The following is a 55,002-nucleotide window of genomic DNA, read 5'->3' as shown; positions in this document are numbered from 1 at the left end:
AAATCGATGACGATCTGGCCCTTCTTCGCGCCGAGCTTCACGGCGACCCTGGTGTCGAAGCGATCGCCCAGGCGGTCGGCGATCTCGCCGAGCTGCGCCTGCACGCCGCCGGCGCGCGGCTTCGGCACCTTGCGCTGCGGGCCCTCGGCCGCCGCGGCCTCCGCGGCGCGCACCGACAGCCCCTCGTCGACGATCTTGTCGGCGAGGCGCTGCATCGACTCGGCGTCACCGACGTGCGAGAGGATCGCGCGCGCATGACCGGCCGAGAGCACACCGGCCGCGACGCGGGCCTGCACGGGCTCAGGTAGGCGCAGCAACCGGATGGTGTTTGAGATCTGCGGGCGTGACCGCCCGATCCGCTCGGCGAGCTGCTCCTGCGTGATGCCGAAGTCTGCGAGCAGCTGCTGGTAGGCCGACGCCTCCTCGAGCGGATTCAGCTCCGCGCGGTGCAGGTTCTCGAGCAGAGCATCGCGGAGCATGTGCTCGTCGGCGGTGCTGCGGATGATCGCGGGGATCGTGTCGAGGCCGGCGCGCTTCGACGCGCGGAAACGGCGCTCGCCCATGATGATCTCGTAGTGGGGCCCGCGCTTCGGGGCCGGCTCGATCTCACGCACCACGATCGGCTGGAACACACCGAACTCCTTGACGGAGTGGGTGAGCTCGGCGAGCGCGTCCTCGTCGAACTCGGTGCGCGGCTGCACCCGGTTCGGCGTGATGTCGCTCAGCTCAAGCCGCGTGAGGCGCGCACCGGGCACCGCCTGGAGCTCGGCCGCTGCGTCGTCGCCCGAGCCAGCGTTCGCGCCGTCGACGGCGCCCGCGGTGGCGGGGACCGCTCCGGTGGTGCCGTCCGCGGCGGGCTGCTCGGAGTCGGCGCCCGTGCCGCTCGCCGGGAAGAACACGTCAACCGGGCGCTCACCCGTTGCCGGCGCCTGGGGGATGAGGGCCCCGATCCCGCGGCCGAGACCGCCCCGCTTCTTCGTCGCCATTACACGCGCCCTTCCATGGAAATGCCGGCCTGTACGCCGCGCTCCGCGATCTCAGCTGCAGCCTCGAGGTACGCGAGTGCGCCGATCGATGCGCCATCATACGCGTGCACCGTCTGCCCGTAGCTCGGCGCCTCGGAGATGCGCACGGAACGCGGGATCACCGCGCTCAGCACCTGCTCGGGGAAGTGCGAGCGCACCTCGTTGGCGACCTCCTGTGCGAGGTTCGTGCGCGCGTCGTACATGGTGAGCAGGATCGTGGAGACCTGCAGCCCGGGGTTCAGATGCTTCTGAATCAGCTGGATGTTGCCGAGCAGCTGGCTCAAGCCCTCGAGCGCGTAGTACTCGCACTGGATCGGGATCAGCACCTCGTCGGCGGCGACGAAGGCGTTGACGGTCAGCAGGCCGAGTGACGGCGGGCAATCGATGAAGACGTAGTGGTAGGGCTCGGGGGCCTCGCGGAGGAAAGACTGCAGCCCGGTGCGCAGTCGCTGCTCGCGGGCGACGAGCGACACGAGCTCGATCTCCGCTCCGGCGAGGTTGATCGTGGAGGGAACGCACCACAGGTTCTCGTGGTCGGTGGTCTGCTGCAGGGCGTCCGTCAGGGTACTGTCGCCGAGCAGCACATCGTAGACGCTCGTCACCTCGGGGCGGTGCTGCACACCGAGCGCGGTCGAGGCGTTGCCCTGGGGATCCAGGTCGATCACGAGCACGCGCGCACCCCGGCGCGCGAGCGCGGAGGCGAGGTTGACCGTTGTCGTGGTCTTGCCGACGCCACCCTTCTGGTTCGACACCGTGATGATGCGCGGTGTTTCGGGGAGGGGAGAGACGGTCTCGGCGAGCTTGCGCCGTCGCCTGACCTTGTCGACGAGGTGGTCGCCGACGAGTGACTTCTCCGTATCAGCCATGACTCTCGATTTTAGCCCGAAATACGCGCGTCGTTTCAGCGAGCTGCCCGGCGCCGAGTTCCTCCACCCGAATATCGGAGAGGCGATGCTTCCGCAGCACCTTGGCTGCGGCGTCGATCTCCGCCTCGACCGAGGTGCCCTTGAGGAACAGCATCTCGCCGCCGGCGCGGAGGAGCGGCGCCGTGATCGGAACGAGCTTCCGCAGTGCGGTCACCGCACGCGCGGTCACCTGGTCCACCTCGAACGCGTCGTGGAACTCCTCCGCGCGGCCGCGCTTCACCTCGGCGTTCGTCAGGTCGAGCCGCTCAATCTGTTCGTTCAGCCAGAGGCAGCGGCGCTCCATGGGCTCCACGAACAGGAAGTGCGCGTCCGGGCGGACGATGGCGAGCACGAGGCCGGGCATCCCGCCGCCGGTGCCGATGTCCGCGACGCGACCGCCGGCGCGGATGAGCGGCGCCAGGACGGCGCTGTTCAGCAGGTGTCGCGTCCAGAGCCGGGGGAGCTCCAGCGGGCCGATGAGGCCGAGCTCCTCGCCACGCTCGGCGAGGTCGCTCGCGAAGGCGCGGAGCACGTCGATGCGATCCCCCGCGATCTCCGCGGCAGCTGCTGGCTCGAGCTCCAGCTCGGTGAGTTCGGTCATTCTGCGCCCTCCGCGCGTTTCACGTGAAACGGGTTCGCTCGCGCTACGCGCGGCTGATCACGAGCCGGCGGTCGCGGCCCTCGCCGCGCGACTCCGAGAAGTATCCGCGCTCCGCGACGTCGTCGTGCACCAGCTTCCGCTCGTACGAGGACATGGGCTCGAGCTCGACGCTGTCGCGACCCGCGGCGATCTGCGCCACCGCCGCGTCAACCATTCCCTTGAGTTCGGTCGCGCGGGCGTCGCGCGAGCCGCCGATGTCGACGATGAGGCGCGAGAACCGGCCGGTCTTGGCCTGCACGGCGAGCCGGGTGAGGTCCTGCAGCGCCTGCACGGTGTCCGGCGCGGCGAGGTGATCGAGCTGCTCGCCGCCGCCGGTCACCGACACGTAGGCACGGCCATTGGCGACGTCGATGTCGATGTCGCCGTCGAGATCGGCGATGTCGAGGAGGCCCTCGATGTAGTCGGCGGCGAGATCGCCGTCGGCCTCAAGCTCGGCGAGCGTGAGGTCGGGCTGCTCGGGTGCTGGGGTGTTCTGCTCCGTGGTCACGCGGATCACTTGCCCTTCTTCTTCGCACGCTTCGAGCTCATCGGCTGCTGCCGCTGCCCCTCAGCCTTCGTCGGGGTCTGCGCATCGAGCGCGCGGACTTCGTCGTCGGTGAGCTTGCCCTTGGCCTTCAGGCGCGCCTGGCGCGCACGCCACGCCTCGCTCCCCGGGGTGGGCATGTTGCGGATCACGATGAACTGCTGGCCCATGGTCCAGACGTTCGACGTGAACCAGTACACGTTCAGCGCGAGCGGGAAGGTGACGCCGGAGAACAGGAACGCGAAGGGAATGATGTAGAGCAGGATGCGCTGCTGGCGGTACATCGGCGACGCCTTCGTCTCATCCGAGACGTTCTTCGACATGATCTGCAGCTGCGTGAAGAACTGCGACGCGATCATGAGGACCACGATGACGCCGAGCAGGATCACGACGGTCCAGTTGCCGCTCTCCCAGCCCTGCGTGAAGTTCATCTTGAGCGGTGCGCCGAAGATCGAGGCCTCGTTGAAGCTCTGCGTCAGCGCCTCATTCATGAAGCCGATACCCGTCTTGTTCTCGGCCGCGTGGCGGAGCACGTAGAACAGCGAGAAGAAGACCGGCATCTGAATCAGGATCGGCAGGCACGAGGAGAACGGGTTCGTGCCGTGCTTCTTGTAGAGGGCCATCGTCTCGCGGCTCATGGCCTCACGCGAGAACTGATCCTTCTTGCCCTTGTACTTGTCCTGCACCTTCTTCATCTCGGGCGCAAGATCCATCATGCGGCGCTGAGACTTGATCTGGCGCACGGTGACCGGGATGAGCGCCGAGCGCACCACGATCACCAGACCGATGATCGAGAGCACCCAGGTGAGACCGGAAGCAGCCTCCATCCCGAGCCAGGTCAGTGCCTGATGCCAGACGGCCAGTACCAGCTCGACGAGCCAGCGGAGGGGCCAGAGTATGGTCTCGAAGAAATCCACCGCGTTAGGCCTTTCGCTCGATGGGGCGGACGAAGCCGCGCGAGTTAATCACAAAGTTCTGTTGGTTCCGAGCGGGAACGTCGTCGATCCCGCCGGGCGTGAAGGGGTTGCAGCGCAGCAGCCGCCAGCCAGTGAGTGCGGTCCCAACGATGAAACCGCGCAGTTGGTATGCCTCAACAGCGTACCGGGAACACGATGGATAATACCTGCACACCTGCCCGTAGAGCGGGGAGATGAAGCGCCGGTAGAGATGCATGATCCCAATCGCGATGTTCCGCGGGAGAAACCAGATCTCGAAGAGCGCGCGTCTCACGGTGATCCCTGCGTGGCGGCACGCGTCCGTTCGACGCGGTCGAGCGCACGGTTGAGCGTCGACTCGAGCTCCGAGTACGGCACCTCGGCGATCGCGGGGAGTGCGCGGAACACGACGTCGACGGCTGAGAAGCCGGCCGCGATCCGGCGCTCGGCGATGGTCTTCATTCGCCGGCGCACGAGGTTCCTGGTGACCGCGTTGCCCACCGCCTTTGAGACGATGAAGCCGAAGCGGGCGGGTTCCCCCGGCGCACGCAAAACCGCGTGGGTGATGCAGAATGCACCACCCACGCGGTAGCCGGATCGAACGACCCGCCGGTAGTCATCTCCCCGGGTAACACGGTGCCGCTTGGCAGGCATAGTGAGCCCCGGGAGGAAATTACGCGGTGAGCTTGGAGCGGCCCTTGCCGCGACGTGCGGCAACGATCGCGCGGCCCGCGCGGGTACGCATGCGGGCGCGGAAGCCGTGCACCTTGGCGCGGCGGCGGTTATTCGGCTGGAAAGTACGCTTGCTCATTGAGGACTCCGTGACTTATGGAACAGATCCCCGAAGCTCAGTGTCGTCGAGGAAGTCGGATCTGGGCAGGGCGACATTTCGCCCATACAAGGTATTTACTCTACGCCGTATCGCTTCTCCCGTCAAAAACATGTGGTGATTCGCTGCGTTCGCGCCCGCTTCCCGGGTCGCTCGGCGTGTGGATAAGCTGGGGACTTGCCTGTGGACAAATCTGTGACTAACGTGGGCGCAGATGTCATTCCAGCGAGAAGATCGCGGGAATTCCCCCAAGTTTTCGTTCACCTGCTGTGGATAAGCCTGGGTATAACATCGTTCATCCACCACTACGAACGAGCCGGGTATTTGCGTGACTGAGGACGAAGTACAAGAGGTCTGGGCCCGCGTGACCCAGGCGGTGATGGCGGATCCAGCTGTGGGTCCGGCGGTCGGCGCGCAGCTCGCGCTGGCGCTGCCGCGTGGCATCGCCGCCGGAACGCTCTACCTCGCTGTGCAGCTCGAGTTCACGCTCAAGCTCCTGGAGAATCGTCTGCGCCCGGCCATCATGACCGCGATCGCGGACATTCCTGAGGCGCAGGAGATCCAGAACTTCGTGGTGATCGTCGACGAGGACGCGCACCCGTCGCTGGATCCGGACCCGGTGCAGGAGGCGCCTCCCACCGTGAGCGTGCCCGGCGACGAGCCGGCAGCGCGGCCCGAGCCGACCCGGCCGGTGCACGAGCCGCGTGGCCGTCACGGCGGCGAGGATCCCGGGGATAGTCGGCTCAACGAGAAGTACCGCTTCGACAGCTTCGTCATTGGCCAGTCCAACCGCTTCGCGCACGCCGCGGCGGTGGCCGTCGCCGAAGCCCCAGCGCGCGCCTACAACCCGCTCTTCATCTACGGCGACTCTGGCCTCGGGAAGACGCACCTGCTCCACGCCATCGGACACTACGCGCGCGAGCTGTTCCCCGAGGTGCGCGTGCGCTACGTCAGCTCCGAGGACTTCACGAACGACTTCATCAACTCGATCGCGAACAATCAGGGCGCGGCGTTCCACGCCAGGTACCGCAGCGTCGACATCCTCCTCGTCGACGACATCCAGTTCCTCGAGGACAAGGTTGAGACGCAGGAAGCCTTCTTCCACACCTTCAACACCCTGCACGATCACAACAAGCAGGTAGTGATCACGAGCGACGTGCAGCCGAAGCAGCTGCGCGGATTCGAGGAGCGCATGCTCTCGCGCTTCGAGTGGGGACTGCTCACCGATATCCAGGCGCCAGACCTTGAGACGCGTATCGCGATCCTCCGCAAGAAGGCGCAGCGCGAGAACCTCGAGATCGATCACAACATCCTCGAGTTCATCGCGAGCAAGTTCTCCTCGAACATCCGGGAGCTCGAGGGCACCCTGATTCGTGTGACCGCGTATGCGAGCCTGAACCAGCAGCGCATCGATATGGCGCTCGTCCACACGGTGCTGAAGGATCTCATCACCCTCGACGCGGACAACGAGGTGCAGCCCTCGGACATCATCAGCCGCACGGCGGAGTACTTCGATCTCTCCGTTGACGATCTCTACGGTCCCACCCGCGCGCAGCAGATCGCGACCGCGCGTCAGATCGCCATGTACCTCTGCCGCGAGCTCACGCCGCTCTCGCTCCCGAAGATTGGGCAGTTGTTCGGCGGGCGCGACCACACCACGGTCATGTACGCGCACAAGAAGATCTCGCAGCTCATCGCTGAACGCCGTTCGATATACAACCAGGTCACCGAGCTCACCACGCGCATCAAGCAGGGCTCGCGCTGAGACGAGTTATCCACAGCTGTGACAAGATCTGTGGATAGCTGGGGAGAACTCGCGCGTTTCTGTGGAAGAAATCCACACCCCTGTGAGTGAGACGCGGTGTCACAAGTTTCCTGTCCGTGCGCCGCTCCGGATCTATCCCAAGGCTGCCAACAACTCACACGCGTGTAGTTCGCAGCCGGTGACAGGAAAGTTGTCACTTATCCACACAATCCACAGCCGTTAACACTGTTAACAATTTCTCTTATTTTTTGTCAGGCACTCGATCACGCGATCGAGGCCGGCCTTCGGCGATGTGACACGCCCGTCGGATGCTCCTCATCGCAGAGTGTGCAAAGATTGTGAAGCCCATCGACACAGCCACGCTCACGGGCGGAAGGAGCAGCCACATGCGTTTCACCGTTAACCGTGATGTCTTTAGCGAGGCCGTATCGTTCGCGGTGAAGCTGCTCCCGCAGCGCCCCACGCAACCACTGCTGAGCGGCGCGCTCATCGAGGCGGAGGGGGAGAGCCTCACGGTCTCCTCGTTCGACTATGAGGTTTCGGCACGCACGAGCGTGCTCGCACAGGTGTCGGAGGCCGGTCGTGCACTCGTGTCGGGACGTCTGCTGAGCGAGATCGCGCAGCGCCTGCCGCACGCCGATGTTGAGGTGACGCTGCTGGAGAGCCGCGTCGAGGTGCGGTGCGGCTCAGCGTCCTTCAGCCTCCCGGCGATGCCGGTCGAGGAGTACCCTCAGATTCCCCGCGTCGACGCGGTGTCTGGCGCGGTTCCCGCCGACGTGTTCTCCGACGCAATCGCCCAGGTGTCGCTCGCGGCGTCGAAGGACGACGTCACGCCGGTCATCACCGGCGTCCAGTTCGAGATCAGCGAGAACTCGCTGACGCTCACGGCGACGGACCGATACCGCGTGGCGACGCGCGGCATCGATTGGGAGCACGCGGGCGAGCGGGACGCGCTGAGCGCGCTCGTGCCGTCGAAGATCGTCACCGAGGTGGGGAAGACCTTCTCGGGTGACGGCCAGGTGAACGTCTCGATCATCAAGGATGGCGAGCGCGAGCTGATCGCGTTCACCGGTGGGTCGAAGACCGTGACGTCGCTCCTCATCAAGGGCAACTACCCGCCGGTTGGGCGACTCTTCCCCGAGAGCGTCGACAACTACGCCGTGGTGAACACGGCCGAGCTCGTCGAGGCCGTCGGCCGAGTCGGCCTCGTGCTCGAGCGCGAGGCAGCCCTGCGTTTCTCGTTCGCCGAGGGCACCGTGACGCTCGAAGCCGCGGGCACCGAGTCCGCCCAGGCCGTCGAGACGGTCGACGCGCACCTCGTTGGCGATGAGATGGTCGTCTCGCTCAAGCCGCAGTTCCTGCTCGATGGGCTGCGCTCCACGCACTCCGAGTACGCGCGGATTGCGTTCACCCGAACGGATAACCCCGGGAAGCCGGGTCCCGTGCTCATCACGAGTCAGCGCAGCAAGGACGAGGTCGATGAGGAGAGCTTCAAGTATCTCCTCCAGCCCAACCTGCTGCTCCGCTAGGAAACGGGGGAGCGGTGCGGGTCGCACATCTCTCGCTCGGTGATTTTCGCAACTACCGCACCGCCGAGCTCGCGCTCGAACCCGGACCGAACCTCATCGTCGGCCGAAACGGGCAGGGGAAGACGAACCTCGTCGAGGCAATCGGCTACTTCGCCTCGCTTCGCTCGCACCGCGTCACCGGCGACGCCGCGCTCGTCCGCGCCGGCGCGGAGTCCGGGACCGCCCGCCTCCTCGTGAGCGCCGCGGAGCGCGAGGTGCTCCTCGAAATGCAGATCAATCGGGATCGCCCGAATCGCGCTCAGGTGAACCGCAACGCCGTGCGTCCGCGTGAGGTGACTCGGTGGTTTGCGGCTGTGCTGTTCGCCCCGGAAGACCTCACAATCGTTCGTGGAGAGCCATCCCTACGTCGTCGCTTCCTCGATGAGTCGCTCGTGCTTCGCCATCCTGTTGCTGCGGGCGCGCTCTCCGACTACGAACGCGTCGTGCGCCAGCGCACGGCGCTGCTGAAATCCTCGCGGGGGCGGAGCGGCCCCCCGACGGCCGCGCTCGAAGTGTGGGACGAGCAGCTCGCGACCTTCGGGGCGCAGATCATGCTGGCCCGCCGCGAGCTCGCCCGCGACCTGGAGCCGGTGTTGCGCTCAAGCTATGCGGCGCTGGTCGAGCAGGACCACGGCCCGGGACTTCGCCTGAGCGAGTCGGTCACCGATGTGCTCACCGAGGGCGACGTTTCACGTGAAACACCGTCACTCTCGGAACTCGCCTCCGTTTCACGTGAAACACTGGCTGACGAGATCCGGGAGGCGCTCACTAGCGTACGTGCGCGCGAGGTCGAACGCGGCGTGACACTGGTCGGTCCGCACCGCGACGACCTCGCGCTCGAGCTGAATGCGCTCCCCGTCAAGGGATACGCGAGCCACGGGGAGTCCTGGTCGTTCGCGCTCGCTCTGAAACTGGCGCTCGCGGGCCTGCTTCGGGAGGAGTCTCCCGCCGGGGACCCGGTCATCATCCTCGACGATGTGTTCGCTGAACTCGACGCGCGCCGGCGTGAGCGTTTGATGTCCGCCGTGCGCGAGTACGAGCAGGTTATCGTGACCGCAGCGGTCGAGGGCGACGTTCCCGACGACGTATCCTGGCATCGCGTGCACATTCGTGCCGGGGAGATTGTCGACGGCGAGCCGAGCGGAGGAGAGTAGTGGCTGACGCGGCGGAGCTCGGGTTCGCGAGCGAGGCGTACCTGCGTGCGAAGTCGGTGTGGCGCGGCCGTCCGGTTCGTCGGCGACAGCGCACCACGGATGCGGGCCCCGGGGGAGAGGCATTCGGGTTTGGCAGAGACCCCCGAGCGCTGGGTGACGTGCTCGCGAAGATGGCCGGCGAGATGGGGTGGAGCGTAGAGCTCGAGCAGGCCAGACTGATCGGCGAGTGGCCCGAGTTCGCGGGAGCGGCGACCGCAGAGCACACGACCGTGCTCGGACTGAGTCACGGCGTGCTCCAGGTGCAGTGCGATTCGACCACCTGGGCCACGGAGCTGCGCCGGCTCCGTGCGGAGATGCTCACCCGCCTGCTCCGCGAGTATCCGGACGCCGAGATTCGCGACATCCGCTTCCTCGCGCCGGGTGCGCCGAGCTGGCGACACGGCCCACGCACCGTCCCAGGACGTGGTCCGCGCGATACCTACGGCTAGCCGGGCAGCGCCGGCGCGACCGTGGGAGGCCGACGGGGGCGTCCCCTTGGAAAAACACAGCCTCAACGGCCCGGAATACCGGCTCCGTGGCGGGATTCTTGATAGGCTGGTGTGCGGAAGTATCCGGGGCCAAACGACGCTCTGAGACGCCCAGAAAAGGATCATTCACAGGCATGAGTTCAGAACAGGCCGCAGCCGCGGAAGAGTACGGCGCCGGCGCAATCCAGGTGCTCGAGGGACTCGAAGCGGTTCGCAAGCGTCCTGGCATGTACATCGGTTCGACCGGTCCGCGCGGCCTGCACCACCTGGTGTACGAGATCGTCGACAACTCGGTTGACGAAGCGCTCGCCGGGTACTGCGACACGATCGACGTGACCATTCTCGCGGATGGTGGAATCCGTGTGATTGACAACGGGCGCGGCATCCCGGTCGACCCCCACCCAACGGAGGGGCGCTCCACCGTCGAGGTCGTCCTCACCGTGCTCCACGCCGGCGGCAAGTTCGGCGGAGGCGGCTACGCCGTGTCCGGCGGCCTGCACGGCGTCGGGTCCTCGGTCGTGAACGCGCTCTCGACGCGATTCACGGTCGCGGTGAAGCGTCAAGGTTTCACGTGGAACATGTCGTTCACGGGGAGCGTGCCGGACGCGCCGCTCGCCCAGGGCGAGCCCACCGAGGAGACCGGCACGACCATCTCGTTCTGGCCGAGCGAAGACATCTTCGAGACGGTCGAGTACGACTACCAGACGCTGCGGACCCGGTTCCAGCAGATGGCGTTCCTCAACAAGGGTCTGAAGATCGCGCTCACCGACGAGCGACCGCAGGAGCCCGTCGAGAACGCCGACGGCGAGCTGGTCACGCCGGCAGCGCCGCACGATGAGTTCCTCTACGAAAAGGGCATCGAAGACTACGTCGAGCACCTCAACGCGGCGAAGCGCGCGAGCCTCGTGCACGAGGAGATCATCTCCTTCGACGCGGAGGACCCCGAGCGCAAGATCGCCGTCGAGATTGCGATGCAGTGGACCGACGCGTACACGGAGAGCGTGCACACGTACGCCAACACGATCAACACCCACGAGGGTGGCACTCACGAGGAAGGGTTCCGCGCTGCGCTGACCACCCTCGTGAATCGCTACGCGCGCGACAAGAATATTCTTCGCGAGAAGGACGACAACCTCTCCGGCGACGACGTCCGCGAGGGGCTAACCGCCGTCATCTCGGTGAAGCTCGGCGAGCCGCAGTTCGAGGGGCAGACGAAGACGAAGCTCGGCAACACCGAGGCGAAGGCCTTCGTGCAGAAGGTGGTGGGGGACCAGCTGGGCGACTGGCTGGAGCGCAACCCCGGCCCCGCGAAGGACATCATTCGCAAGGCGATCCAGGCCGCGACCGCACGCCTCGCCGCGCGCAAGGCGCGCGAAACCGCGCGACGCAAGAGCGTCCTCGAGTCGGGCGGCATGCCGGGCAAGCTCTCCGATTGCACGAGCAAGGATCCGACGATCTCGGAGATCTTCATCGTGGAGGGCGACTCCGCAGGCGGCTCGGCAAAGACCGGCCGAAACCCGCACACGCAGGCGATTCTGCCGCTGCGCGGCAAGATCCTCAACGTGGAGAAGGCCCGCCTCGATCGCGCACTGAACAACACCGAGGTGCAGGCGATGATCACGGCGTTCGGCGCGGGCATCGGCGAGGAGTTCGATCCCGAGAAGGCTCGTTACCACAAGATCGTGCTGATGGCCGATGCCGACGTCGATGGCCAGCACATCACCACGCTCCTCCTCACGCTGCTGTTCCGATACATGCGCCCGCTCATTGATCTCGGCTACGTCTACCTGGCGCAGCCGCCGCTCTACCGCATCAAGTGGGCGAACGCCGAGCACGAGTACGTCTACAGCGACGCGGAGCGCGACGAGCGCCTCGCCGCTGGCGGCGAGAGCGGTAAGCGCCTCATGAAGGAGAGCGGCGTGCAGCGCTACAAGGGCCTCGGTGAGATGAACCACGAGGAGCTGTGGGACACCACTATGAACCCCGAGACCCGCACGCTGCTGCAGGTCACGATGGAGGACGCTGCGACCGCCGACGAGATCTTCGCCACCCTGATGGGCGAGGACGTCGAGGCGCGACGTTCGTTTATTCAGCAGAACGCGAAGGATGTGCGCTTCCTTGACATCTGAGAACCAGACCCCGGAGACCGATCCCGTGACCGACGAGACCCAGCCGGAAGAGCACGCCGTGCACGGCAAGATCGACCAGGTCGATCTGCAGCTCGAGATGCAGCGTTCCTACCTCGACTACGCGATGAGCGTGATCGTCGGCCGCGCGCTGCCCGACGTGCGTGATGGCCTGAAGCCGGTCCACCGCCGCGTCATCTACACGATGTACGACGGCGGCTACCGCCCGGACAAGGCGTTCTCGAAGTGCACGCGCGTCATCGGTGACGTGATGGGCCAGTTCCACCCGCACGGCGACAGCGCGGTGTACGACTCGCTGGTGCGCCTCGTGCAGCCCTGGTCGCTCCGCTACCCGCTCGCGCTCGGACAGGGCAACTTCGGTTCGCCGGGCAACGACGGGGCCGCGGCTCACCGATACACCGAGACGAAAATGTCCCCGCTCGCCATGGAGATGGTGCGCGACATCGACGAGGACACCGTCGACTTCCAGGACAACTACGATGGTCGCACTCAGGAACCGACGGTCCTGACGAGTCGCTTCCCGAACCTGCTCGTCAACGGCTCGGTCGGCATCGCGGTGGGTATGGCGACGAACATCCCGCCGCACAATCTCCGTGAGGTCTCCGAGGGTGCCATCTGGCACCTCGAACACCCGGACGCATCCCGTGACGAGCTCCTCGACGCGCTGATGGAGCGCGTGCACGGACCTGATTTCCCCACGGGGGCGCAGATCCTCGGCACGAAGGGGATCCGGGAGGCCTACCGCACCGGGCGCGGATCCATCACGATGCGCGCGGTCGTGAACATCGAGGAGATCCAGGGGCGCACCTGCCTCGTGGTCACCGAGCTGCCGTACCAGGTGAACCCGGACAACCTCGCGGTGAAGATCGCCGATCTCGTCAAGGAGAACAAGGTCCAGGGCATCGCGGACATCCGCGATGAGACGAGCGGCCGCACGGGCCAGCGCCTCGTGATCGTGCTGAAGCGCGACGCGATCCCGAAGGTCGTGCTGAACAACCTCTACAAGCACACGCAGCTGCAGGAGAACTTCGGCGCGAACATGCTCGCGATCGTCGACGGCGTGCCGCGCACGCTCTCGCTCGACGGCTTCATCGTCGCCTGGGCGAAGCACCAGGTCGAGGTCATCGTGCGCCGCACCGAGTACCGCCTGCGCAAGGCGGAGGCAGAGGCACACATCCAGCGCGGCTACCTCAAGGCGCTCGCCGCGCTCGACGAGGTCATCGCGCTGATCCGGCGCTCGCCCACCGTGGAGGAGGCGCGCGAGGGCCTCATGCAGCTCCTCGATGTCGACCAGATCCAGGCCGACGCGATCCTCGGCCTCCAGCTCCGTCGCCTCGCGGCGATGGAGCGGCAGAAGATCCTCGACCTCGCGGCAAAGCTCGAAGCGCAGATCGCCGAGTACCAGGGCATTCTCGCGTCGCCGGCTGAGCAGCGTGGCATCATCGTCACGGAGCTCGGTGAGCTGGTCGACAAGTTCGGCGACGAGCGTCGCTCGACGATCCTGCACGGCTTTGACGGCGATATGTCGATGGAAGACCTGATCCCCGAAGAGGAGATGGTGGTCACCGTCACCCGTGGCGGCTATGTGAAGCGAACGCGGATCGACAACTACCGTTCGCAGCACCGCGGTGGCAAGGGTGTGAAGGGTGCGCAGCTGCGCGCCGACGACATCGTTGAGCACTTCTTCGTGACGACCACGCACCACTGGCTGCTGTTCTTCACGAATACCGGGCGCGTGTACCGGGCGAAGACGTACGAGATTCCCGAGGGGGGTCGTGACGCGAAGGGCCAGCACCTCGCGAACCTGCTCGCCCTCGCGCCCGACGAGACCGTGACGCAGATCCTCGACGTCCGCGACTTCGCGAGCGGGTACCTGCTGCTCGCGACCCGCGATGGGCTCGTCAAGAAGACCGCGCTCACCGAGTACGACACGAACCGCACCGGCGGCATCATCGCGATCAAGCTGCGCGATGGGGATGAACTTGTCTCGGCGCTGATCGCGGAGGCGGACGACGATGTGCTCCTCGTGTCTCGGCACGGCATGTCCGTCAGGTTTACTGCTTCTGATCAGGCACTTCGCCCCATGGGCAGGTCAACGAGCGGCGTGCGCGGCATGAACTTCCGCGACGACGACGCGCTCCTGTCTGCGTCCCGAGTGAACGACGAGGGCGGATACGTCTTCGTGGTCACCGAGGGCGGGTATGCGAAGCGCACCGCGGCGAACGAGTACCGCGTGCAGCAGCGCGGCGGCTTCGGCATCAAGGTCGCGAAGCTCGACGAGAACCGCGGAGACCTGGTCGGCGCACTGATCGTCGATGAGACCGACGAGGTGCTCGTGGTGCTCGCGAGCGGTAAGGTGGTCCGATCGAGCGTCTCGGAGGTGCCCGCCAAGGGGAGGAACACCATGGGGGTCGTGTTTGCACGATTCCCAGAGGCGGACCGTATCATTGGCATCGCGCGAAATTCGGAGCGCGGGCTCGACGACGCTGAGTCCGAAGCACCGGGCGCCGAGACCGCGGAAAACGAGGAAGACCTGAATGAGTAATACTGTTGCCGACAAGCTGGCGAAGAAGACCCGCAAGAAGGCGCCTGCGAAGCAGGTCCGACTGAAGCTCGTCTACGTTGACTTCTGGTCAGCCGTGAAGTTCTCCTTCCTGGTGTCGATCTGCTTCGCGATCGTGGGAATCGTCGCGACGATCCTGATCTACACGGTGCTGCTGCAGACCGGTGTGTTCGGCCAGGTCGACGCGCTCTTCATGGACATCGTCGGTGAGGACAAGAGCCTGATGAAGATCATCGGCTTCCCGCAGGTGCTCGGCCTGTCGGTCGTTGTCGGCATCCTCAACGTGATCGTTGGCACCGCGCTCGGCGCGATCGCCTCGCTCGTCTACAACCTGCTGGTGCGCGTGCTGGGGGGCTTCCAGCTCGGTTTCACGAGCAACTAGCTCCCGCACCGGTCACCACTTCGGGCACCGGATCCATCGAGGCTGAGTCTCGCCGGATCCGGTGCCCGAAGTGCATCCGGGCGCGGCGGGGTCGACGCCGCCGCGTGACCCCGCACACAGGGGCAACGCGCCCGAACTGCGAACTCGATTTCAACTTTCGTTTCTCTTCAGGTAAAGTTACTTTCTGGTCGAGGGGCTATAGCTCAGGCGGTTAGAGCGCTTCACTGATAATGAAGAGGTCCCAGGTTCAAGTCCTGGTAGCCCCACCGATGCACATGATAATGTGAATCGAAACGGGTCCTTAACTCAGTTGGTAGAGTGCCTGCTTTGCAAGCAGGATGTCGGGAGTTCGATTCTCCCAGGATCCACGACCAGAATCACCCCCGGGCGCAGCCCGGGGGTGATGTCGTTTCTGGGGCGAAACGTGCGGGTGCTGCCGGGGTAGGGAAACCCCGAATGAAGCTCTCCGGGCGGCCGGGTGTTCCCCGGGCTCTGCACGGGCCACACTAAGAAGCATGAGCAGTTCTTCGGCCCCAGCGGCCCACACACCGGGAGTCACCCCGACGGAGCAGCTGAGGCGCACGCCGCTGCGTCTCGCCCTCACGATCTTGCACCTTGCGGCCCTCGGGATCGCCGGTTGGATCGTCGTCACGATTCTGCTGGGGCTCGCGAGCGTCGGCGTTGGCACGCTCCTCATCCTGGGGATCGGGATCGTGCTGCTCGTCGGACTCGTGTATGGGCTGTATGCCACCGGGTGGTGCGAGATCGAACGCGTTGCCGGGCTGTACGCGCTCGACGTGCCAGCGCTCCGTGCGGTGCCCGCGCGCGGCCCAGGCTTCGGGGGATACCTCCGGGGGCTCTGGGCGCAGTTCTGCGATGCGCGCATGTGGCAGGCGATCGGCAGCTTCCTGGTCGCCACTGTGCTCGGTACCGTGACGCTGGTGCTCGCGCAGAGCACCCTCTGGGCCGGTATCAACGCCGTGTCCGGGCTCTTCGGAGGAGTCGGCGCACCAGATCCGGGGCTCGGCACGGTGTTCGGGCTCTTCGGCGGGGAGACCTCACCGCTCTGGGCGCTCCTCGTGATCGTGGTCGGCGCCGCGGGCATCGTCGGCCTTGCACTGCTGCACCGCGCCGTCAGCGTCGCGATCATTCGGTCGAGCGCGCGGACGCAGCAGCTCACCTCACAGGCGCAGACCTCGGCACGCCAGCGGGCCGGGGCGGTGCGAGCCGCGGAGGTGGAGCGCACACGCATCGAGCGGGATCTGCACGATGGCGTTCAGCCGCGACTCGTGTCCGTTGGGATGACCCTCGGGCTCGCGCAGCAGCAGATCGACACGCACCCCGAGGAAGCGAAAGCGCTCATCGCCGAGGCACACACCTCGACGAAGGCCGCGATCACGGAACTGCGGCAGCTCGCGCGGGGCATCCACGCGTCAGTGCTTGATGATCGCGGCCTCGACGCGGCGCTTTCCGCGCTCGCCGGCCGCTCGCACATCCCCGTCATGCTCGACGTCCGCCTCGACGGGCGGTGCAGCACGGAGGCGGAGACCGCCGTCTACTTCGTGATCGCGGAGAGCCTCACGAACGCCGCGAAGCACTCGCGCGCCAGCGAGTGCCGGGTGATCGTGCGGCTCCGGGACGGGAACACACTCTGGGCCCGCGTGGAGGACAACGGGATCGGCGGTGCCAAGGTGCTGCCAGGCGGCGGACTCGACGGCATCTCGAACCGCGTGCTCGCCGCGGGCGGCACGATTCGACTGGACAGCCCGCAGGGCGGCCCAACGGCACTGGAGGTGAGCATTCCATGCGCATCCTGATCTGCGAGGACTCCGTCCTGCTGCGCGAGGGGCTCGTGCGTCTCCTCGAGCACTCGGGGCACGAGGTGGTCGCGGCGCACGCAACGACCGACGGCGTACCCGAGGCCGTGCGCGGCAGCGATCCCGAGCTGTGCATCCTCGACGTGCGCTTGCCCCCCACCTTCACGGACGAGGGAATCCGGCTCGCGCGCGCCCTGCGCGCTGAGCATCCGCAGCTGCCCGTGCTGGTGCTGTCCCAGTACGTGGAGGAGCGCTACGCGAGCGAGCTCATCGCCGCGCAGGGCGGCGCCTTCGGCTATCTCCTGAAGGACCGCGTGGCCGACGTCGGCGAGTTCATCGACGCCATCGATCGGATCGCGAGCGGTGCCACCGTGCTCGACCCCGAGGTCGTTGCGCAGCTGCTCACACGGCGCGGCCGCGACGAGCGGATGAGCGCGCTCACCGAGCGCGAGCGCACGGTGCTCGCGGCCCTCGCGGAGGGACGCTCGAACCAGGCCATTGCTGCGCTCCTCTTCCTCTCGGAGGCCAGCGTGGAGAAACACATCACCGCGATCTTCCAGAAGCTGGGCCTCGAGCCGGACGAATTCGGAAATCGCCGGGTGCTCGCTGCAATCGCGCACCTCGAAAGCACGGGCGCGGTGCCGCCGCAGCCCCCCACCATCTCGCAGACGGGAGCCTCCCAATGACCACCACGCCCACCGCGCAGCCCGGCCAGCCCGGAACGCCGCAGATGCACACCCCCGCCGCCCCGGTGCCGCCGCAGGGCCCCTCAGGCCCTCGCCGCCGCGGCATGGGCCCCGTGGCGATCGTCACCGCAGTCCTCGGCGGCGCGGCGCTGCTCGCCGTCGGCGCGTCAGCCGCCTCGGCCGTGATCTGGAACCGCGGGGGAGAGACGGCCGGCGGTGCCACGGCATCGGCGCGCGGGATCACCGAGCTCGAGCTGCGCGTCGGCGCCGCGGACTTCACCCTGGCCTACGGCGCGGTGAGCGAGGCCGAGCTCACCGCACGCGGTGCGCAGGCCGATCGGGTGAGCCTGCGCCGAGACGGCGAGACGCTCGTGCTCGACACCCCTGATCGGCTCGCAGGGGGGAGCTGCTGGTTCGGCTTCTGCCCGCCCGAGCGGAGGCTCGGCTCGAGCACGATCACGTTGACGCTCCCCGAGGCCTTCCGCACCCAGGCGCTGGATCTGGATCTCAAGCTCGCGGCAGGCAACGTGACCGCGCTCGGCAACTTCGGTGAGGTCGACGTGGAGGTCGGCGCCGGGCGTGCGGAGATCACGGGCGCCGCCCGCTCGCTCGACGTGAACGTCGGGGTGGGGCAGTTCGTCGGTGAGCTGCGCGGGGTGCGCGCCGCGGACTTCGAGGTGTCCCTCGGCGACGCCACCGCGATCCTCACCGGCGACGCACCGGACAAGGTGGACGTCGAGACGAGCCTCGGCTCCGTGTCGCTCACCCTCCCGGATGCGGAGTACCGGGTCGACACGACGGTGACGCTCGGCGATGTCACGAACAAGCTCCGCACGTCGCCGAGCTCGCCGCACACGATCACCGCGAACGTCTCGGCTGGCGACCTCACACTCCGGAGTGCGTCATAGACTACGAGCATGGTGGAGTGGCGCGGGGATGTGCTCGGGGCGGGATTCTCCTGCACCGACCTTGAGCTGGGGGCGGACGACGAGGGACCGCTCGTCGCCACCCTCGTGCGCTCCCTCCCCGCGCCGCGCACGCTCTGGGACCGCCTGCGCGGCCGCGTCCCGCTCCTCGACGGTGTCGACGTGCTCTACGTGCACGGGTGGTCCGACTACTTCTTCCAGACGGAGCTCGCCAGGTTCTGGACGAGCCGCGGCGCGCGCTTCTACGCCCTCGACCTCCGCAAGTACGGGCGGAGCCTCCGACCGGGGCAAACACCCGGGTACATCGAACACCTCGAGGACTACGACGCGGAGATCGACCAGGCGGTCGCGTGCATTGCCGAGGGGCAGCCCGGCCGCGAACTGGTACTCCTCGGGCACTCAACCGGAGGGCTGGTGCTCAGCCTGTGGGCCGCCCGTCACCCGGACGCCGCGGCCGCGCTCGTGCTCAACAGCCCCTGGCTCGAGTTCCAGCTGGCCACCGCAGGCCGGCAGGCCATCGCGCCGCTCGTGAGCCTCAGCGCACGGATGACCCCCAAGGAGCTCGCGCCGCAGATCGACGCCGGGTACTACATGCGCGCGCAGCGCGAGGTGGGGCCTGCCGACGAGCTCGCGCGGCTCAACCCGGAGTGGCGGCCCGAGCGCAGCCACTCGATGTCCGCCGGGTGGCTGCGCGCGATCCTCGCCGGCCACGACCGGGTGAGTCGCGGCCTCGCGATCCCGATCCCGATCGAGGTGCTCCTGTCCGCCCGCTCGATCGCGCCGCTGCGGTGGAGCGAGGAGCTGACGCACGCGGACACGGTGCTCGACGTCGAAGCGGTCGCGCGCGCGGCACTGCGGCTCGGGCCAACGGTCACGCTCGATCGCGTCACTGGCGGCCTGCACGACCTCTTCCTCTCCGCTCCCGAACCGCGCGCGGATACGTACGCCAGGCTCGAGCGCTGGCTCGTCGGGTGGCGCGCGCAGACCGCAGCCCGGACCGGCACTGCGGAGCGCCACTGGGGCGCTTTCGGCGCGACAGGCTAGGCTCGGTCCCATGGATCTTCGAGTGGCCGCCTACGCGGTGGTAGAGCGGCGCGGGAAGATTCTGCTCACCCACTGGCGCCGCGGCCACCTCCACGGATGGACGCTGCCGGGTGGCGGCCTCGAAGCCGGGGAGGATCCGCGCGACGCCGTGGTCCGCGAGGTGCTCGAGGAAACCGGGCTCGAAGCGAAGGTCGGCAAGCTGCTCGGCGTCGATTCGCGCGTGATGGTGCGCGAAGAGGTGCCCGAGGGCACCGATCCCGAACTGCACACGATCCGGATCGTGTACCGTGCGACCGTCAAGGACGGGCCGCTGCAGTACGAGGTCGATGGCTCCTCCGACGAGGCACGGTGGGTGCCGATCCGCGAGCTCGGGAAGCTCCGCACGCTGTCGCTCGTGCAGACCGCGCTGCGCATGGCCGGCATCGGCCGCCGTCCAGCGAACGGCGCGGGGAAAGCCGGGTCGAAGTCGGGCAAGCCGACGCAGGCGAAGTCGGGCCAGGCGAAGCCGGCGCAGGGAAAAGCCGGCCAGGGCAAGCCCGCGCAACGCAAGAGCGGTGGCGGCAGGTCCGCGCAGGGCCGCGGCGGTCGCGGCCGGGGTGGCCAGAGTGGCCAGGGCGGGCAGAGCGGTCAGAGTGGTCAGCAGGGCGCGGCTGACGCGCCGGCACGCTCCCCGCAGCAGTAGCCCGGATACGCGTCAGGTGCCGGATCGGCGAACCGATCACGACACCTGACATGTGCGCGTGGCAGCGCGGTGCGCGGAACCGCTAGTGCTCGGGAGCCACCCAGAGCTCGTCATCGGTGCGGAAGGCCTGCCACAGCGCATAGCCAACGCCGACGGCGGCGGCGACGCCAAGCCCGAGCGCGACGAAACCACCGACGCGGCGCTTCTTCTTCTGCGGCGCGAGGTAGCCGGCGCGCTCGCCGAAGCCGCGCACCTGTGCCGCCGCCTCGCCATTGTCCAGCTGGTCGAGCGTGCGGATGGTGCGCGCGAGCGCGTTCGCGACGATCGGGGTCGTGACGCGTCGCACATTGTCGGCGGCGCGGCGTGCCGATGCCACGCCACGGTCGACGGTGGGCCGCGCAGCTTCGATCGCGCCGTCGATGCGTGGCACGAGGTGCTCGTCGCTGAGCAGCTTGGCCTGCTGGCCGGCCTGGGAGAGCACGTCTCCGGCGTGGCTGAGTACGACGCGCTGCTGGTCAAGCAGCTCCTGCGCGTCGCCCCGCAGGCTGCGCAGTTCGCGGCGGCGCTTGCGTGAGAGTTTCATTACGGTCCTCCTAGCTTGGCGAGGCGGGAAGCAAGGGTGCTCGCTGTCTCCACGCTACACCGATCCCCGTGTTGACCGCCGCCCTGGTGCACCAGCACCCGGGATTCTCAGCTACACCTCACAGGAACACCGGGGTGCACTCAGTTCCTGGTGGGAGGCCCGCCTACACTAGTGCCTATGACCATTCACACTGCGGTAGCGACCATCCACACGAACCACGGCGACATCGTCGTCAACCTCTTCGGCGACCACGCCCCAAAGACCGTCAAGAACTTCGTCGACCTGGCGGAGAAGGGCTTCTACGACGGCGTGATCTTCCACCGCATCATCCGCGACTTCATGATCCAGGGCGGCGACCCCACGGGTACCGGCACCGGCGGCCCCGGCTACACCTTCGATGACGAGATCCACCCCGAGCTCGTCTTCGATCGCAAGTACCAGCTCGCCATGGCGAACGCCGGCAAGCGCCCGGACATGACCGGCCGTCTCGCCGGGACGAACGGCTCGCAGTTCTTCATCACCACCACGGCTCCCGATTGGCTGACCGGCAAGCACACCATCTTCGGTGAGGTCGCCGACGAGGCATCGCAGGCCGTCGTTGAGGCGATCGGCGGCGTGCAGACCGGTGCGATGGATCGCCCCGTCGAGGACGTCGTGATCACCGGCGTCGACATCGTCGCGGCCTAAGGCACGACGTGGCGAGCAACGGTTCGGGGCCTGCGTACGGCGAGCGCGTCCAGTACGGGCCTGACGACGTCTGCTATCGCCACCCGAGCGTGCACAGCTTCACGCTGTGCCAGCGCTGCGGCCGCACCATCTGCCCAGACTGCCAGGTGGTGTCGGCCGTTGGCGTGCTGTGCCGGGACTGTGTGAAGCAGACCCAGCCGAGCACCGCGAAGCGGGCCGCCCGGGCGTCGCGCGTGACGGGTCGGCGAATCCTGGGGTCTGATACCCCGGTGACGTACGGCATCATGATCGCGTGCGCGGTGGTGTTCGTGCTGCAGCTGATCAGCCACTACTTCGGCGCGGACGAGGTGACGCGCACGCTCTGGTACGCGCCTCTCTACTCGCTGCCAGACGCAGTCCTGCCGATGGGCATGCACTTCGAGCCGTGGCGCATGTTCACGGCGATGTTCACGCACTCGACCGGGTTCCTCTTCCACATCCTGTTCAACATGTACGCGCTGTGGCTGTTTGGCCGCAATCTCGAGCAGACGATCGGACGCGGAGCGTACCTGACGCTGTATCTCTTCGCCGGCGTTGGCGGCTCGCTCGGCGTGATGTTCTGGGCGTACCTCTCGCCCGAGACGATCAACATCCCGACCGTTGGCGCGTCCGGCGCGATCTTCGGCGTGCTCGCGGCGACGCTTGTGGCGTACCGCGCCGCCCGCGTGAACGTGACGTCGCTCGCGGTGCTGCTCGCGATCAACTTCGGGATCGGGCTCATCCCGGGTGCTGCGATCTCGTGGCAGGCGCACCTCGGCGGCATGATCGTCGGTGCGGCAACCATGGGCGTGCTGCTGGCCACTCGCGGCCCGCGGCGGAGGCAGGCCCGCATCTGGGGGCTGGTCGCCCTCGGAGTGGTGCTGGCGGCGCTGTCCTGCGCCTACTTGGTGGTGCTCCCGGCGATCTTCTAGGAGCTGGCGGCTCGCAGCCCCGGCCCTTTGCCCCCGGCCGCCCCCACCGGCGCCGCTCACCCCAGACCCGGACCAGACTCGAACTGAGTGAGGGTGTGATCCGGTTTCGCCGCTCTAGAGCGGATCAGAATCTCACTAAGTGTGGGGTGCTGGAGGGAGTGTGCGGGGTGGGGTCTGGGGTGAGCGGCGCCGGTGCGGGCGAGTCGGATCTCAGCCAGATGCACCTCAGGCCCGGATTCCGCAGCGGAATCCGGGCCTGAAGTGTGTGTGCAGTACCCGCGAAGCGAGTTATCCACAGGTTTCTCCCCAAGCTGGGGAGGAATTACACCGATGTGATTAATGACACTAATGTGTCATTCGATCAGCGTGGGCGGCTACTTCCACCACGGCGTCATGAGGAAGCCAACGAGCACGAGCCCGAAGCCTACGAAGATGTTGCCCTGGCCCAGCGCGGGGATGGGGAGCTGCAGATTGCCGCTGGTGATGTAGAACAGCACGATCCACACGAGCCCGAGCAGCATGAAGCCGAACATCACGGGCTTGAACCACACCGGGTTCGGAGCGTCCTTCCGCGCGGAGGCACGCTCCGCACGTTCGCGGTCGAGCTCACCCGACGCGCGCTTGCTTACATTCTTGCCAGCTGCTGCCATAACACCGATTCTAGCCCGATCCCGTGTGCGTCTCAGGTGTGCAACCTAGAATGTTGTTCATGACGGAGACCCCACGCGCGCGCGGCCGACGCCGCAGGGCACGGCTCAGCCCCCTGACTGTGATCGGGGAGCTGCTGCTGGTTGCCGGCCTTGGGGTACTCGGATACATCGTGTGGCAGCCCTGGCACACCGGACTGACGGTCACCGCGAAGCAGGAACAGCTCTCCGCCGCCGACTCGGAGAACTGGCGCGCCAACGCGAAGCCGCTGCAGACCGAGGGCGTACCGGTGCCGGCGAAGCCGGAGGCCGCCGAGGTATTCGCCGTGCTGCACGCGCCGGCGTTCGGCACGAGCTACGCGAACCGAATCGGCGAGACCACCGATTGGTGGACCGTGCTGAACCTCGACGAGAAGGGGATCGGCCACTACGAGACCACGCAACTGCCTGGCGAGCCGGGCAACTTCGCGCTCGCCGGGCACCGCTCCGGCCCGCTCATCAACTCGTTCCGAGAGGTCATGAACCTGCGGGTGGGCGATCCGCTCTTCATCGAGACCGCTGACGGCTGGTACACGTACCGCTTCCGCGATATCGAGTACGTGCTGCCGAACGAGACCGATGTGCTGAACCCGTTCCCGCGTCTCGACGGCGTGCCAGGGACGGATCAGATCATGACACTCACGACCTGCCACCCGAAGTGGGCCGGCAGCGATGAGCGCGCGATCGCGTACTCGGTGTTCGAGGGCTTCCAGGCGCACGCCGACGGCCCGCCAGCGGAACTGCTGGAACTCAACCCGGCACTGAAGGGAGCTGCGAGCTGATGTTCTCGATCCTGTGGCGATTCTTTCCCGGCCCGGCGTGGCTGCGCGTCATCGTGCTGATCCTTGCGCTCGCCGCGCTCGTCTACGCCCTCATCGCGTACGTGTACCCCTGGGTCGCGCTGCAGCTCCCCGAGCAGGAAGTGACGGTTGGCACATGACCAACATCTTGGTGATCGACAACTACGACAGCTTCGTGTACACCCTGAACGGGTACCTGCAGCAGCTCGGCGCCACCACCCGCGTGGTGCGCAACGACGACCTCACCCCAGGCGAGCTCGAGCAGCTCGTCGCCGACTACGACGGGGTGCTGATCTCGCCAGGGCCCGGGACCCCTGCCGATGCTGGGGTGTCGATCGCGATGGTCGGCATCGCGCTCCGCACGGGCGTTCCCCTGCTCGGGGTCTGCCTCGGCCACCAGGCCATCGCGGAGGCGCTCGGCGCCACCGTGACGCACGCGGAGGAACTGATGCACGGAAAGGTGTCGCGCGTGCGGCACCACGAGGATCACTTCTTCGCCGGGGTCCCCGCGGAGTTTGACGCGACCAGGTACCACTCGCTCGCGGTCGTGCGCGACACGATGCCGGAGGTGCTCACGATCACCGCGGAGACCGCGGGCGGCGTCATCATGGCGCTTCGCCACCGGGAGCTCCCCATCTACGGCGTGCAGTATCACCCGGAGTCCGTGCTCACCGAGGGCGGGTACCAGCAGCTCGGCAACTGGCTTGCGGTGACGGGCCTCGCGAACGCCGCGGAGATCGCGCGCTCGCTCTCACCACTCATGCGCTGACCGCGATCACGCACTGATCCCGCTCACGCACTGAGGGCCGGCACCCAATCCGGGTGCCGGCCCTCAGCGCATGCCCAGGAGACCTAGCCCGTGCAGTACTTCAGCTCGAGGGCTGCGCCCTGCGGCTGCTGGCCGGCGATCGACTGCTCGAAGATCGGGTAGCCCGGCTGCGTCGGGCAGCTGTTGATCGGCGTCTGGGTGACGCTCAACCCGAGCCCATCGATCTGTGAGCTCGCCACGTCGAGCGGCTGCCCCTGCACCTCGGGGATGAGCACCTTGCCGCTCGCGACCTTGAGGTCGACGCTCGCACCAGATGCGATCTTCGCCCCGGGCTCCGGGGACACCCCGAGCACGCGGTTCTCCGACTCCACCGGGTCGTCGACCGAGGTCACGACGCCGACGGTGAGCCCGAGATCCTCGATGGCCTTCGTGTAGTCGCTGAGGGACATACGCGCGAACTCGGGCACCTCGGCGTCCTCGGGGCCGGTCGAGACGTAGAGCGTGATGGTCTCGCCGGTGGCGACCATCGTGCCAGCCTCGGGGTCGCTGGAGATGACGTTGCCGGCGGCGATCTCGTCGTTGGTCTGCTCGACCGTGTTCGCGATCAGGTCTTCGTCTTCAAGCAGCTTGATCGCCTCGGCGCGCTCCATGTCGACGAGCACGGGGATCTCGCGTGACGCGTCCGGCAGGAACTGCTTGGGCGCAAGCGTGACGAGCCAGAACACGACGGCGACGATCACCGCACCGACGGTGAGGATCGCTGCCCACGTCCACATCACGGGTGGCCGGCTCTGCGTGCGTGCCGCGCCGCCGCCCTCGGCGAGCTGCCGCAGCGCCAGATCCGACTCCGAGACCTCCTCGCCGCCGGAGAACAGCACAGCTTCCTGCTGCTGCACGTCGAGGTTCGGCATCGTCCCGCTCGCCGCGAGGCGCAGGGCCTCACGGAACTCGGAGGCCGACTGGAAACGCTTCGCGCGATCCTTCGCGAGACCGTAGAGCACCACGCGGTCGAGCGCCGGGGTGATCTCGGGATCCTGCTCGCTCGGTGGCTTCGGCCGCTCGCTCACATGCTGGTAGGCAACGGCAACGGCGCTGTCCCCGCGGAACGGCACGTCGCCCGTGAGGAGTTCGTACAGCAGCACAGCGGTCGAGTAAAGGTCGGTTCGCGCGTCGATCGCCTCGCCCTTGGCCTGCTCGGGCGAGAAGTACGCGGCGGTGCCGAGGATCGCGGTGGTCTGCTGCAGCGTCGACGAGGTCTCGGACACCGCACGCGCGATCCCGAAGTCCATGACCTTCACCTGACCGCTCTTCGTGATCATGATGTTCGCCGGCTTGATGTCGCGGTGCACGATGCCGGCGCGGTGCGAGTACTCCAGCGCGGTGAGCACGGAGTCGACGATGCGGCACGCCTCGGCCTGCGAGAGCTTGTGCTCCGCAGCGAGCTGGCGCAGGTTCGTTCCCTCGACGTACTCCATGACGATGAACGGCAGGCGCTTCGGGCCATCGGCGGTGTGGATCAGATCGTCGCCCGCGTCGAACACGCGCACCACGGTGGGGTGGGCCATGCGGGACGCCGACTGCGCCTCCTGCCGGAAGCGCGCGCGGAACTGGTCGTCGCTCGACAGCTCGGCCTTCATCACCTTGATGGCAACCTGACGGCCGAGCTTCGTGTCGGTTCCCCGGTACACCGTGGCCATGCCACCCTGCCCGACGAACTCCCCGATCGCGTAGCGTCCGGCGAGGATACGCTGCTCGCCGTTCTCTGCCGTGTCGGGCATGGTCACCTCTTCCGTGCTCATGGGAATGCCTCCAAGTTTATCGGGAAGCGGGCGCCGTCCCCGGCGCCCGCGCGCGTGCTAGTTGCCCGATTCCTCGTCTTCCGGATCCGGGCTGGTGGTCGGCGGGGTCGTTGGCGGTGTGGTCGGCTTCGGCGGTGCCTTCACGGTGATGGTCACCGGCTCGGACTTCGCCGACTCGCGCGTCACCGAGGAGCCGTTGCCGCAGGTGACCGAGTAGGTCACGGTGATCTGGCCGTCGCTCGCTCCAGCATCCAGGGTGTTCGCGGTGATCGCCACGTTCGGTGACTGCGCCGAGCCCGGGCCGGAGCCGTCGCCCGAGATCTGCACGTTGTATGCCTGGAGCGTGAGCCCGGTGGGGCAGCTCGCGACGCCCCAGCTCACATTGGTCACCGCGCCGGAGTCGACGGTCGCGGGGCTCGCGGTCGGTGCGCTCGGCGCGCTCACGTCGCCGAACGCCACGTTGAACGTGAGCGTGATCGCCTGATCGAAGGGCACCTTGTCGCCGACCGGGTTGACGTCGGTGACGTTGTTCACCTGGTCGTCAGGGGCCTGATTGCCCGGTGCGGTGCGCACGTTCGTGAAGCCCTGGCCCTCAAGGAACGCCTTCGCCTCGTCGACCTTCATGCCGATGAGCTGCCCCTCGTCGACGACGCCCGTGGTCTCGGGTGCCGGCGTGGTCGGCTTCTTCGACGTCGTGCTCGTCGTCTTCGACGTCGTCTCCTTCGGCTCGCCAGCGCCGCCGTTCATGATCGCGAAGACCGTGCCGGCGCCGATCAGCAGCAGGAGCGCGATCAGCGTGATGAGCGGCCACGTCCACGGGCTCTTCTTCTTTTTCTTCGGCTCGCCGGTCTCGGGATCGAGGTCCTCGCCGTCGGCCGCGAGCGCCGCGGTCGCTGCGGTCTGGCCGGGCAGCGCCGTGGTGCGCGGCAGCGCGGTCGTTGCCGCGTCCATCACCGTGGTCTGGCCATCGAGCACCGTGGTGGCCGGCGCGGTCTCGCCGAGCACCTGCGGCACGTAGCTCGCCGCGAGGCCAACGTCGCCGCGGTGCAGCGCGGTCGCGGCCTGCGCGAGCTTCGCGGCGGTCTCGGGGCGGCCGGCCGCGTCCTTCGCGAGGCACGCGTACACGAGGTTGCGCACGGGCTCCGGCACGTCGGCGGGCAGGTCCGGCGGGGTGTCGTTGATCTGCGCCATCGCGATGGCGACCTGCGACTCGCCGGTGAACGGGCGCTTGCCCGCGAGGCACTCGTAGGCGACAACGCCCAGCGAGTAGATGTCGGTCGCGGCGGTCGCGGTGTGGCCGCTCGCCTGCTCGGGCGCGAGGTACTGGACGGTGCCCATCACCTGGCCCGTCGCGGTCAGCGGCACCTGGTCGGCGATGCGCGCGATCCCGAAGTCGGTGATCTTGACGCGGCCCTCCGGCGTGATGAGGAGGTTGCCCGGCTTGATGTCGCGGTGCACGAGACCGGCGTCGTGCGCGGCCTGCAGCGAGGTGGCGGTCTGCGCGACGATCCCGAGCACGCGGTTGGGCGGCAGGCGGCCCTCGCGGTCGATGATCGCGGAGAGCGGCTCACCGGGCACGAGCTCCATCACGATGTACGCGGAGCCCTGCTCCTCGCCGTAATCGAAGACGTTCGCGATGCCCTCGTGGTTCACGAGCGCGGCGTGGCGCGCCTCGGCGCGGAACCGCTCGAGGAACCCGGGGTCCCCCATGTACTCGTCCTTGAGGATCTTGATCGCAACGGTGCGCCCGATGATGCTGTCGGTGGCGTTCCACACCTCGCCCATGCCGCCGACGGCGATCCGCGAGCTCAGCTCGTAGCGTCCGCCGAATGTGATCCCTGCAGCTGGTCTCATTCGCTCAACACCGCTTCCATAACTCGTTTTCCGACGGCCGTCGGGAGGTCGTACGAGCCCCCCTCGTAACCGTATGCTTCTCCGCCGCCGTCTTCGACCACAACCGCGACGGCAACCTTCGGGTCTTCCACCGGCGCGAAGCCCGTGTACCACAGCGTAAAGGGAAGTGCATTCCCCTCGGCGGTGGTGCCGTTCTCCGCGGTGCCCGTTTTTCCGGCAACACGCACTCCAGGGATCCCTGATTGGCGCGCGAGCCCCTCCTGCGAGGAGACGCCCTTCTCCATCATCCCAGCAACCGCGCTCGCCGTCTTCTCCGAGATCGGCTTGGCGAACTCTTCCGGCGTCACCTGCGTTGCGACGCGCAGGTCCGGGGTGATGACCTGGTCGACGAGCGTTGGCTTCATCACCGTCCCGCCGTTGGCGATGCCGGCGGAGACCATGGCCATCTGCAGCGGCGTCGCGCGCACGTCGAGCTGGCCGATCGAGGAGAGCGCGGTCTGCGCCTGATCCTCAGGCGTTGGCGACAGGCTCGGCGTCACCGTGAGCGGCACGCTGAGTTCCTGTTCAAATCCGAACGCGCGCGCCATCTCAGGCACCGTGTCCGGGTCCATCTTCATCGCGAGCTCCGCGATCGGGATGTTGCAGGAGAGCACGATCGCCTGCTCGAGCGTGGCCTTGGAGCCCGTGCCACAGGTGGTGCGCGACGCGTTCTGCATCACGTTGCTCGACTGGGGCAGCGGCAGTTCGGCGGGGTTCGCGAACTCCGTGCTCGGGCTCGCCTCACCGTTCTCGATCGCTGCGGCCGCGACGAGCAGCTTGTACACCGAGCCGGGGTGGTAGAGATCCCCGGCGATGGCGCGGTTCTGGAGCGGCTGGCCCGGATCCTTGTCGAGCTGCGAGTAGTTCGCGATGATCTCGGCGTCGCTGTTGGAAGACAGCAGATTGGGATCGAAGCTCGGCGTCGACACGAGCGCGAGGATGCGCCCGGTCTTCGGCTCGATCGCCACGACGGCGCCCTCGAAGCCCTCCTCGGACATCGCCTCGGCGGCCGCGGCCTGCACCTTCGGGTCGATCGTGGTCTGCACGGAGCTGCCCTGCGGGGCGACCCCGTTGATCGTGTTCATGATGCGCGTGAAGAACAGCGAGTCGCCGCTGCCCGAGAGCTCCTGGTTCATCGCCGACTCGAGGCCGGTGATGCCCTGCGAGTGCGAGAAATAGCCCGTGATCGGCGCGTAGAGTGCGCCGTCGGAGTACTGCCGCAGGAAGCGGTATGTGTCGCTCGTCGGGGTCGAGTACGCGACCGGCTCGCCATCGACGAGGATCGAGCCGCGCTCCACCTTGTAGCCGTTCTTCACGGTGCGCATGTTCAGTTCGTTGGCGCGCAGCTCATCGGCGTTCACGAACTGGATCATCGTGACGGAGAAGAACAGCGCGAGGAACATGATGAACACGGTGCGCGTGAGGGACTTCAGCTGCTTGTTCATGCGCGGATCACCAACTTCGGCCGATTGCGGACAGAGTTCGAGAGCAGGATCAGCAGTGCGATGATGATCCAGTTCGAGACCAGTGATGAGCCGCCGGCCGCGAGGAACGGTGCCGTGAGGCCGGTGAGCGGGATCAGGCGGGTGACGCCACCGACCACGATGAAGACCTGCAGCGCGAGCGTGAACGCGAGGCCGGATGCGAGCAGCTTCCCGAAGTCGTCCTGGCCGGCGAAGCCGATGCGCAGGCCGCGGCCAACGAGCAGCAGGTACGCGGCGAGGATCACGAACAACCCGATCAGGCCGAGCTCCTCACCGAGGCTCGGGATGATGTAGTCGCTCTGAGCGAGCGGCGTGTCCGTCGGGTAGCCCTGGCCGAGGCCGGTGCCGGTCATGCCGCCGTTCGCCATGCCGAAGAGGCCCTGCACCATCTGGTGGCTCGCGTTGAAGGGGTCGGCGAACGGGTCGAGCCAGTTCACGAAGCGGCGGTTCACGTACTCGAGCGTTTGGCTCGCGGTGATTCCGCCGACGAGGAAGAGACCCACCCCGAGGATGATCCACCCGACTCTGCCGGTCGCGAGGTACAGCATGGAGAGGAACAGGCCGAAGTAGAGCAGTGAGGTGCCGAGGTCGCGCTGGAACACCAGCACGATCATCGCTGCGAGCCAGAACACGAGGAGTGGGCCGAGGTCGCGGCCGCGCGGGAAGCGGATGCCGAGCACCTTCTTGCCGACCATCGCGAGGGAGTCGCGGTTGCGCACGAGATACCCGGCGAAGAAGATCGCGAGCAGGATCTTCGCGATCTCGCCCGGCTGGAATGAGAAGCTGTCGCCGATGCGGATCCAGACGCGCGCGCCGTTGATGGTCGCGCCGATCCCGGGCAGCATGGGCAGGAGCAGCAGGATCACCGCGCCGAGACCCATCAGGTACGTGTAGCGGAACAGCACCATGTGGTTGCGGATCACCGCGAGCACCACGATCGCTGCCACGACGGCGACCGTCGACCAGACGAGCTGGCGCATCGCGTCCGAGCTCCAGCCGCTCAGGTCTTTGGCCAGGTCAAGCCGGTAGATCATCGCAACGCCGACGACGTTGAGCATCGCCGCGATGGGCATGATGAGCGGGTCTGCGTCTGGCGCGATCTTGCGGATCGTGAAGTGCAGCGCGAAGAGCGCGGCGACGAACAGCGCGCCGGCAGGCAGCAGCGTGGTGGTGACGGTGCCCTGCACGGTGAGGTCGACGATGATCACGGCGGCAACGCCGACCGCGATCGCGAAGATCAGGAGGGAGAGCTCCAGGCCGAGGAGCAGGCGCGGCGCGCGCAGCGCGGTGATGCGCTGCAGCACGGTCTCGCTGGTGCGCGTCTTCTCGAACGTGCGTGGCTCACCGGCCGGCGATGCGGACTCAGTCATCGTGCACCCCCAAGCGCAGCACGATGTCTCGCGCCTCCTCGATGGAGCCGGCCGGGAGCGTGCGCTCCACCTGCCGCAGCTCGAGCCCGTCGAGTTTCGAAACGGGGATCTCGGTGTCCTCGGCGACGGAGTGCAGGGAAATCGAGCCGATGTTCTGCTGCACGCCCTGATAGATGATCACGGTCTGGCCGTCGGTGCCGACGAAGTAGCGCGTCTGCGTCCACTGGTAGCCGACGGTCAGCACGCCAGCGATCCCGAGCACGATGCAGAGCCCGCCGAGCGCCCACAGGATCCTGCGGCGCCGGTTGCGGCGGCGCGTCTCCGCGATGAGCTCGGCGAGGTACTCGTCGACGCGCGGCTCGAAGTGGCTCTCGGCCACGACCGGGGGCTTGCGCACGGGGCGTCGGCTGAGGATCCGGGTGCGCGCCGTGGAGACCGTGCCGTCGCGCGGTGCGGGCGCCGTCGCGGCGGAGCCGGCGAAGCGGCGGTTCGGCTTCGGGAACTCGAGCGTGTCCGCCGGGTCGCGATCCGGCTCCTCGACGGTCTCGATGAGCACCACGGTGACGTTGTCGGGGGCGCCGTGCGCGAGGCTCTTGTCGATCAGGCCATCGACGGCGCCCTGGAGCGAGCTGCGGCGGCGCAGGATCTTCTCGATGTCGGTGTCCTCGACGTAGCCGCAGAGGCCGTCGGAGCAGAGCAGCCAGACGTCGCCGGGCTCGGTGTCGAGCACCTGGGTGTCCACCTGCGGGGAGGAGTCGACGTCGCCGAGCACGCGCATCAGCACGGAGCGGCGCGGGTGCGTCTTCGCCTCCTCCTCGGTGATCTTGCCGCTGTCGACGAGGCGCTGCACGAAGGTGTGATCCTTCGTGATCTGACGCAGCTCGTTGTTGCGCAGCAGGTACAGTCGCGAGTCGCCGATGTGCGCGAGCGCCAGCTGCGATCCGACCGTGAGGAAGCCGGTGAACGTGGTGCCCATGCCGGCGAGCTCCGGCCGATCCTGCACGGTTGCGCGCAGCTTCGCGTTCGTCTCGAGCACCGCGGTGCGCAGCGTGTTCGTCGCAGCCTCCGGGCTGCCGAGCGGCGGCTGATCGAACTCGGCCATCTCCTTCGCGGCGATCGCGGAGGCGACGTCGCCGCCCGCGTGCCCGCCCATGCCGTCGGCGACGAGGTAGAGGTGGTCGCCGGCGAAGCCGGAGTCCTGGTTGTTCGACCGCACCATGCCCACGTGGGAGCCGATGGCGCTCTGATACGCGATGGTCACGCTCAGGGCCTCAGCTCAAAGGTGGTCGTGCCGATGGTCACTGGCGTGTACGGGGGCACTGGGACCGGCTTCGTGACGCGCACGCCGCCGAGCTTGGTGCCGTTCGTCGAGTCGAGGTCGGTGAGAATCCACTGCTCGCCCGAGCGGACGAGGCGCGCGTGGTAGGTCGAGGTGTACTCGTCGACGATCACGAGCGTCGAGTCGCCGCTGCGGCCGATGGTGACGGTGTCCTCGTCGAGCTGGATCGTGGTGCCGGTCGCGACGCCCGAGGTGATCGCAAGCGTTCCGGGTGCGCTGCCCTGGCCGAAGCCGGGCGCCGCCGGAGCGGTGCCAGCCGTGGGAAGGGCGCCCCCCGTCGGGGTGATCGCGGGGCCCGAGTGCGGGGCTGGCGACGGCGCCGGTGATGGTGCCGCTGCTGCTGGTGATGGTGCCGCGGCTGCGGCTGCGGCGATCACGGGAGACCCGCCGCCTCCGTTCCCGCTTCCCGCGGCGTCGCCGCGCATGCGGCGCACCGGGGCGCCGAAGAGGTCACTGCGCAGCGCGTACACGATCGCGAAGATGAACAGCCACAGCAGCAGCAGGAAACCGATCCGCAGGATCAGGAGCGTCAGCTCACTCATAGGCCTCTCCAGAAGTCTTCGTCGACGCCGGGTGCCTCGCCGTCCACCGCGCGCTTGGCGCGTGGTGCCTGCGGCGGGTTGCCCTGCCGCGTGCGCGGCGGGAAGTTCCCGGGGTCTGCTGCCGGGGGCACCTGGGCCGCCGGCGGTGTGGAAGCGCGGGGCGCTGCGGACTCGCGCGGCGTCGACTCCGGCGCGTTGAACGGCACCGTGTGGCTCGCCGCCTCGGGCGCGTGCCGCTGCGCGGCCCGATCCTGCGCTGGGACGAGCTGGAAGGTCAGCGCGGTCTGCCCGATCGTGAACGTGATGCCGGGCTGCAGCGCCGCTTCGCGGAAGCGCTGCCCGTTGATCTTCGAGCCGTTCGTTGACCCGAGATCGCGCGCGATGCCCGCCGCGCCGTCCCAGATGATTTCGAGGTGCTTGCGCGACGCCGCGGTGTCGGTGATGCGGATCCCGCAGTCCGAGCCGCGCCCCACGGTGGTGGTGCCGCGCGGGAGCTCGTGCCGCTGCCCGTCGACGTCGATGGCGGCGACCCAGTTCACGGAGCCCTCCACCTGCGTCGCCGTGATTTCGAGCACACCGGTGGTGAGCGAGTCGTCGGACTGCAGCTCGATGTACGGCTCGCTCATGAGCTGGTAGTTCTGGCGGCGCGCGTGCTTCAGCACCACGCCGACGAGCTCCTGCTGCAGCGCGGAGCCCATCCCGAGGAGGCGATCGGCGTCCTTCGGCGCGAGGCGCACAATGAAACGGTTCGGTGCCAGAATGCGGTCGCGATCGACGACCACCGCCCCGATGTCCAGCTCGCGTTTGAGCGCCGAAGCGATCTCAACCGGCTGCACACCTGAGCGGAAGGTGCGGGCGAATGCGCCGTTGACGGCACGCTCCAGCCCGCGCTCTACGCTGTCAAGAATGCCCACGTGTCGGTGTCGCCCTTTCGCTTGGCACCGCCGGTCGACGGTGTCGGTCGTTCCTCAGTTTAGCCCGCTTTGGTGAGAAGCGGCTCGGCCTGCTAAGGTAGTGGAGTTGCCTGAACGGAAACGGTCAGGATGACAACTCGCGCGAGTGGCGGAATTGGCAGACGCGCTGGCTTCAGGTGCCAGTGCCCGCAAGGGCGTGGGGGTTCAAGTCCCCCCTCGCGCACGAGGGCTCATGAACGAAATCATGGGCCAGTGATTCACGAAATCGGTGGAGGCCCCGGATCCTTGAAGGATTCGGGGCCTTTCTCGTTTCGCGGGCGCAAGGTCCCGGTCAGGTCGGAGGAACGGCAACGGCCGCCCGAGGATCGCTCCCCGGGCGGCCGTCCGCGCGATGTGCTCGTTACTCGGCCGGCGGCATCAGCACGCTGTCGAGGAGGTACACGGTGGCGTTGGCGGTCTGCACGCCGCCGCAGATGACCTTCGAGTCGTTGACCATGATCGAGTCACCCGAACCGGTGACCGTCAGGTCCTGACCCTCGACGGTCGTGTGGGTGCCGTCGATATCCGCGGGCTCGATCTGGCCGGGCACCACGTGGTAGGTCAGGATCTTCGTGAGCAGATCCTTGTCGGTCTTGAGCGTGTCGATCGTCGCGGCGTCGATCTTGCCGAACGCGTCATCGACCGGCGCGAAGACGGTGAACTCGCTGCCGTTCAGGGTGTCGACGAGGTTCACGTCAGGGTTGAGCGCGCCGCTGACCGCGGAGACGAGCGTGGTCAGCATGGGATTGTTCGATGCGGCGACCGCGACCGGGTCCTGCGACATGCCCTGGATCGACCCGGCGCCGTCCGGTACCTGCTCGGCGTAGGCGGCGCAGCCGGAGCCGACGAGGTTGGCGGCGGGATCGGCGGTCTTCGTGTCCATCGACTCCGTGCTCGACTCGCTCTGCGACTCGGCCTTCTTCGGCTCGTCAGTGGAGTCCGAGCTCATGGAGCAACCCGTCAGGGTCGCACCGAGCAGCACGAGTGCGGCCGCCGTGCCCATCGTCTTCTTCTTCGTGAACATGGTTCCTCCTTGGATTGCTGTCCGCGAACTCCGCGGCTCATGAGGGTGTTCGGAGCCGCCGGGCAACCGGATGGGAAGTTTTTCGATTTCTTTTCGATCCGGGTGCTGCGGGCGCCCGAGGAATCGCTCCCATCCGAATCGGCACCGGCTCCGAATACCCGGTGACAGAGGAGTGGACATGGACGTAGTGATCATCGGGCTGCTGGGCGGGCTCATCACGGGAATCTCGCCGTGCATCCTGCCGGTGCTGCCCGTCATCTTTCTCACCGCGGGCGCGAAGCCGGCCGAGCGGGGCAAGCTGCCCGAGGTGATCCCCGCGAAGCGGAGCCGGCCGTACTGGATCATCGCGGGCCTCGTGCTCAGCTTCTCGGTGGTCACGCTGCTCGGCTCCGTGTTGCTCGGCCTGCTCTCGATCCCGCAGGACGCGATCCGGTGGGCCGGTGTCATCGTGCTGCTGGCGATCGGTGTCGGCATGTTGTTCCCCGGCTTCGAGCAGCTGCTCGAGAAGCCCTTCCAGCGGCTGCCGCGGCGAGCGGTCGGCGAGGGCGGCAACGGCTTCGGGGTCGGGCTGGCGCTCGGCACGGTGTTCGTGCCGTGCGCGGGGCCGGTGCTGGCCGCGATCATCGTCGCGGGCGCGACGGGGCGGATCGGAATCGAGACGGTGCTCCTCACGGTCTCGTTCGCGATCGGTGTCGCCCTGCCGCTCCTGGTCTTCGCGCTCGCGGGCCGCGGCGTCGCCCGGCGGCTCCAGGGGTTCCGCAAGCGCGAGCGGATCATCCGGATCACCGGCGGCATCGCGATGATCGCGCTGGCCGTCGGCCTGGCCTTCAACGTGCCGCAGGCCCTCCAGCGCCTGCTGCCCGACTACACCGCGGGCCTGCAGGAGAATCTCGCGCAGAGCGAGGCCGGCGAGCGCGCCCTCGGACTCGGCGGTCTCGTCACCGATGAGAACCGGGATCTCGACAAGTGCGCGAATCATGCGCCCGAGCTCGCCTCCTGCGGCACCGCGCCGGCGCTCAAGGGCATCGACGGCTGGCTCAACACTCCGGATGGCGCGGGCATCGAACTCGAGCAGCTGCGTGGCAAGGTCGTGCTCATCGACTTTTGGGCGTACTCGTGCATCAATTGCCAGCGCTCGATTCCCCACGTGGTCGCCTGGGATCGCGCCTATCGGGACGCCGGGCTCGAGGTGATCGGCGTGCACTCGCCCGAGTACGCGTTCGAGAAGGAGCGCGCGAACGTCGAGGCTGGCGCGAAGGACTTCGGCATCACCTACCCGGTGGCGCTCGACAACTCGCTCGCGACCTGGACGAACTACCGCAACCGCTACTGGCCCGCCCACTACCTGATCGACGCTTCGGGCACCGTGCGGCACATCTCGTTCGGCGAGGGCGACTACGCCACGACGGAGCGCATGATCCGCGAACTGCTGCGCGATGCCGACGGCTCGGTGGAGCTGCCGCAGAAGACCGACACCGCCGACACGACGCCCGAGCTCGGGAGCACCACGCCCGAAACCTTCCTCGGCTCGTCGAAGGATCTCAACTTCGCGGGTCCGGGCGAGTACCGGGCGGGCGAGGGGGAGTACGCCTTCCCGGCGAAGCAGGACCCCGACACCTTCGCCCTCGACGGTTCCTGGCAGATCGAGACCCAGTTCGCGACCCCCGCCGACGGCACCGGAACGGTGCGACTGGACTACCGGGCCAGCGAGGTGCGCGCGGTGCTCGCCGGCAGCGGCACCGTCCGAGTGGCCGGCGACGGCGACGAGGCCCGGACGATCGAGGTCGGCGGCACCCCGAAGTCCTACCGGCTCGTGCGGACAGCCGATCCCGACACGGGCCGGCTCGAGCTCACCGTCCCATCAGGGGTGCAGCTCTACTCCTTCACCTTCGGGTGATCCGAGAAAACGCGACGAGCGCAGCGCACGAAGCGGAGGTGAATGCGGCATGCTGGGGGAGATGGTCATCGACGGGGTGGAGATTCCCGCGGACGGCGAACGCGCCGATCCTGCGGATGAGGCGCTGTCGCGCGCCGCGGGCGGGGATCAGCGCGCGTTCGCGGAGCTCTACGACCTGCTGTCCGCACGCGTCTTCGGTCTCATCCTGCGCATCGTCGTCGATCGCTCCCAGAGCGAGGAGGTGCTGCAGGAGGTGTTCCTCGAAGCCTGGCAGGCCGCCGGCAGCTTCGACGCCGACCGCGGGCGGGCGCGGAGCTGGCTCCTGACCATCGCGCACCGGCGATCGGTCGACCGCGTGCGGTCCGCGCAGTCGTCGAAGCAGCGCGACCTCGCCGCCGGCGCGCGCGAGCTCGCGGCGGTGCGGCCCGGCGTGGACGAGGAGGTGGAGCTGCTCGTCGACGGGGGACGTGCCGTGCAGTGCCTGAACGAGATCCCGGAGCCGCAACGACGGGCGCTCGTGCTGGCCTACTTCGGGGGATACAGCCAGCGCGAGATCGCGGTGCTGCTCGACACCCCGCTCGGCACGATCAAGACCCGCATCAGAGACGGCCTGACCAAACTCAAGAGCGCATTGGAGGAGACGCGATGAACGAGCAGGAATTCCGCGAACTCTCCGCGGCCCGGGCGCTGCACGCCCTGTCGCCCGAGGAGGAGCAGCGCTTCTCGCACGCGCTCAGCACCCACCCGGCCTGGCGCACCATCGTGGACGAGGATCGCGAGACCGCCGCCGCAATCGGCGCCGCGGCGCCCGAGGTCGCGCCGCCCGCCGCCGCACGGGCGTCCATTCTCGAGCTGATTGCGCGCTCGCCGCAGTTCGTCGCGTCCGAGGCGGACGACCCCGAGGCCGGATCGCCGCCGCTCGCGGAGCCGGCGCAGGAGCTCGACCCGGAGCCAGCGTCGGAGTCCGATCCGGAGCCCCGGCGCACCTGGCGGAGCGCGAAGTGGTTCGCGCTGGCCGCGTCGATCGCCGTGCTGCTCACGGTATCGCTCGCGATGCCGTGGACGACGATCCTCGCGCCGCAGGACCCGGTCGCGCTCGCACTGCAGCGCATCGAGCAGGCCGCGGACGCCGACACGGCGACCGCGCCGCTGCCGGGCGGCGGTGAGGGCACGCTGCACTGGTCGGACGCGGAGGCGGAGGCCGTGCTCGTCACCGACGGGCTGGCGTCCGCACCCGAGGGCCGCGACTACGAGCTGTGGATCGTGCGCGGTGACGCGCCCACCTCGCTCGGGGTCGTGCGCGCCGGGACGGGCGGGGCCTCGATGACGATCGCGACCGGCTTCGAACCGGGCGACGCGCTCGCCGTGACCGTCGAGGCCGAGGGCGGATCGCCGTCGGGCGCTCCGACGACCGACCCGATCCTCGTCCTCGCGACCACCTGAGCGACCGCCGCGCGGGCTCGCCCTGGCCTTGCCACCCCCATCCAGAAGTGGCAAATCGACCCTTCAGGCGCCTGAAGGGTCACTTTGCCACTTCTGGATGGGGGGTCGGGGAGGGGGCAGAAATGGTCGTACGCGATCGGAATGCCGCGGTTTCCGGGCGCCGCGTGGTGCGCAACACCGGCACCGGGCAGGCGGTGACCTCACGCAGTTCAGCCCAGGGCAGCGCGCAGCCGGTGGACGAGCTGCTGCAGTTGCTGTGGGACGAACTGACGAAGCGCACCGCCCCGGAGCTCGACGGGCTCAACCTACGCGAGGTCGCCTACGGGCTCGTGGCATCGATCCCGCGCCGCACGGAAACGGAATGGGACGACCTCATCGGGCCGTTCACCACGACGGCGTCGCTGGTGCGCCGGCTCGGCGTCTCGAAGCAGGCCCTGCACAAGGCGCGCACCGCGCACCGGCTGCTGGCCACCCCGACGGGCGACCGGACGATCCTGTACCCGATGTTCCAGTTCGGGATCGGGCCTGAGCCCACCATGCTGCCTCACCTTCCCGTGATCATGGAGACGCTCGCCGAAGCGGGGATGAATGCCTGGTCGATCGCTCTCTGGCTGAACACTCCGCGACCAGAGCTCGGCGAGGAGGTTCCGCATCAGCTGCTGCGCGGTGCCCCCGAGCGGGTCGATCAGGTCCGCGCTCTGGCCGCAGCAGACGCGCAGCGGCGGATGGCGGCGTGAGCGAGCGTCCCGGTCAGGAGGCCCCGCGCGACGACCTGAACCTCGACGGGTTCCCGACGGTGGAGCTCGCGGCTCGGCACGCAGGTGGGGCGAGTGATCTCCCTGCAGGATGCCGACAGCCTCAGTGTCTCCGAAATTTCGGGCGTCACCGGCACGTTCGCGGACGTCAGCAACTCGGAGGCTGGGTTTGTCGGGATCAACTCCGAGCTGACGACCATGAGCCCGTACGATGTGCCACAGGCATGGGCGGTGTTCGGGCAGGCTGGCCCCGCGGCGGTCGAGGTGGTGCGCACCTGGACCGGCCGAGACGCGTGCGCGGACGTCGGCATTCGGGTGGCCCCGCCCATCCCGCACACCACCGCCGGGCTCACCATCGAGTAGGCGTTCCGCCTGCGCCGCCTCGTCCACGAAGCGGGCTGGCTCGCCCAGCCGGAAGCTACCCGGCCAGCGCCTCAGCGACCTGCGCGATGTGGTGAGCGACCGCCGCGCGCGCGGCCTCGGGGGAGCCCGAAGCGATGGCGTCGATGATGCGCTCGTGCTCCTCGTCGGATGCGCTCTGCCTGGCCTTCGTGATGTTCAGGAACTCGGACTGTGGGTCGAGCGCCTGTCGCATGGAGATGACCATTGCGACGAGCACCGGGTTGCCGCTCGCCTCGGCGATCGCGCGGTGGAACTGGCCGTCGAGCCGCACCCAGGCGCGGAGGTCGGTCGTCTGCCGCATGCGCGCGACGTACCCACGGAGGCCAGCGAGCTGCTCCTCGGTGTGCCGCTCGGCCGCGTATCCCGCCGCGGGGATCTCGATGTGCGGCCTCGCCTCGATGAGGTCTTCGGCGGAGTAGCCACCGAAAGTGAGCTGGGGGTGCTCGGTCTTTGAGCGCACAAACGTGCCGCTCCCGCTCCGGGTCTCGATGAGGCCGAGCGTGGCGCACGCGCCGAGCGCTTCGCGGAGGATGGCGCGGCTCACGCCGAAGGTCTTGGCGAGCTGGATCTCACCGGGGAGCCGGTCGCCGATCTCGATCTCGTCGCTCGCGATCAGTGCGAGGAGCGCCTGAAATGCGGCCTCTGCAGCGGTTCGTCGCTGCAGCGGAGCCTGCGGCACTGGCTCGGGCACGGCACACCTCTGTTCCTCTTGATCGCGACCATCCTATTCCGAATCGGGCGGGGATTGGCGTGTTGCGGGATCCCGATCAATCACTTAAGCTGTCCGACAGCTGGACAGGTATGCCGACGGGCGGCGTCCGCGAGAAAGGTCAGCCATGGAACAGAACAATGAGGTTCGCGACACCGGGGCACCCCCGGCTGAAGTCGTCGACGCCGGCGATGGCGGGTACAAGAAGTCCCTCAAGCGTCGCCACATGAACATGATCGCCATCGGCGGCTCGATCGGCACGGGGCTCTTCCTCGGCGCGAGCGGCCGAATGGAGATCGCTGGACCGTCGCTCGCGGTGGTCTACATCATCTGCGGGCTCTTCGCCTTCATCGTGGTGCGCGCGCTCGGCGAGCTCGTCATGTACCGCCCGTCGTCGGGGGCGTTCGTCTCCTACGCCCGCGAGTTCATGGGGGAGAAGGGCGCGTTCTCGGTCGGCTGGCTGTTCTTCCTCGACTGGGGCACGACCGTGATCGCCGACATCACCGCGATCGCGCTGTACGCGCACTTCTGGTCATTCTTCACGCCGATCCCGCAGTGGTTGCTCGCGCTCATCGCCCTCGTCATCGTCATGGCGATGAACATCACCTCGGCGGTGCTGTTCGGTGAGCTTGAGTACTGGTTCGCGCTCATCAAGGTCAGCGCGATCGTGCTCTTCGGGCTGCTCGGGATCTACTTCATCGTGACGCAGACGCCGATCGACGGGCACACGCCGGGTCTTGCGCTCATCGCCGACAACGGCGGCTTCTTCCCGAACGGGATCGCCCCGATGTTCGTGATCGCACTGGGTGTCGTCTTCGCGTACGGCGGAACCGAGATGATCGGTGTCGCCGCCGGCGAGGCGAAGGACGCGCGCAAGGTGGTGCCGCGCGCCGTGAACTCGATCATGTGGCGCATCATGCTGTTCTACGCAGGCTCGGTGGTGCTCTTCACCCTGCTCATGCCCTGGACCTCGTACCGCGCGAACGAGAGCCCGTTCGTGACGGTCATGAACTCGATCGGCATCCCCTACGCCGGCGACATCATGAACCTGGTCGTGCTGACCGCTGCGATGTCGAGCCTCAACGCAGGCCTCTACTCCACCGGGCGCACGCTGCGCTCGCTCGCGATGGCTGGCACTGGGCCGAAGTTCGCGCAGCGCATGAACAAGGCCGGCGTGCCGTACGGCGGGATCCTGATCACCACCGGGCTCGGCGTGGTCGGCGTGATCCTGAACCTCATCGTTCCCGGGCAGGTCTTCGAGATCGTGCTCAACCTCGCCGGCCTCGGCATCGTCGGCGTGTGGGGCTCCATCATCATCTGCCACTGGCTCTTCGTGCGGAAGATGCGGAGCGAAGGCAGGGACCGGCCGAGCTTCCGGCTGCCCTGGGCGCCGGTCACCAACGGCATCACCCTCCTGTTCCTTGCGATGGTTGTGCTGCTGATGGCGCTCGATCCGGGAGTCGGGCGGATCACCCTCGGCGCGTTCGTGATCGTCGTGATCCTCATGGTGGTCGGCTGGTATCGCGTGCGCGGCCGGATCAACCCCGAGGCGCTGACCTCCACCATCGATATCGCCGCGAATGCCCAGGCGACCGCGGCGGAAGACCGGCCGCTGGCGGGGCCGGCAGACCCCGACGCAAGGAGCTGAACGAGCGGTGAGCACGGCAACTGAGGCACCGTCCCGTCGGATCGGGATCATCGCCGGATCGGGGCCGGAGGCCGGCATCGACCTGTGGGCGAAGGTGCTCGACGAGCAGCGGAAGCTCCTGGGCGACCGCTACCGCGGCGACATCGACGCCCCCGAGGTGACGGTGGTCTCGGTGCCCGAGCTCGGTTACTCCATGGACCTCGAGCGCGAGGAGGAGCGGGTCTGGGCGGCGCTCGAGCGCGCCGCACGGCAGATCGCACCGCAGGTGGACGTGTACGTCATTGCGTGCAACACCCTCAACTACTTTGCGGAACGCCTGCGCGCACTCGAGCTCCCCGCGGAGCTCATCACCCCGGCGGACACGGTCAGCGCGGAGCTCGAGGTGCGCGGCATCGCCCGTGTCGCGCTCCTCGGCTCCAGGCAGACCATGGATCTCGCCGGGTGGTCCTGCTACCGCGGGCTGGTGGGCCGGGTCGACATCGAACTGCCAGGTGACGGGGCGCGGCTGCACCGGCTGATCGAGCGAATCAAGGCGGTCGGCGGACCGGACCCCGAGCTCGAGCGAGAGTTTACTGGGATGCGGCAGGAGCTCACGAGCGAGACCGTTCTCCTCGCCTGCACCGAGTTGCCGCTCCTGCGGGGCCCCGCCGCGCAGGAGGCGGAGGGCGCGATCGATGTCTCGCGACTGCTCGCGCGTGCCGCGGTGCGGTGGCGGCCTGCCGCCCCCGGCGCCGCGCAGGCGGGCGCTGCGCAAGCCGTGGCCGCGCCGGCGGGCGCCGNCGGGCGCCGCGCAGGCCGGCGCCGGCCGCCAGGCGGCGACGCGCGTGGCGATCCTGTACACGGGCGGCACCTTCGGCATGGCGCCGACGGCGAGTGGGCTCGCCCCGCACCCGCACCTGCGCGCGGAGATCGAGCGGCTCGCCGCCGCGGTCGGTGAGGCCGGGGGTGCCCCGCTCACCTGGAGCTACGCGGAGACGGAGCGGGCGATCGACAGCGCAGAGGCCGGCCCGGAATCGCTCGCGCGGCTCTCGGACCGGATCCGTGAGCTCGTCGATCGTGAGCGGCCGGACGGCGTGCTCGTCATCCACGGAACCGACACGATGGCGTACACGGCCGCCTACGCGGCCTTCGCGCTCGCCGACCTCGCGCTGCCGATCGTCTTCACCGGCTCGCAGGTGCCGCTCAGCGCCGCGGAGAGCGATGCGCCGCGGAACTTCAGCCAGGCGCTCAGCGCCGCGGGCGGTCCGCTCGCCGCGGGCGTGTGGATCGCGTTCGATGGCCTGATCCTGCCGGCGGTGCGGGCCGTGAAGCGCTCAAGCGAGAGCTTCTCCGCCTTCGCCGCGCCGCGGGGGATCGCTGCCGGGGCTCTCGGCGTCGCGCCCCAGCTCGCCGCCGCGCTGCGCGGGGCCGCCGGCCGGGTGGGCCCGCGAGTCGGACTCGTGAAGGTCACCCCCGGGCTGAACGCCGCGCAGCTCGCCGCTGCCCTCGACGCGTGTCCGGCCGGGGTCGTGCTCGAGGGCTACGGTGCCGGGACCGCGCCGGTGGTGACCGGGGGGCTCGCCGCGCCCGTGCGCGCCGCGGCCGAACGGGGCACCGCGATCCTGGTCACCACGCAGTGCACGGACGGAGCGGTCGCACTCGGCCGGTACGCGGTCGGCTCCGAGCTCGCCGCGGCGGGCGCGACGGGAGCGGGCGACATGACGGCCGAGGCCGCGCTCGGCAAGCTCGCGGCGCTGGTGCGCGCGGGCTACGCAGGCGAGGAGCTGGAGCGGCTCCTCACCGCAAACCTCATCGGCGAACGGCTCGGCTGAGGCGTCAGCAGCCCGGACGGCGCGGGGTGAGCCGCCGCCAGTGCCTCAGCGCCCCGGCTCGTCGGCGCGCTGGCCGGACGGAAGTTTCACGTTAAACATCTCGGCGGTCGCCCGCGCGGACGGGGTGCCGGCGTCGGGGTCGGCGCCGCGCGACACGAGCGCCTCGATCACCTCGGCTGAGCGCTTGAACACGGCGCCGGCGAGCGGGGTCTGCCCGCGATCGTTGGGGCGGTCGAGGTCGGCGCCGCGCTCCGCCAACGCGGCGACGAGCGCCGCGTGCCCGTGGTAGGCGGCGAGCATGAGCAGCGTGTTGCCCTGCGCGTCGGTGAGGTCGACGGGGACGCCCTGGTCGATCGCGGCGGTCAGCTGCGCCGCGTCGCCAGCGCGCGCGAGGTCGAAGAGCGCGTGCGCGAACTGCAGCACGTCGTCGGGAAGCGCGTCGGCGGTCGAATCAGTCATCCCTCTATTCTCCGCGATCGCCGCGCTGCGCCCGCCCGCCTGCCGGCGTCTCGCCCGCGCCCTGCGCCGCGGTCGTGGAGACGCGCTCGAGCAGGCGGTCGGGGAGGATCCGCGTGAGCGGCGCGGTCAGGCGGTACCGCCAGTCGGACACTCGCACGGCGCGGCCGGCGTGCACCGCGCGCAGCCCGTCACGCGCGACGCGGCGCGTGTCCGCCCACGCGATACGGGGGAGCTGCGGCAGGTGGTCCTCGCCCATGCGCTCGTGGAACTCGGTCGCGAGCAGGCCGGGGCAGAGCGCCGTGACGCGCACGCCACGACCGCGGTAGCGGGCGTTCAGCGAGCGCGACAGCGACACCACCGCGGCCTTCGCCGCCCCGTACGTGCCGGTCGGCGTGAACGCGGCGACGCTCGCCACGTTTAGGATCCAGCCAGCGCCGCGATCCAGCATCCCGGGCAGCGCGGCGTGCGCGAGCCGGAGCGGGGCCCACGACAGGAGCTCGTGCATGCGGCGCTCGTCGGCGATGTCGCTCGTCGCGAAGCTCGCGTAGACGCCGAAGCCGGCGTTGTTGATGAGGATGTCGACGGGGCGTGCGGGATCCGCGAGCCGCGCGGCGACGCGCTCGAGCCCCGCCGCCGTGGTGAGGTCGGCGGCGAGCACCTCGCTGCGGCCGGTGGCTCGATCGGGATCGCCCAGCGTGCGCGCGCGGTCGAGCTCCGCGGCGAGTCGGGTGAGACGCTCCTCGTCGCGGGCGACCAGGATCACGCCAACGCCGAGCGCGGCGAGCTGCCTGGCGAACTCCGTGCCGAGCCCCGCCGACGCGCCGGTGATGAGTGCGGTGTATGCCATGCGCCCAGTCTGCCAGCGCGCGCCCGTGCCGCGCTGCGTGCTGGCTGCCGCGGGCTTGCACGCTCCGTCAGCCTCGTCAAGGTGTGCAGAGGCGGGGGACTCGGCTAGCGTGGGACGGGTGAGCCGACCGGGTGTGAGGCGCCGGCGGGAACCGACCCGGAAGGACGCGCAGTGACAACAGCCGGACAGTACCCGTTCCCCGGGGATCGTACCCCGTACGCATCCGCGCTCGAACGGCACATGGCCAGGCAGCCCACCATGCTGCAGGTGCCGGGGCACGGGGCGACGAGTGCCGGCCCGAGCCAGCGCCTCGCCGAGTTCGCGGGCGAGCGCGCGGTTGCGATGGACATTCCGCGCCTCGTCGAGGGGATCGACGTCGGGCCGCACTCGCCGCTCGTGCGCGCCCAGGAGCTCGCCGCGGAGGCGTGGAGCGCGCGGCAGACCTGGTTCCTCACGAACGGCGCCTCGCAGGCGAACCGGATGGCCGCGATCGCGGTGGGGAGCCGGGGCCGCGGCTCCGCGGTGCTCATGCAGCGCTCCGCGCACTCGAGCTTCACCGACGGGGTGCTCGTTGCTGATCTGCTCCCGTTCTTCATGATGCCGAGCGTTGACACCGCGCGCGGGATCCACCACGGGGTCACCGCCGCGCAGGTGAGCACGCACCTCGACGAGGCGCGCGCGGCCGGCGAGGAGGTCGGGGCTGTCTACATCGTGAGCCCGAGCTACTTCGGCGCGGTGGCGGATGTTGCCGCGATCTCGCGCGTGACCCGCGCGGCGGGGGTGCCGCTCATCGTCGACGGCGCGTGGGGCGCGCACTTCGGCTTCCACCCGGAGTTCCCCGAGTCGCCCACCAGGCTCGGCGCCGACCTCGTCATCTCGAGCACGCACAAGCTCGGCGGCAGCCTCACGCAGTCGGCCATGATCCACCTCGGGGAGGGGCCATTCGCCGACGAGTTCGCGCCGCTCCTCGAGCGCGCATTCATGCTCACGCAGAGCACCAGCGAGAGCGCGCTGCTGCTCGGCTCGCTCGACATCGCGCGGGCGACCCTCGAGGACGGGGAGGGCTTCTCCGAGTCGGTGGCGGCCGTCGCCGCGTTCCGCGATCGGCTGCGGGGCGACGGGCGCTTCCCGATCGTCTCGGACAGTTTTGGCGACTTCCCCGACATCGTCGCGGACGACCCCATGCGCGTGTCGATCGATGTGACGAGCACGGGGCTCACCGGGCACGCCGTGCGCAGCCTGCTCGGGGAGCGCTTCGCCGTGTACCTCGAGATCGCGACCGTGAGCGCGGTCGTTGCGTTCATCGGGCCGGGCAAACTGCCAGATCTGGATCGCCTGCTCAGCGGCCTCGAAACGCTGCACGCGGAGCGCGGTAGCGCCCCGCTCGTCGGCCTCGAAGCGATCCCGCCGCTGCCGCGTCCCGGGGATCTCCGCACGCGGCCGCGGCAGGCGTACTTCGGCGCGCACCGCACCGTTTCCGCCGAGGACGCGATCGGGCGTGTGAGCGTCGACGCGCTCTCCGCGTACCCGCCGGGGATCCCGAACGTGCTGCCTGGCGAGGAGATCACCCGCGAGACGGTCGAGTTCCTCCGCGCGGTCGCCGCGGCGCCCATCGGCTACGTGCGCGGCGCGCTGGATCCCGCGGTGGCTGAGCTGCGCGTGCTCGACGTCGAGTAGGGCGAACTACTCGGCGATCGCCCCGGCGAGCACGGTGAGCGCCGCGGCGCGCGCGGCGCGACCGCGCTCGCCGCTGCGCTCGACGAACAGATCGACCAGTTCCTCCGTGAGGAGCATGAGCGCCGCACGTGAGGTGTGGATCAGCTCATCGTGGAAGCTGTCGTTGACGGGCGGGACGACGAGCGCCGTGTCGGCCTGCGCCACGATCGCCGAGCGCGCGAATGAGGTGATCGCGATGACGTGTGCCCCGCCCTCGCGCGCCGCCGCCATCGCCTCGAGAGTGGGGCGGTTCGCGCCGGAACCGGAGAACACGATGCACGCGGATCCCGCGCCGAGCTGGCGCGCCGCGATCTGCTGCGCGATCGGGTCTGCGAAGTGCTCAACGGATCGGCCGGCCGCGTTCAGGCGCATGACGAGCGCGAGCCCGAGCGGGCCGGACAGCCCGTTGGCGACGACCAGCACGCGGTCGGAGTGCTCGAGCGCGTCGAGAAACCCATCGACCGCCTCGGGGGTGAGCGCGGCCAGCGTGTCGCCGAGCCGGGCACCCACCTGCGCGATGCGGCCGCGGAGCACCCCGAGCGCGCTCCCGTCAGCCGCGGGAGCTGCCGCGTCGCTGCGCTGCGCTGCCGACTCGAGCGCGAGCTCCTGCACGAGCGCGACGCGCAGCTGCGGATAGCCCTCGTAGCCGAGGGACTGCGCCGCGCGGATCACGGTGGTGCGCCCCACGCCCACCCATGCGGCGAGCTCCTGCGCGGTGAGCTCGACGGCCCGGCCGCGATCCTGCGCGATGGCCTCGGCGACGCGGCGCTCGGTCTTCTGCAGGCCGGGTGCGAGGGCGGCGATGCGCACGCTCGGTCGGGCCTCGGGGGATCCGGTCCAGGTCATGCCCGTCCTCCGCTCATGAGCCGGCGGCGGATCGCCCCGGAGATGGTGTCCATGATCATGGTGGCAACGATCACGACGATCAGCAGCATGCCGACGGTGTCCCACTGCCGATAGTTCGTGTAGTTCGAGAGCATGCTGCCGATGCCGCCGGCTCCCACGAGGCCGAGCACGGCCGAGGTGCGGATGTTGATCTCGAAGCGGTAGAGCGCGAACGAGAGGAGCGCGGGGGCCACGGCCGGCCAGAGCGCCCAGCGGGTCACCGCGGCCGTCGTGCCGCCCGCCGCGCGCACCGCTTCCGGGGCGCCGTCGCGCACCGATTCGACGGTCTCGTACACCCACTTGCCCTGCGTGCCGATGCCCGCGATCCCGAGCGCGAGCGCGCCGGTGAGCGGGGTGAGCCCGGTGACGGTGAGCAGCACGAGTGCGATGATCACCTCGGGCACCGCCCGGATCACGGCGAAGAGGCCGCGCAGGATCCCGCGCAGCCAGAGCGGCCCCACCCCGGTCGCGGCGAGCATGCCGAGCGGGATCGAGATCACCACGCACAGGAGCGCGCCGAGCCACGCCATCGAGATGGAGCGCCACGTCTCGAAGAGCGCGCGCGGCAGCTTGTCCCAGTTCGGCGACTCGAACATGAGCCACAGGTAGTTCGCGATGCGGCCGGGCAGCGCGGGCAGGTCCGCCCAGGAGATCTGCAGCCCGCCGGCGGCGATGAGGATGACGAGCGCGGCGAGGATGGACCAGAGCGTCGCGGCGAGGCGCGAGGGCCGCGCGGGCAGCCGCAGCTCAGCGGCGCGGCGCCCGGGGCCGCGCGAGGTCTGCGTGCCGCGCGGCGCCGACGGCGGGGTGACGGTGAGCTGGGTCATACGAGCCTCCTGCGGAGCAGGTTCGAGAGGATCTCGATCGCGATGACGACGACCAGGATCTCGAGGATGATCACGGAGACATCGGAGTAGGCGTAGAAGCCGCGCCGCTCGTCGAGCAGGCGCCCGATGCCGCCGGCTCCCACGATCCCGAGGATGGCGGAGATGCGCACGTTGAGTTCGAGCGCGTAGAGCCACTGGTTCGTGAAGAGCGGCCACACCTGCGGCAGCGCCGTGGCCCGATTGATCTGGAGCTGCGTGCCACCGGCCGCGCGACCAGCCTCCATGTAGCTGTGGTCGGACGCGTCGATCGCCTCGGAGACGAGTTTCACGACCACGCCGAGGTTGAAGAGCACGAGGGCGACCACGCCGGGGAGCGCCCCGACCCCGAGCATCGCGACGAGCACGGTGGCGTACACGAGGTCGGGCACCGCGCGGATGATGTTGATGGCGGTGCGCACGATGCCGCGCGTGATCCCGTTCGGGTTCGTGGGGGATGCGGCCCACAGCGTGAGCGGCACCGAGAGGATCGCCGCGAGCACGGCACCCACGAGCGCCATCTGCAGCGTCTCGAGCATGGGCGCCAGCGTGCGGGGGAGAAACGCGAGGTTCGGCTGCAGGAGCTGCGCGATCTTCTCCGCGCCGTTGCGCCAGTTCTTCGCGATGGCGGCGAGATCCAGCTCGATCCCGCCGATCGCCGGCAGGCAGGTCGCCGCGGTGAACGCGGCCACCGCGGCGACGATCAGGGCGGCGCGCGGCCAGGTGCGCTGCCGGGGTGGGAGGGCGAGGGCATCGGGGGCTGCCGCCGCGGGGGCTGCGTTCGGCGCGGGCACGGTCATGCGCTCGTCCCGAGCCGATCGCGGGGCTGGATCGGCCGGCCGTAGATCTCCTCGAAGTCGGCATCGCGCGCCTCGGCCGCTGGCCCGTCGTAGACCATCGCGCCGTCGCGCAGCCCGATCATGCGGGTGGTGTACTGGCGTGCGAGGTCCATGAGGTGGATGTTGATCAGCACGGTGAGGCCGCGCTCGGCGTTGATCCGAGCGAGATCCGCCATCACCGAGTGCGCGGTGGGCGGGTCGAGGCTCGCGACGGGCTCGTCGGCGAGCATGACGCTCGGCTCCTGCGACAGGGCGCGGGCGATCGCCACGCGCTGCTTCTGGCCGCCCGACAGCGAGCCGGCGCGAGTCCACACCTTGTCGAGGATGCCCACCGAGCCGAGGGCGCGCAGCGCGATCTCGCGGTCCTCCGCGCTCGGGATCCCGAGCAGGGTGCGGTACGCGGGGGAGTGCGCGAAGCGGCCAACGAGCGTGTTGCGGTACACGCTCGCGCGCTCGGCGAGGTTGAACGCCTGGAAGATCATGCCGATGTGGCCGCGCGCCTCGCGCAGGGAGCGCCCGCGCAGCTCGGAGACGCGGTGCGGGCCGACGGTGACGGCGCCCGAGGTGACGGGCACGAGCCCGTTGATCGTGCGGATGAGGGTGGACTTGCCCGAGCCGGAGAGGCCAACGATCGACACCATTTCGCCCGGCTCAATGCTCAGGGAGACGTCGCGCAGGGCGCGGGTGCCATTCGGGTAGGTCACGGAGGCGTGGTCGAGGGCGATGCGCCACGAGGCGGCGTCCGGCGCCGGCCGGACCTCCGCCTCGCGGCGCGCATCGGTTGCGTGCGACATGAGCGTGATGCAGAACCTAGTTCGTGAACTGGCTGAGGATCTCGCCGTAGCGGGTGATCTCGTCCTCGGCGGTCTCGTTCGTCCAGTCGGAGAGCCCAACGAGGTCGAACATCACGGTCTTCGCGTTCTCGGAGGAGTCGGCGTAGTCGTCCATGAGCTGCGTGAGCTTCGTCACCAGGTCGGCGGGGAGGGTCGGGGAGACCGCGACGCCGCCGTTCGGGATCATCTCGGTGTACGAGAACGCGACGACCTTGTCGGCCACCTCGGGTGCCTCCGCGGTGACGGTGGTGCGCGCGTCCCAGTACCCGAAGCTCACCTCGGCATCGCCGTTCGCGACCGCGAGTACCGCGTTGTTGTTGCCCTCGACCGGCACCTGCGTGATGTCGGCGTCGGTGTCGATCCCGGCGTCGCGCATGGCGACCACGGGGTACTGGTAGCCCGCGGGCGAGGTGGCGGCCTGCAGGGCGACCTTCGTGCCCGTGGAGATCTTCTGCAGCGCGTTGATCCCCGCGGGGCCCTGCCCGGTCGCGTCGGTGCCGGCCTGCTCGATGCCGTTGCAGTAGAGCAGCTCGATGTCGCTCGCCGCGTAGCGCGCCTTCACCGGCGCCTCGGCGCAGTACTTGTCGGGGTTGTTCGTGAAGCCGACGGCCGCGTACGACGTTGCGCCGAAGCGCACATCGCGGAGCACGAGCTCGGCGTCGTACTGCTGCGTCGCGTGGAAGAGGGAGCCGGCGTCGGCGATGATCACCTGCGCCTGCTCGGCGCCGAGCGCCTCGACGGTCGCGGCGTAGTCGCTCGCCACGACCCCCTCGACCTCGATGCCGAGCCCCTCGGAGAGGTAGGTGGTGAGCGGGTCGAGCGCCTCCGCGAGGTCCTCGCCCTCAACGGAGGGGACGAGGGACAGCGTGATCGACTCGGGCCAGGCCTGCGCCGCATCGGTCGATGCGGAATCGCCCGCCCCGCCGGTGCTGCAGCCTGCGAGGCCGAGGGCAGCGACCGTGAGGGCGCCAGCGGCAATGAGTGACTTGCGCATGAGGGGAATTACCTTTCGATGCCGGGTGCCGAGCCGAGCGGCTCGTGTGTGCTGGACGCCGCGGTCGCGGCCCAGGTTTCGATGTCGGTGCGCAGCGCGGCGAGCGATGGCCCGCGCAGCGTCACCGAAGCTGGAGCGTGCGCCGCGGTGGCCCCCACGAGCGCCGTGTCGGCGCCGAGGGCGCGCGCCGGCGCCAGGTCAAACTCTGCGATGTCGCCGATCGAGAGCACAGGGCCACGTGCGCGGAGCGCGGTGACGAGGCGTGTCAGACCGGCGGGCTTGCCGATGGCGAAGTGGAGCTCGGCGAAGCGATCCCGCACCCCCCAGGCCGCGAGGACGCGGTCGATGCCCTGCTCGGGGGCGTTCGTGGCGAGCACGAGGTGTGCGGAGTGTCCGAGCGTCTCGAGGAACCCGTCGAGCCCGGGCATCGTGTCGACCGGGGCGAGGTCAGTGCCGAGCTGTGCGCGGCTCGCCGTGTAGGCGGCCTGCAGGGTCTCGGCGTCGACGCCAGCGGAGCGGGCGAGCGATCCGACCACGTCGTAGCCATCGCGGAACTCGGCCTCACCCGCGTCGAAGCGGGCGAGCTCGGCCTCGACGCGGTCTGCGAACCCCGGCCCCGCTGCCGGCGCGATCTGCTGCGCGTAGGCACGGACGGGCCCGTGGCCGATGGCCAGGGTGCCATCGAAGTCGAAGACGATGCTCGGCGCCATGCGCACTCCCTTTCGGTTTGGACGATAAATCCAAACCTAGGGACGCAAATGGACGAAATGTCTATGGGGCGGTGAACGCTCGGTGACTAGTCGGCAACGGCATTCCAACGCGATCCCGGATCGCGCGCGAAGTCGGCAAGGAGCTGATCGGGATCACCCGACACGGGGAACGTGGTGATGAGCCGGAGCGGGGTGCCTCCGTGCGGGCCAGCGGTGCCGATCCCGGAGACGAGCGCCGTCGGGCCGGCTGGCTCGGCCGCGTGCAGGACCACGCGAGCGCGCCGGAGCGAGCGGTTGGCGGCGAACACGGCGTCGGCGACGCGCGCTCCCGCCGGCGGGGTGCGCAGCACCGGCAGGGCCGCCCGCGTCACGCGCGCGAGCGTCGTGCCCGCCGGGGTCGCCCCCAACAGAAACTCGTCGGCCGGGCGGCCGAGCGCGCGGGCGAGCGCGCCATCCGCCCAGCGGTCGCGCTTGTACCCGAAGGGGGTCGGCACCCGGGAGAACCAGTAGCCGTAGACGTGGAGGAGCCCCGCGTTTCCGACCGGGAATTCGGCGCGGATGCCCGCGGCAGCGTGCAGCGCGTCGAAGAGTTCACGGGGGATCGATGGCACCCCCGTGAACTCATCGATGAGTGTTGAGCTGCCCCAGCTCTCGAACCGACCGGCCGCGGCGTCGGCGCGGACCTGCGCGAGCACGGGCTCGAGTTCGGGGAGCGGTGGCGGGGTGGAATGCGGGGCGCCAGTCATCCCGCCACCCTCCCACGCGAAAGTGAACCGCGCGTATCGCGGCTAGGCGAGCATCTTCGCGAGCCAGTCCGCGACCGGGCGCGGGGCGAGGTCCAGCACGCGCTGGGCGCTGGTGGGCTCGGAAATCATGAAGCCCGGCTCGGCGTTCAGCGCCTCGTACAGGCTCACGACCGGCGCGGCACCGGGGCCGAAGAGCGGGGTGATGAGCTCACCGAACTCGGCCGGGCTGAGTGCCGCATAGCGCACGGGGTGCCCCAGTGCGGCGCCGAACTCGGTCGCGAGCTGCTCCCCGGTGAGGGCGGGGAGGTGGCCGATCGCGATGACGCCCTCGGTGCGCGCCTCCGCGTCCTCGGTGAGGAGGCGTGCCACGACCTCGGCGACGTCCAGGTGCGAGCTCCAGGACACCGGGAAGTCGGCGGGGAGCGGGTAGCGCAGCACGCCCGCCTCGCGGGCCGGGCCGAACACGACCGGGAGGAGCAGGTTCTCGAGGTAGAGGCGGGGGGAGACGATCGCGGTGGACACGCCACTCTCCGTTGCGCGCCGGATGAGGCGGCGCACCGGCGCATCTTCGGGGGCCTGGAGCGGGGAGTCTGGCTGGTCGACGATGGCTCCGCTGGTGGAAATCACCACGCGCGCCGGGCGTGCGGTCTCGATCGCCGTGGCGATGGCCTCGGCCTGCGCCGCGGCGACCTCGGGGGCGCCCAGCGGCAGGTGGACGAAGACGCCCGAGGCGCCTGTGTAGAGCGCGGTCAGCGCGGCAGCGTCGGTGAGGTCAACGGCTGCGGCGGTTGCGCCGTCGGGGAGGTTGGCGGGGGTGCGCACCGCGGCGGTGGCCGGGTGTCCGCTGGCGAGCAGCGAAGCGAGGACGGGGGAGCCTTGGGCGCCGGTTGCGCCGTGGACGATGTATGTCATGCTTCTATTAGTGCATACAGTGCACCGGTTACATCAAGTGCACTAATGAGAGGACGATCGAATATGCAGGAAACTGACCTTCCCGAGTGCGGAGTTGCCCGGTTCCTGCTGCTGTTCGACGGTCCATGGGCCACACTCATCATTCGTGAGCTGATGCACGGGCCGCAGCGTTTCGGTGAGCTGCGCGATGCCCTGCCCGGGATCAGTGCGCACACGCTGACCAACCGGCTGCGCCTGTTCGCGTCACGTGGCATTGTCACGCGGACTGCCTTTCCGGAGATTCCGCCACGGGTGGTCTACGAGCTCACGCCGCTGGGGTGGCAGCTTGAGCCGGTGCTCGACGCGATGAACGACTGGGGTCAGGCAGCTCCGGTTCGCGCGTTCGTGCCAGAGGAAGCCGCGTAGCGCCCGCTTCTGGCTGCGTGCCGATCGCTGTGCTGCGCGGCGGGGGCTCGGGCCGGAGGTCCGGTGGCATCCCGACGTGTACCCCCTGGACGTCTGCGCCGCGCACGAGGATACCCCGGCCGGGAGGGGTGCCGGATCGGGTCATCCGCGTGAACGGCGTGGCAAAGACGGCTGGGGTGTCGTGTTCGTCGGGGCGAAGCGCGAGCGCCCATCGAACGCCGCGAAGCGGGGCGGCGAGCTCCCACGCGGCGTTGAGTGTGGCGTTCTCGCCCTCGACGATCGCGAGCATCTCGCTGTGCCGGAGGCGGTGCAGCACCGCGCCGAGTTCGCGTTCAATCCCCGAACCGGCGAATGCGCCGATGTCCTCTACGACGAGCACCCCGAACTCGCCGGCTGCGGTGGGCGGACCTTCGTCGAGCTCGCGCTGGAGCGTTGCGGTGAGTCGTGCGAGGAGCGCGCGATGCGCTGACGGCAGGAGCGCTTTCGTCTGCCAGGGGTGCGCGTCCGCGAGCGCGCTTCGTCGATGCGGGGAGAGGAGCGCCGCGGTGACGCTGCGGCGGGGGCGCAGCTCGGCGGGACTGTCGTCCGCGATCGGGTGTCCGGGTGGGGCTGAGCCGAGCGCGGTGAGGATGGAACGAATGGCCGCGGTGCGCCCGGACCCGGCCGGACCGCTCACCACGGCGAGTCCGGCTTCGGGCGTGGGCACGCCATGAAACGTGCCGGTGTCGAGCGCAAACGCCTGGCCCCCGCCCGGCGCCCGCGGGAGTGCCTGCTGCAGCACCAGGCGAGGAACCTCGGGGACCATGAGTGGGGCGGGTGCCCGTGCGGGGCGCTGGCGTGCATGTCGCGCAAAGCCCGCCACCGCTGACTCCGTGTGGTCGCCGGGGAGAGCGAACTGTACTTCGGCGCCATCAGCGACCCGTATGGCCCGCCCGGGTGGCGCGCCGCGCAGGGCAGCTCGGGGAAGTCCCAGCGCGTGAAGATCATCGGCCAGAGTTGGGCGCAGAGCGAAACGCTCCGGAACGCTTGCTCCGAGGTCGGGTGGGAGCGCTGCGGCCCGTTCAGCGCTGAGGATGAGGTGTATTCCCGTGCTCCGCGCGGTGCGGGCGA

General features: G+C 69.0%; 57 protein-coding genes and 3 tRNA genes (1 of these 60 only partly in view). 30 read left to right on the top strand and 30 right to left on the bottom strand.

Going from position 1 to position 55,002, the window contains the following annotated elements; all coding sequences use genetic code 11:
- The 8 genes in view from EGM46_RS10685 to rpmH are tightly spaced (at most 43 nt apart) and all read right to left on the bottom strand, a layout consistent with a single transcriptional unit that may run on beyond the window.
- Positions 1–986, bottom strand: the 5' portion of a protein-coding gene (locus EGM46_RS10685; RefSeq protein WP_125100137.1) for a ParB/RepB/Spo0J family partition protein. The gene continues 61 nt to the left of window position 1, outside the view; 986 of the gene's 1,047 nt are visible here — the first part of the coding sequence; its start codon is at positions 984–986; its stop codon lies beyond the left edge, outside the window.
- A complete protein-coding gene (locus tag EGM46_RS10680; RefSeq protein ID WP_125100136.1) occupies positions 986–1,891 on the bottom strand; it encodes a ParA family protein in 906 nt (301 codons plus the stop codon). Before EGM46_RS10680 ends, EGM46_RS10685 begins: the two co-directional genes overlap by 1 nt.
- Positions 1,884–2,531 (bottom strand): 16S rRNA (guanine(527)-N(7))-methyltransferase RsmG, encoded by a 648-nt coding sequence (rsmG, locus tag EGM46_RS10675; RefSeq protein WP_125100135.1) that lies wholly within the window; start codon positions 2,529–2,531, stop codon positions 1,884–1,886. Before rsmG ends, EGM46_RS10680 begins: the two co-directional genes overlap by 8 nt.
- Positions 2,532–2,574: 43 nt before the next feature.
- Positions 2,575–3,078 carry a R3H domain-containing nucleic acid-binding protein gene (locus EGM46_RS10670; protein ID WP_206427558.1) on the bottom strand — a complete coding sequence of 168 codons (504 nt, stop codon included), beginning with the start codon at positions 3,076–3,078 and terminating at the stop codon, positions 2,575–2,577.
- Positions 3,079–3,083: 5 nt separating this feature from the next.
- Positions 3,084–4,031 carry a membrane protein insertase YidC gene (gene yidC / locus EGM46_RS10665; RefSeq protein ID WP_125100134.1) on the bottom strand — a complete coding sequence of 316 codons (948 nt, stop codon included), beginning with the start codon at positions 4,029–4,031 and terminating at the stop codon, positions 3,084–3,086.
- A 4-nt stretch (positions 4,032–4,035) separates the two neighbouring features.
- The gene (yidD, locus tag EGM46_RS10660; protein ID WP_125100133.1) at positions 4,036–4,344 is read right to left on the bottom strand and encodes a membrane protein insertion efficiency factor YidD; all 309 of its coding nucleotides are present in this window, start codon (positions 4,342–4,344) and stop codon (positions 4,036–4,038) included.
- Positions 4,341–4,703, bottom strand: coding sequence for a ribonuclease P protein component (gene rnpA, locus EGM46_RS10655; RefSeq protein ID WP_125100132.1), 363 nt, complete (start codon positions 4,701–4,703; stop codon positions 4,341–4,343). Before rnpA ends, yidD begins: the two co-directional genes overlap by 4 nt.
- Before the next feature lie 19 nt (positions 4,704–4,722).
- The gene (gene rpmH, locus EGM46_RS10650; RefSeq protein WP_010155609.1) at positions 4,723–4,860 is read right to left on the bottom strand and encodes a 50S ribosomal protein L34; all 138 of its coding nucleotides are present in this window, start codon (positions 4,858–4,860) and stop codon (positions 4,723–4,725) included.
- A gap of 397 nt (positions 4,861–5,257) precedes the next feature.
- Between rpmH and dnaA the strand changes: the two genes are divergently transcribed.
- The 14 genes from dnaA (at position 5,258) to EGM46_RS15140 (ending at position 20,139) form a co-directional block, all read left to right on the top strand.
- On the top strand, positions 5,258–6,643 hold the full coding sequence (gene dnaA, locus EGM46_RS10645) for a chromosomal replication initiator protein DnaA (RefSeq protein ID WP_241156293.1): 1,386 nt from the start codon (positions 5,258–5,260) through the stop codon (positions 6,641–6,643).
- Positions 6,644–7,029: 386 nt separating this feature from the next.
- Positions 7,030–8,172 (top strand): DNA polymerase III subunit beta, encoded by a 1,143-nt coding sequence (gene dnaN / locus EGM46_RS10640; protein ID WP_125100130.1) that lies wholly within the window; start codon positions 7,030–7,032, stop codon positions 8,170–8,172.
- A gap of 14 nt (positions 8,173–8,186) precedes the next feature.
- A complete protein-coding gene (recF, locus tag EGM46_RS10635) occupies positions 8,187–9,365 on the top strand; it encodes a DNA replication/repair protein RecF (protein WP_125100129.1) in 1,179 nt (392 codons plus the stop codon).
- Positions 9,365–9,853 carry a DUF721 domain-containing protein gene (locus EGM46_RS10630; protein ID WP_125100128.1) on the top strand — a complete coding sequence of 163 codons (489 nt, stop codon included), beginning with the start codon at positions 9,365–9,367 and terminating at the stop codon, positions 9,851–9,853. The genes recF and EGM46_RS10630 overlap by 1 nt, the downstream gene beginning before the upstream one ends.
- Positions 9,854–10,026: 173 nt before the next feature.
- Complete coding sequence (gyrB, locus tag EGM46_RS10625) at positions 10,027–12,021, top strand: DNA topoisomerase (ATP-hydrolyzing) subunit B (RefSeq protein ID WP_125100127.1); 1,995 nt, start codon at positions 10,027–10,029, stop codon at positions 12,019–12,021.
- Positions 12,011–14,584, top strand: coding sequence for a DNA gyrase subunit A (gene gyrA / locus EGM46_RS10620; protein ID WP_431194078.1), 2,574 nt, complete (start codon positions 12,011–12,013; stop codon positions 14,582–14,584). Before gyrB ends, gyrA begins: the two co-directional genes overlap by 11 nt.
- Complete coding sequence (locus tag EGM46_RS10615) at positions 14,577–14,984, top strand: DUF3566 domain-containing protein (protein ID WP_125100126.1); 408 nt, start codon at positions 14,577–14,579, stop codon at positions 14,982–14,984. The genes gyrA and EGM46_RS10615 overlap by 8 nt, the downstream gene beginning before the upstream one ends.
- A 192-nt stretch (positions 14,985–15,176) precedes the next feature.
- Positions 15,177–15,250 (top strand) — tRNA-Ile (locus EGM46_RS10610).
- A 29-nt stretch (positions 15,251–15,279) separates the two neighbouring features.
- Positions 15,280–15,352, top strand: a tRNA-Ala gene (locus EGM46_RS10605).
- 147 nt (positions 15,353–15,499) lie between these two features.
- Positions 15,500–16,801: a sensor histidine kinase gene (locus EGM46_RS10600; protein WP_125100125.1), complete on the top strand. Its 1,302-nt coding sequence runs from the start codon at positions 15,500–15,502 to the stop codon at positions 16,799–16,801.
- Positions 16,789–17,487 (top strand): response regulator transcription factor, encoded by a 699-nt coding sequence (locus EGM46_RS10595; RefSeq protein WP_125100124.1) that lies wholly within the window; start codon positions 16,789–16,791, stop codon positions 17,485–17,487. Before EGM46_RS10600 ends, EGM46_RS10595 begins: the two co-directional genes overlap by 13 nt.
- The gene (locus EGM46_RS10590; protein WP_125100123.1) at positions 17,484–18,395 is read left to right on the top strand and encodes a DUF4097 family beta strand repeat-containing protein; all 912 of its coding nucleotides are present in this window, start codon (positions 17,484–17,486) and stop codon (positions 18,393–18,395) included. The genes EGM46_RS10595 and EGM46_RS10590 overlap by 4 nt, the downstream gene beginning before the upstream one ends.
- A gap of 9 nt (positions 18,396–18,404) precedes the next feature.
- Entirely contained in the window at positions 18,405–19,457 is a 1,053-nt protein-coding gene (locus tag EGM46_RS10585; protein WP_125100122.1) for an alpha/beta hydrolase, read from the top strand.
- 10 nt (positions 19,458–19,467) lie between these two features.
- Positions 19,468–20,139 carry an NUDIX hydrolase gene (locus tag EGM46_RS15140; RefSeq protein WP_346773390.1) on the top strand — a complete coding sequence of 224 codons (672 nt, stop codon included), beginning with the start codon at positions 19,468–19,470 and terminating at the stop codon, positions 20,137–20,139.
- Positions 20,140–20,221: 82 nt separating this feature from the next.
- On the opposite strand, the gene EGM46_RS10575 is transcribed toward EGM46_RS15140, so the two are convergent.
- Entirely contained in the window at positions 20,222–20,722 is a 501-nt protein-coding gene (locus EGM46_RS10575) for a DNA/RNA helicase (RefSeq protein ID WP_125100121.1), read from the bottom strand.
- A 177-nt stretch (positions 20,723–20,899) separates the two neighbouring features.
- Between EGM46_RS10575 and EGM46_RS10570 the strand changes: the two genes are divergently transcribed.
- Both EGM46_RS10570 and EGM46_RS10565 read left to right on the top strand, forming a co-directional pair.
- Positions 20,900–21,409 (top strand): peptidylprolyl isomerase, encoded by a 510-nt coding sequence (locus tag EGM46_RS10570; RefSeq protein WP_125100120.1) that lies wholly within the window; start codon positions 20,900–20,902, stop codon positions 21,407–21,409.
- A gap of 8 nt (positions 21,410–21,417) precedes the next feature.
- Complete coding sequence (locus EGM46_RS10565; RefSeq protein ID WP_125100119.1) at positions 21,418–22,359, top strand: rhomboid family intramembrane serine protease; 942 nt, start codon at positions 21,418–21,420, stop codon at positions 22,357–22,359.
- Positions 22,360–22,733: 374 nt separating this feature from the next.
- Here EGM46_RS10565 and EGM46_RS10555 read toward each other — a convergent pair whose 3' ends face one another.
- Positions 22,734–23,009: a cell division protein CrgA gene (locus EGM46_RS10555; protein ID WP_125100117.1), complete on the bottom strand. Its 276-nt coding sequence runs from the start codon at positions 23,007–23,009 to the stop codon at positions 22,734–22,736.
- 59 nt (positions 23,010–23,068) lie between these two features.
- Here EGM46_RS10555 and EGM46_RS10550 point away from each other — a divergent pair, with 59 nt between their 5' ends.
- The 3 genes from EGM46_RS10550 to EGM46_RS10545 are packed head-to-tail and all read left to right on the top strand — an operon-like array spanning position 23,069 to position 24,614.
- Positions 23,069–23,827 carry a class E sortase gene (locus tag EGM46_RS10550; RefSeq protein WP_125100116.1) on the top strand — a complete coding sequence of 253 codons (759 nt, stop codon included), beginning with the start codon at positions 23,069–23,071 and terminating at the stop codon, positions 23,825–23,827.
- Positions 23,827–23,985 (top strand): hypothetical protein, encoded by a 159-nt coding sequence (locus EGM46_RS14725; protein ID WP_164512868.1) that lies wholly within the window; start codon positions 23,827–23,829, stop codon positions 23,983–23,985. The genes EGM46_RS10550 and EGM46_RS14725 overlap by 1 nt, the downstream gene beginning before the upstream one ends.
- Positions 23,982–24,614, top strand: a complete 633-nt coding sequence (locus tag EGM46_RS10545; RefSeq protein ID WP_125100115.1) for an anthranilate synthase component II — start codon at positions 23,982–23,984, stop codon at positions 24,612–24,614. The genes EGM46_RS14725 and EGM46_RS10545 overlap by 4 nt, the downstream gene beginning before the upstream one ends.
- An 83-nt stretch (positions 24,615–24,697) precedes the next feature.
- Here the strand turns inward: EGM46_RS10545 and pknB are convergent, their stop codons facing one another.
- The 7 genes from pknB to EGM46_RS10510 are packed head-to-tail and all read right to left on the bottom strand — an operon-like array spanning position 24,698 to position 33,955.
- Positions 24,698–26,413, bottom strand: coding sequence for a Stk1 family PASTA domain-containing Ser/Thr kinase (pknB, locus tag EGM46_RS10540; RefSeq protein WP_125100114.1), 1,716 nt, complete (start codon positions 26,411–26,413; stop codon positions 24,698–24,700).
- A gap of 57 nt (positions 26,414–26,470) precedes the next feature.
- Positions 26,471–28,267 (bottom strand): protein kinase domain-containing protein, encoded by a 1,797-nt coding sequence (locus EGM46_RS10535; RefSeq protein WP_125100113.1) that lies wholly within the window; start codon positions 28,265–28,267, stop codon positions 26,471–26,473.
- Entirely contained in the window at positions 28,264–29,751 is a 1,488-nt protein-coding gene (locus tag EGM46_RS10530; protein ID WP_125100112.1) for a peptidoglycan D,D-transpeptidase FtsI family protein, read from the bottom strand. The genes EGM46_RS10535 and EGM46_RS10530 overlap by 4 nt, the downstream gene beginning before the upstream one ends.
- Entirely contained in the window at positions 29,748–31,160 is a 1,413-nt protein-coding gene (locus EGM46_RS10525) for an FtsW/RodA/SpoVE family cell cycle protein (RefSeq protein WP_125100111.1), read from the bottom strand. The genes EGM46_RS10530 and EGM46_RS10525 overlap by 4 nt, the downstream gene beginning before the upstream one ends.
- A complete protein-coding gene (locus EGM46_RS10520) occupies positions 31,153–32,421 on the bottom strand; it encodes a Stp1/IreP family PP2C-type Ser/Thr phosphatase (protein ID WP_125100110.1) in 1,269 nt (422 codons plus the stop codon). Before EGM46_RS10520 ends, EGM46_RS10525 begins: the two co-directional genes overlap by 8 nt.
- 2 nt (positions 32,422–32,423) lie before the next feature.
- Positions 32,424–33,041 (bottom strand): FHA domain-containing protein FhaB/FipA, encoded by a 618-nt coding sequence (locus EGM46_RS10515; protein ID WP_125100109.1) that lies wholly within the window; start codon positions 33,039–33,041, stop codon positions 32,424–32,426.
- Entirely contained in the window at positions 33,038–33,955 is a 918-nt protein-coding gene (locus EGM46_RS10510; protein WP_125100108.1) for a DUF3662 and FHA domain-containing protein, read from the bottom strand. Before EGM46_RS10510 ends, EGM46_RS10515 begins: the two co-directional genes overlap by 4 nt.
- A gap of 139 nt (positions 33,956–34,094) precedes the next feature.
- On the opposite strand from EGM46_RS10510, the gene EGM46_RS10505 reads away from it, so the two are divergent.
- Positions 34,095–34,178 (top strand) — tRNA-Leu (locus EGM46_RS10505).
- Between the two features lie 177 nt (positions 34,179–34,355).
- Here EGM46_RS10505 and EGM46_RS10500 read toward each other — a convergent pair.
- Positions 34,356–35,018 carry a fasciclin domain-containing protein gene (locus EGM46_RS10500; protein ID WP_125100107.1) on the bottom strand — a complete coding sequence of 221 codons (663 nt, stop codon included), beginning with the start codon at positions 35,016–35,018 and terminating at the stop codon, positions 34,356–34,358.
- Between the two features lie 178 nt (positions 35,019–35,196).
- On the opposite strand from EGM46_RS10500, the gene EGM46_RS10495 reads away from it, so the two are divergent.
- From EGM46_RS10495 to EGM46_RS10475, 5 genes are all read left to right on the top strand, one after another.
- A complete protein-coding gene (locus EGM46_RS10495; RefSeq protein ID WP_125100106.1) occupies positions 35,197–36,915 on the top strand; it encodes a cytochrome c biogenesis protein DipZ in 1,719 nt (572 codons plus the stop codon).
- Positions 36,916–36,964: 49 nt separating this feature from the next.
- Positions 36,965–37,564: a sigma-70 family RNA polymerase sigma factor gene (locus EGM46_RS10490; RefSeq protein ID WP_241156292.1), complete on the top strand. Its 600-nt coding sequence runs from the start codon at positions 36,965–36,967 to the stop codon at positions 37,562–37,564.
- Positions 37,561–38,358: an anti-sigma factor gene (locus EGM46_RS10485; protein WP_125100105.1), complete on the top strand. Its 798-nt coding sequence runs from the start codon at positions 37,561–37,563 to the stop codon at positions 38,356–38,358. Before EGM46_RS10490 ends, EGM46_RS10485 begins: the two co-directional genes overlap by 4 nt.
- Before the next feature lie 122 nt (positions 38,359–38,480).
- On the top strand, positions 38,481–39,095 hold the full coding sequence (locus EGM46_RS10480) for a hypothetical protein (RefSeq protein ID WP_125100104.1): 615 nt from the start codon (positions 38,481–38,483) through the stop codon (positions 39,093–39,095).
- Between the two features lie 93 nt (positions 39,096–39,188).
- Entirely contained in the window at positions 39,189–39,476 is a 288-nt protein-coding gene (locus EGM46_RS10475; RefSeq protein ID WP_125100103.1) for a hypothetical protein, read from the top strand.
- 55 nt (positions 39,477–39,531) lie between these two features.
- On the opposite strand, the gene EGM46_RS10470 is transcribed toward EGM46_RS10475, so the two are convergent.
- Positions 39,532–40,206 (bottom strand): FadR/GntR family transcriptional regulator, encoded by a 675-nt coding sequence (locus EGM46_RS10470; RefSeq protein WP_125100102.1) that lies wholly within the window; start codon positions 40,204–40,206, stop codon positions 39,532–39,534.
- A 145-nt stretch (positions 40,207–40,351) separates the two neighbouring features.
- Here EGM46_RS10470 and EGM46_RS10465 point away from each other — a divergent pair, with 145 nt between their 5' ends.
- From EGM46_RS10465 to EGM46_RS14720, 3 genes are all read left to right on the top strand, one after another.
- On the top strand, positions 40,352–41,872 hold the full coding sequence (locus EGM46_RS10465) for an amino acid permease (RefSeq protein ID WP_125100101.1): 1,521 nt from the start codon (positions 40,352–40,354) through the stop codon (positions 41,870–41,872).
- Positions 41,805–42,809: an aspartate/glutamate racemase family protein gene (locus tag EGM46_RS10460; RefSeq protein WP_125100100.1), complete on the top strand. Its 1,005-nt coding sequence runs from the start codon at positions 41,805–41,807 to the stop codon at positions 42,807–42,809. Before EGM46_RS10465 ends, EGM46_RS10460 begins: the two co-directional genes overlap by 68 nt.
- Positions 42,697–43,683 (top strand): asparaginase domain-containing protein, encoded by a 987-nt coding sequence (locus tag EGM46_RS14720; protein WP_164512866.1) that lies wholly within the window; start codon positions 42,697–42,699, stop codon positions 43,681–43,683. The genes EGM46_RS10460 and EGM46_RS14720 overlap by 113 nt, the downstream gene beginning before the upstream one ends.
- Positions 43,684–43,728: 45 nt before the next feature.
- Here the strand turns inward: EGM46_RS14720 and EGM46_RS10445 are convergent, their stop codons facing one another.
- Both EGM46_RS10445 and EGM46_RS10440 read right to left on the bottom strand, forming a co-directional pair.
- Positions 43,729–44,142 (bottom strand): ankyrin repeat domain-containing protein, encoded by a 414-nt coding sequence (locus EGM46_RS10445; RefSeq protein ID WP_125100099.1) that lies wholly within the window; start codon positions 44,140–44,142, stop codon positions 43,729–43,731.
- A 4-nt stretch (positions 44,143–44,146) separates the two neighbouring features.
- Positions 44,147–44,989, bottom strand: a complete 843-nt coding sequence (locus EGM46_RS10440) for an SDR family NAD(P)-dependent oxidoreductase (RefSeq protein ID WP_125100098.1) — start codon at positions 44,987–44,989, stop codon at positions 44,147–44,149.
- Between the two features lie 171 nt (positions 44,990–45,160).
- Here EGM46_RS10440 and EGM46_RS10435 point away from each other — a divergent pair, with 171 nt between their 5' ends.
- The gene (locus tag EGM46_RS10435) at positions 45,161–46,666 is read left to right on the top strand and encodes an aminotransferase class I/II-fold pyridoxal phosphate-dependent enzyme (protein ID WP_241156291.1); all 1,506 of its coding nucleotides are present in this window, start codon (positions 45,161–45,163) and stop codon (positions 46,664–46,666) included.
- A 6-nt stretch (positions 46,667–46,672) separates the two neighbouring features.
- Here the strand turns inward: EGM46_RS10435 and EGM46_RS10430 are convergent, their stop codons facing one another.
- The 8 genes from EGM46_RS10430 to EGM46_RS10395 all read right to left on the bottom strand — a co-directional run bounded on the left by EGM46_RS10430 (position 46,673) and on the right by EGM46_RS10395 (position 53,487).
- Positions 46,673–47,551, bottom strand: coding sequence for a MurR/RpiR family transcriptional regulator (locus tag EGM46_RS10430; RefSeq protein ID WP_125100097.1), 879 nt, complete (start codon positions 47,549–47,551; stop codon positions 46,673–46,675).
- On the bottom strand, positions 47,548–48,417 hold the full coding sequence (gene phnE / locus EGM46_RS10425) for a phosphonate ABC transporter, permease protein PhnE (protein ID WP_125100096.1): 870 nt from the start codon (positions 48,415–48,417) through the stop codon (positions 47,548–47,550). The genes EGM46_RS10430 and phnE (EGM46_RS10425) overlap by 4 nt, the downstream gene beginning before the upstream one ends.
- On the bottom strand, positions 48,414–49,253 hold the full coding sequence (gene phnE / locus EGM46_RS10420; RefSeq protein ID WP_125100095.1) for a phosphonate ABC transporter, permease protein PhnE: 840 nt from the start codon (positions 49,251–49,253) through the stop codon (positions 48,414–48,416). The genes phnE (EGM46_RS10425) and phnE (EGM46_RS10420) overlap by 4 nt, the downstream gene beginning before the upstream one ends.
- Positions 49,250–50,086 (bottom strand): phosphonate ABC transporter ATP-binding protein, encoded by an 837-nt coding sequence (gene phnC / locus EGM46_RS10415; protein WP_125100094.1) that lies wholly within the window; start codon positions 50,084–50,086, stop codon positions 49,250–49,252. The genes phnE (EGM46_RS10420) and phnC overlap by 4 nt, the downstream gene beginning before the upstream one ends.
- Before the next feature lie 16 nt (positions 50,087–50,102).
- On the bottom strand, positions 50,103–51,119 hold the full coding sequence (locus EGM46_RS10410) for a PhnD/SsuA/transferrin family substrate-binding protein (RefSeq protein ID WP_125100093.1): 1,017 nt from the start codon (positions 51,117–51,119) through the stop codon (positions 50,103–50,105).
- Positions 51,120–51,127: 8 nt separating this feature from the next.
- On the bottom strand, positions 51,128–51,829 hold the full coding sequence (locus EGM46_RS10405) for an HAD family hydrolase (protein WP_125100092.1): 702 nt from the start codon (positions 51,827–51,829) through the stop codon (positions 51,128–51,130).
- 86 nt (positions 51,830–51,915) lie between these two features.
- The gene (locus EGM46_RS10400; protein ID WP_125100091.1) at positions 51,916–52,575 is read right to left on the bottom strand and encodes an amino acid deaminase; all 660 of its coding nucleotides are present in this window, start codon (positions 52,573–52,575) and stop codon (positions 51,916–51,918) included.
- 42 nt (positions 52,576–52,617) lie between these two features.
- Complete coding sequence (locus EGM46_RS10395) at positions 52,618–53,487, bottom strand: SDR family oxidoreductase (RefSeq protein ID WP_125100090.1); 870 nt, start codon at positions 53,485–53,487, stop codon at positions 52,618–52,620.
- 63 nt (positions 53,488–53,550) lie between these two features.
- Between EGM46_RS10395 and EGM46_RS10390 the strand changes: the two genes are divergently transcribed.
- Complete coding sequence (locus EGM46_RS10390) at positions 53,551–53,892, top strand: winged helix-turn-helix transcriptional regulator (RefSeq protein ID WP_125100089.1); 342 nt, start codon at positions 53,551–53,553, stop codon at positions 53,890–53,892.
- Here EGM46_RS10390 and EGM46_RS10385 read toward each other — a convergent pair.
- On the bottom strand, positions 53,792–54,673 hold the full coding sequence (locus EGM46_RS10385; RefSeq protein ID WP_125100088.1) for an ATP-binding protein: 882 nt from the start codon (positions 54,671–54,673) through the stop codon (positions 53,792–53,794). The two genes, EGM46_RS10390 and EGM46_RS10385, sit on opposite strands and share 101 nt — an antisense overlap.
- Positions 54,674–55,002: the final 329 nt, after the last annotated feature.

The organism is Leucobacter chromiireducens (genome assembly GCF_003917135.1).
GTDB classification, from domain to species: domain Bacteria; phylum Actinomycetota; class Actinomycetes; order Actinomycetales; family Microbacteriaceae; genus Leucobacter; species Leucobacter chromiireducens_A.
This window is presented reverse-complemented; position numbering and strand designations above follow the sequence as displayed.

Bases quoted from the DNA above. Each gene is read 5' to 3' on its own strand.
- EGM46_RS10545 (WP_125100115.1), top strand. From the start codon at position 23,982: ATGACCAACATCTTGGTGATCGACAACTACGACAGCTTCGTGTACACC.
- dnaA (WP_241156293.1), top strand. From the start codon at position 5,258: ATGGCGGATCCAGCTGTGGGTCCGGCGGTCGGCGCGCAGCTCGCGCTG.
- gyrB (WP_125100127.1), top strand. From the start codon at position 10,027: ATGAGTTCAGAACAGGCCGCAGCCGCGGAAGAGTACGGCGCCGGCGCA.
- EGM46_RS10485 (WP_125100105.1), top strand. From the start codon at position 37,561: ATGAACGAGCAGGAATTCCGCGAACTCTCCGCGGCCCGGGCGCTGCAC.
- EGM46_RS10400 (WP_125100091.1), bottom strand. From the start codon at position 52,575: ATGACTGGCGCCCCGCATTCCACCCCGCCACCGCTCCCCGAACTCGAG.
- rpmH (WP_010155609.1), bottom strand. From the start codon at position 4,860: ATGAGCAAGCGTACTTTCCAGCCGAATAACCGCCGCCGCGCCAAGGTG.
- phnC (WP_125100094.1), bottom strand. From the start codon at position 50,086: ATGTCGCACGCAACCGATGCGCGCCGCGAGGCGGAGGTCCGGCCGGCG.
- EGM46_RS10585 (WP_125100122.1), top strand. From the start codon at position 18,405: ATGGTGGAGTGGCGCGGGGATGTGCTCGGGGCGGGATTCTCCTGCACC.
- EGM46_RS10395 (WP_125100090.1), bottom strand. From the start codon at position 53,487: ATGACATACATCGTCCACGGCGCAACCGGCGCCCAAGGCTCCCCCGTC.
- EGM46_RS10530 (WP_125100112.1), bottom strand. From the start codon at position 29,751: ATGAACAAGCAGCTGAAGTCCCTCACGCGCACCGTGTTCATCATGTTC.
- EGM46_RS10590 (WP_125100123.1), top strand. From the start codon at position 17,484: ATGACCACCACGCCCACCGCGCAGCCCGGCCAGCCCGGAACGCCGCAG.
- EGM46_RS10500 (WP_125100107.1), bottom strand. From the start codon at position 35,018: ATGTTCACGAAGAAGAAGACGATGGGCACGGCGGCCGCACTCGTGCTG.
- EGM46_RS10495 (WP_125100106.1), top strand. From the start codon at position 35,197: ATGGACGTAGTGATCATCGGGCTGCTGGGCGGGCTCATCACGGGAATC.
- EGM46_RS10575 (WP_125100121.1), bottom strand. From the start codon at position 20,722: ATGAAACTCTCACGCAAGCGCCGCCGCGAACTGCGCAGCCTGCGGGGC.
- EGM46_RS10550 (WP_125100116.1), top strand. From the start codon at position 23,069: ATGACGGAGACCCCACGCGCGCGCGGCCGACGCCGCAGGGCACGGCTC.
- EGM46_RS15140 (WP_346773390.1), top strand. From the start codon at position 19,468: ATGGATCTTCGAGTGGCCGCCTACGCGGTGGTAGAGCGGCGCGGGAAG.
- EGM46_RS10480 (WP_125100104.1), top strand. From the start codon at position 38,481: ATGGTCGTACGCGATCGGAATGCCGCGGTTTCCGGGCGCCGCGTGGTG.
- dnaN (WP_125100130.1), top strand. From the start codon at position 7,030: ATGCGTTTCACCGTTAACCGTGATGTCTTTAGCGAGGCCGTATCGTTC.
- EGM46_RS10535 (WP_125100113.1), bottom strand. From the start codon at position 28,267: ATGAGACCAGCTGCAGGGATCACATTCGGCGGACGCTACGAGCTGAGC.
- EGM46_RS10430 (WP_125100097.1), bottom strand. From the start codon at position 47,551: ATGACCTGGACCGGATCCCCCGAGGCCCGACCGAGCGTGCGCATCGCC.
- EGM46_RS10600 (WP_125100125.1), top strand. From the start codon at position 15,500: ATGAGCAGTTCTTCGGCCCCAGCGGCCCACACACCGGGAGTCACCCCG.
- EGM46_RS10405 (WP_125100092.1), bottom strand. From the start codon at position 51,829: ATGGCGCCGAGCATCGTCTTCGACTTCGATGGCACCCTGGCCATCGGC.
- EGM46_RS10440 (WP_125100098.1), bottom strand. From the start codon at position 44,989: ATGGCATACACCGCACTCATCACCGGCGCGTCGGCGGGGCTCGGCACG.
- phnE (WP_125100095.1), bottom strand. From the start codon at position 49,253: ATGACCGTGCCCGCGCCGAACGCAGCCCCCGCGGCGGCAGCCCCCGAT.
- phnE (WP_125100096.1), bottom strand. From the start codon at position 48,417: ATGACCCAGCTCACCGTCACCCCGCCGTCGGCGCCGCGCGGCACGCAG.
- rsmG (WP_125100135.1), bottom strand. From the start codon at position 2,531: ATGACCGAACTCACCGAGCTGGAGCTCGAGCCAGCAGCTGCCGCGGAG.
- EGM46_RS14725 (WP_164512868.1), top strand. From the start codon at position 23,827: ATGTTCTCGATCCTGTGGCGATTCTTTCCCGGCCCGGCGTGGCTGCGC.
- EGM46_RS10465 (WP_125100101.1), top strand. From the start codon at position 40,352: ATGGAACAGAACAATGAGGTTCGCGACACCGGGGCACCCCCGGCTGAA.
- EGM46_RS10390 (WP_125100089.1), top strand. From the start codon at position 53,551: ATGCAGGAAACTGACCTTCCCGAGTGCGGAGTTGCCCGGTTCCTGCTG.
- EGM46_RS10570 (WP_125100120.1), top strand. From the start codon at position 20,900: ATGACCATTCACACTGCGGTAGCGACCATCCACACGAACCACGGCGAC.
- EGM46_RS10410 (WP_125100093.1), bottom strand. From the start codon at position 51,119: ATGCGCAAGTCACTCATTGCCGCTGGCGCCCTCACGGTCGCTGCCCTC.
- EGM46_RS10615 (WP_125100126.1), top strand. From the start codon at position 14,577: ATGAGTAATACTGTTGCCGACAAGCTGGCGAAGAAGACCCGCAAGAAG.
- EGM46_RS10555 (WP_125100117.1), bottom strand. From the start codon at position 23,009: ATGGCAGCAGCTGGCAAGAATGTAAGCAAGCGCGCGTCGGGTGAGCTC.
- rnpA (WP_125100132.1), bottom strand. From the start codon at position 4,703: ATGCCTGCCAAGCGGCACCGTGTTACCCGGGGAGATGACTACCGGCGG.
- EGM46_RS10525 (WP_125100111.1), bottom strand. From the start codon at position 31,160: ATGACTGAGTCCGCATCGCCGGCCGGTGAGCCACGCACGTTCGAGAAG.
- EGM46_RS10515 (WP_125100109.1), bottom strand. From the start codon at position 33,041: ATGAGTGAGCTGACGCTCCTGATCCTGCGGATCGGTTTCCTGCTGCTG.
- EGM46_RS10680 (WP_125100136.1), bottom strand. From the start codon at position 1,891: ATGGCTGATACGGAGAAGTCACTCGTCGGCGACCACCTCGTCGACAAG.
- EGM46_RS10490 (WP_241156292.1), top strand. From the start codon at position 36,965: ATGCTGGGGGAGATGGTCATCGACGGGGTGGAGATTCCCGCGGACGGC.
- EGM46_RS10595 (WP_125100124.1), top strand. From the start codon at position 16,789: ATGCGCATCCTGATCTGCGAGGACTCCGTCCTGCTGCGCGAGGGGCTC.
- EGM46_RS10445 (WP_125100099.1), bottom strand. From the start codon at position 44,142: ATGACTGATTCGACCGCCGACGCGCTTCCCGACGACGTGCTGCAGTTC.
- pknB (WP_125100114.1), bottom strand. From the start codon at position 26,413: ATGAGCACGGAAGAGGTGACCATGCCCGACACGGCAGAGAACGGCGAG.